Genomic DNA, 57671 nt, shown 5'->3' on the forward strand with positions numbered 1-57671 from the left:
CGGTTATGAAAAAACTACTGATGATGATCCGGGCAATGTTGAAAAACAATTTACCCTTTAATCCTAACTATGCCCTTGACAGTTAAGACGGTATCTACGTGTCTGTGGGTTCGATTATTATGGCATAAAATCTTGTATTATTTACCTGCATGCCGGAGAATAGCCGAAGAATTTTTTAAAAAAGCAAAAACAAACCCAATTCCGTGTAAGCCAAAGGAGTCATCAAGCTTAGGGGGAATTCGTCCAGTACTGGAGGGATCAACACTTTAATTTGGTAGTGATTTTGTTGTTTAAAGGCCGCCTGCCGACACAATGACCTGTGATCGATAAGCCAAGAAAAAGGCCGACACTTGGGCCGGCTGCTCCCTCCCCAAAATGAAATTTCGTCTGATCGGGGAAAAATTTGTGGTGGCGCCGGGTTTTTACACCCGGCACCACTGAAGGCGCTTCGCGCAGGAACGTAACCTTTTGGGCTTCCTTGTTACATTCCCGCGGTTTTGACGGAAACCCATCGCTTCAACCATGGGCCACCCGACCCGTCGTTTGAAGCGCCCTTCCTCAAAATAGGCTGGTCATCCCAGCTCCGCCATAAGGGTGTCTTTTACCTCAAAAATTCAAACTCAAACGTGCCCCATAGTTTCCATCGCCGACTAATGGCATTATATCAAAATGACTTTGCTCACCGGTTCGGTGCGTAACTTTGTATGAAACATAACTTCCGATAATCGCCCCGGCCACGATGTCGCTGAGATAGTGGCGGTTCTCCTGCAGGCGCGAAAAGCCGACATAAGCGGCGGCAATGTGCGCCGGAATGCCGACATACGGCCCGAAATGATGATTCAAAACGCCGGCCGTCGTGAAAGCGGTCGAAGTGTGCCCGGACGGATATGAATACGGCCCGCCATTGGGTCGACGGCGGTCGATAAGGCGTTTCATGCTGAGCGTCAGAAGTCCGTTGACCGCCTGGGCGCGAAAAAGATCGGAGCCGAATGTCTCGACCGCCCGAATATGCCCGATTTTTCCGATCGAAAGGGATAACCCGGATGCGGCCAATGGAATAATGGCATTGCCCATGCCGTCGCCGAATTCGAAAATACCGTCGGCAAAACCGGAATTGCCCCACATCTCGTTGAGCCCGGGATCTTCCTGCTTGACGGCCTTATTAAAGACCACCGGCGTGGCCCCGACTGCACCGATAATTAAATAGAAATCGGGCTCCTGAACCAAATAGACAATATCATCTTTCAAATCGGGCAGAAGCGAACCAAGTGTGGCGCGGGCACCGGCCGGCTCCGGGACAAGGCTTTTCATAATCGAAGTAGCAACAGGATTATTGGCCGGAAAAGTCATTTTACTATCCAGCGCTGACTGTGCGGCAATCGGCTGATATAAAAGAACCAGGGAGATTGAAATTATAATCGAATAAAGTTTTAATGGAAGTGAATTTCGCTCAAAAGAAAAGAGCTTCATTATGCCTATCCTTTCACGATTGCCGGGGTCACTTTCGGCGGCGACCCTCAAACCAGCGCCCTAAAGTTACTGTCTGCTCTTAGCAATCGTTACATAGGCGATAATTGTGCTCCTCAAACGGTTAGTATATTTTTCTTACTGCAATACCCAATATAACCCTTTTTGCGGAATCGTCAAGTATTATTTACGGCCATTTTCAACCGGCCGGATGGGGCGCCTTTTCGCCGGGGATTTAGTCAGACTATTACTATGGTTTTTTATATATTTGCAGGGTTCGATCAAATTTGTAGATTAAAGGCATGACCACGGCTCAATTTGTATCGGAACATCGCCGGCAGTTGATCCTGATTGGCCTTATTTTTGTTATAATGGTCGTCCTTTATGGGCGGATCGATACCGGCCGCGCGGACTATCAGCACTGGGACCTTCATCAATACCAAATGATGGCCGAGAGGTCGCCCATGCCGCCCGATGATGTTTCTCGGCCGTTTGCGTATCGAATTTTAGGGCCTTACCTTGCCGGATTACTGCCATTCGATTTGGATACAAGTTTTTATATATTCAGTCTGGCGGTTTCGGCGATGCTCGTTTTTCTGTTTTATCGTTTCCTATGTTCATTGAAAATCGAAAGAACGGCGGCGGCCCTGGCGGTAATCATTTTTATCTTCAATAAATATTTCTTTGGATTTACGGTCTGGAATTTCTATCAGCTCAATGATGTCCTGTCGCTGATATTGATCCTTCTTTTGTTCTTCTCGATTCACAGACAGCAATGGCTCCAGTATGCAATATTCCTGGCGGTCGGCGCGATTACGCGCGAAACCGTCATGATTATGGTTCCGGTGGCGTTAATTTATCTGGTTGAATACGGACGATTTAAACAGCATATCTTATCGTGGGTCATGGCCTCGCTCCCCGGCATTTTGATTTTCATTATATTGCGAATGGTAATTGTTCCGGCCGGCGGCGATGATCTCTGGGCAGCTTTTCTTAAATACTCCGGCAAACTCGGCTCACCCGGCCCATGGGCAGGCTTGACACTGTTCTGCACCATTCCGGTCAGTCTCGTTCCTATAGTGTATTTCAAGGAAACAATTGCCTTTTTCAAAGAAAGAATATATCTGCTGGCATATGTCCTGCTGGTTTTTGTTTCGGCATTATTCGGCAGCAACAATGAACGGCTGATGGCGCCGGTATTCGCAGTTTTTTATTATTTGATCGCAGTGCTATTCATGCGCACTACAGGCAGGATCGGATGGCTGAAGTACCTTATCATAGCCGCCGCTTTTATCTCAAGCTTTGATTTCTGGGCGGGGCTGCACCCTCTTCCCGACCGTGCCACGATGATGAAGGTAGATCTCATATGTCTTGGCGTGGTTACTATCGCCGTAACGCTCAGCCGTTTCCTGAGAGGCGGCCGACTTCATGAAACCGGATAGCGGTCGGCCGACATCACCCCTTTATGCCGTCGAACAGGATTTTTTCGGCAGCGTCAATCAGTTCCGCCAGCCGCTCCCGGCGTTTCAATTTCGACATATCAGCGGAGATTCGGCGATGCATCGCTTCGGCCACGGCATTGATCACAAAAACAATCCGCTCAACCGAAATATCCTGCCTTATTTCGGCCGTGCGAATGCCGCGTCTTAAAAGCGCTTCGACATACTCGCGCTGAACCGATGTCAACCGTTCGATGAACGATCCGCTAAGTTCGCGGCTGTTTTCATACATCATTTTGATATAGAAGAAGTATTCCAGCCGGCGCTCATCCCAGAATTCAAGCTGCGCGTTGAAATAAATCCGCAGCCGATCCAGAGTGCGCACCTCGCGGCTCTGATGATAGTTTTCATCCCATTCGCGCTTGTAGTTATCGATAAATATCTCGAACAGAAATTTCAGCACATTTTCTTTGCTGCCGAAATACTGAAACAGCGAGCCCTTGGAGACACCGGCCGCATCGGCGATACGGTCGATCGAGACGCGGTCAAAGACTTCGCGGGCAAACTCATTCAGCCCGGCCAGATACAGCTTCTGTTTTTTCTGCGGATGCAGCTTGCGGAACGTCGCCGAGACGATTCCCTTCTCTTCAAGCGCTACAATCAGATTTTCATTCATAGGCTATTACTTTATATATAATGACTATATGGTCATCATCAATATACTATGGAATTATCATTTGTCAATATTTTTCTTGACATACCCGGCATCTTTGTTATATTGGCCGTGTCGATTAGAAATTATTCTTAAGAAGGGAGTTTTATAAATGGGAAAAGTCAGAGTTGCCATTATCGGCGTCGGTAATTGCGCATCATCGTTCGTCCAGGGAGTGGAGTACTACAAGAAAGCCAAGGACAGTGATTTTGTCCCCGGCTTGATGCATGTCAACCTGGGCGGGTATCATATCAGCGATATCGAGTTTTCGGCCGCTATCGACATCGACAAGAACAAGGTCGGCAAGGATCTGTCGGAAGCCATTTTCACGAAACCGAACAATACCTACAAGTTTTGCACCGTGCCGAAAAGCGGCATTATCGTCCAGCGCGGCATGACCCATGACGGGCTTGGGAAATATCTCTCGCAGATTATCGAGAAGGCACCCGGCGACACGGTCAATATTGTCAAGCTTCTCCGGGACACCAAAACCGATGTGGTCGTGAGCTATCTGCCGGTCGGTTCCGAGACCGCCACGAAGTGGTATGTCGAGCAGATTCTTGAAGCCGGATGCGGTTTTGTCAACTGCATTCCGGTATTCATTGCCCGCGAGAAATACTGGCAGGGCCGATTCAAGGAAAGAGGCTTGCCGGTTATCGGTGATGATATCAAGTCTCAGGTGGGCGCCACTATCGTTCATCGGGTTCTCACCCGCCTGTTCCGCGAACGCGGGGTCCGGCTGGAACGCACCAGCCAGCTCAATGTCGGCGGCAATACCGACTTTTTGAATATGCTTGAGCGGGAGCGTCTGGAATCGAAGAAGATATCCAAGACTAATGCGGTCACCAGCCAGCTTGATTATGATATCGGCAAGGCCAATGTCCATATCGGGCCGTCGGATTATGTGGAATGGCTGTCCGACCGCAAATGGGCCTATATCCGGATGGAGGGACGAACCTTCGGCGATGTGCCGCTCAATATCGAGTTAAAGCTGGAAGTGTGGGATTCGCCGAACTCGGCCGGCGTCGTTATCGATGCTGTCCGTTGCTGCAAGCTGGCGCTTGATAACGGTATCTCGGGGGCACTCGAAGGGCCGGCGTCATATTTCAAGAAATCTCCGCCGGTTCAATATACCGATGACGAAGCGCGCCAATTGACCGAGGAGTTTATTCTCAAATATGGCTGGAAAGATGCCAGCAAACCGAAAGGCAAGCCCAAAGCGAAACCGGCGGCAAAACCGGCGGCCAAAGCAAAGAAGGCTGCAACTCGTAAGAAAAAGTAGTTTTGCTTAAAGTATAAATGCGTATATTAAAGGCGAACAACAATTGTTCGCCTTTGTTTTTGATATGGACGGAAAAGGATATTTCATAACGTTCGAGGGCATCGACGGCTGCGGCAAAACCACGCAGCTGAAGATGACTGAGCAGTATTTGTCGGAAAAGGGACTGCCGGTCCTGGAGATCCGGGAACCGGGCTCGACGCCGCTTTCGGAAAAAATCCGGGAAATCCTGCTGAATATGGAATTTCATATAAATCCGGTTTCGGAATTGATGCTTTATGTGGCGGCGCGGGCGGAATTGATCAGGGATGTGATCATACCTTCTTTGTTTGACGGCAAAATAATTTTGTGCGACCGATTTTTCGACTCGACCACCGCCTACCAGGGTTATGGGCGCGACCTTGATATTGAATCCATAAAGCAGCTGCATAAGCTATCGGTCGGGCAGTTTATTCCCGATCTGACCATTCTGATCGATGTCGATTACGAAACCTCGCTGACACGCCGCAAACAAAAGGCGGACCGGCTCGAATCGGAGTCGGAGGATTTTTTCAACAAGGTCAGGAAGGGCTTTCTCGAGATAGCCAAACAGGAACCGAAACGGATCGTCGTTATAGACGGCAACAAAAGTATAGAAGAAATCTTCAGCGAGGTGCAGGCTTGCCTCTGGACAAGACTGGAAATCAAATAACCGATTCCCCCGAAAGATACCGTCGCTCGACCATTCTCTGGTCGGTGATTTTATTCTGTTCGATGATCCTGATGATTACCGCCCTGTCTTTTTATGTTCTCTCGGACAACAACCTTTATTATTCGATGCAACTGGCTGCCAGCCTTGACCTGATTAATTATCTTTATCCCGAAGAATACAATGCCACGCAGATGGTCAGGCAGGCCCGGCAGGCCATATTCAGCTCGCTTGACCGCTACTCCGGTTATCTCGAGCCGGAGGATCTTAATCGTGTCACCGAGGAATTTTCCGGATCATACGGCGGCATCGGCATCACCGTCGTAACCGATGATAAGGGATTGATGATAATGTCCGTTCGTGAGGATGGGCCGGCGGGCCGGGTCGGAATGCAAACCGGCGATATTATAATCAAGGCCGACTCAGTGAGGCTCGGTGGGTTGAACTCCTATCAGTCAACATATATTCTACGAGGCGAGGAAGGAACATCGGTCAAGGTGACGGTTGCCCGCAACCAGATGGCCGACACGCTGGAGTTCGATCTTGTCAGGGAGAAACTCAGGCTGATTCATATTCCCTATGCGGGCCTGACCGAAAACAAGAGTCTGTATATCCGCATAATGGACTTTGAGGCAAATCTCGCCGAGGATCTGCTGGCCTGCCTGGATTCATTATATTTAAATCAGAAAGATTCAGTTAAATCAATTATTCTTGATCTGCGGGGCAATCCGGGTGGTTTGCTCAATGAGGCGGTCGCGGCGGCCAATCTTTTCCTTGATAAGGGGCATTTGATTGTCGGCGTCAAAGGGCGTTCGCGCTGGCGGAACGATCAATTTCAATCATCCGGGCGGGACATCACCAACGGCCTGCCGCTGGCGATTCTGGTCGATCGCGGGTCGGCATCAGCCTCGGAGATCCTGGCCGGCGCTCTCAAATACGCCGGGCGCGCGGTTCTGATCGGCGATACCACCTTTGGTAAAGGGCTGGTCCAGGAATATAACGGGCTTTATGACGGCTCGGGAGTCAGGTTGACAACGGCACGTTATTATTTCGAGGGGAATCGATTTTTGAATGACCCGGAGGCGGAAGTGATCGACAGCGCCGCCGGCATTCCGCCTGATTATTATTATAAACCGCCGTCCAGTGAGCCATTCCCGCAGTGGCTGGAAAGAACGCAGCAACTTCGGGATTTTGCCATTAATAACAAGGAAGAAATTATCGCCTATGCCCCATTCACGGAATCATCGGCCAGGTGGCTCGGCGATTTTGTGAACCATATGCGTCGCAAAAACCTGAAATATGAATCGGATATAACGCTGCTGGCGCAGTTCGCCCGCGATGAAACGATATTTAACAACTATTCGGAGGGACTACTACGGGTAATCGACAAAATCAGCCGGATCGCGGAAGATGATGATCTCCGACAGTATGAAGTCTATGGCGATTTTATCCGCCAGCGGCTTTATCAGATCGCAATCGAGGCCCAATTCGGCGAAGAGCGATCCTATCGGGAGGCAATTGTTCCATACCGTCGGGATATTATCATGGCTGAGGAAGTTTTATCTCCGAAAGCAAAGACTGACAATTGATATCAATAAGAGCACGGACCTCTGATATAAATTTGTATAATGTAAATTGCGGCTGTTTGGTTTTACAAATGCCGCGTATGATTTTTAAAAATAGCGCCGCCAATGCCTGTAAAGACAAAAAAGACAATAATATTTTCGGATTTTGACGGATCATTCTCCGAAAAGGATATCGGTCACCGCATTTTTCGACACTTCTCCGATGGCCGCATTATGCCGCTGGTCGAACGCTGGAAACGCGGCGAGATAACATCACGCGAGTGCCTGACGAGCGAAGCGTCGATGATCCATCCGACCCTTGATGAAATTTATGAATTCCTGGCCGAATTTAAACCGGCCCGGGGTGCAATCGAGTTTTATCGAACCGTCAGGACAGCCGGAATTCCTTTTTATATTGTTTCGGACGGGACCGATATTTACATTGATTATATGTTAAAGAAGTACAATCTGGAGGAGATCAAGTACTTCAGCAACAAGGGAAAGGTCGAGAATCGAAGCTTTATTCTTGACTTTATTTATGACAATGACGGCTGCGAGCGATGCGGCTGCTGTAAAGGTGCCCGGATTAATGACATCGTCGGCCCCAGCCGAAATGAGTGGGAGATAGTTTTTATCGGCGACGGGCTGTCGGATTTATGCGCCGTGCCCCACGCGGATATTATTTACGCTCGTGGTGATTTACTGGAATATTGCCGGACCCATGACGTAAACGCAATTGAATACAATGATTTTTTTGATATATTGGAAAGTATGAAAAAATCCGGACACTTACCCGGATAAGTCCAGAGAGATTAATTTTATCGGAGATATCACATGAAGGCGATAATCATGGCCGGGGGCTTTGGAACCAGGCTGCGACCGCTGACAATCAACGTCCCCAAGCCCATGGTTCCGATCGGGACCATTCCAATGATGGAGCATGTCGTTAATCTGCTTAAGAAGAACGGCTTTACCGAGTTGGTATCTTTGTTGTTCTTCCAGGCGGAGGAGATAAAGAACCATTTCAATGACGGGCGCAAGTTCGGCGTTAAAATGGATTATTTGCAGCCCAATGAAGATTATGGGACAGCCGGCGCCGTGCGCTATGCCGACACATTTATCGATGAGACCGTTCTCGTAATTTCCGGCGATGTTCTGACCGACTTCGATCTGGAGGGGACCATCCGGTGGCACCAGGAAAAGAATTCGGAGGCCACGATTCTATTGACGCGGGTCGAAAATCCGCTGCCTTATGGTATTGTGATTGTCAATGAAGAGGGAAAGATCGTCCGCTTTCTGGAAAAGCCGTCATGGGGCGAAGCTTTCTCCGATACTATCAATACCGGCATATATATTCTTGAACCGCACACAGTAAGATTGATCCCGCCCAAAACCAATTTTGATTTTTCGCAAAACCTTTTCCCGCTGATGCTGTCAAAACAGATGGGCCTGTTCGGAATGATTACCGACGGCTATTGGAAGGATGTCGGCAATATCAATGAATACCGCCGGGCGCACGAGGACCTTCTCAGTGGGCAGATAAATCTTGAACTGGGCATGAGACGGCAGAATCATGGCGAGGCGATGCTGCATCTGGGCCGGAATGTCCATCTTGGTGAAAATCTTAAGCTCGGGGGTGTTATTGTCTGCGGCGACAATGCGGTGATCGCCGACGGGGCCAAAATCGAGAATTCGGTTATCGGCGCGCGTACCAGAGTCGGCGAGGGCGCCGATATCAGCCGGTCGGTGATCTGGTCCGATGTTCAGATAGGCGCCGAATCGCAGCTTACCAGCGCCATTGTATGTGACCGGGTGGCCATCGGGGAAAATGTTGCCCTGCTTGATGATGTTGTAGTTTCTGATGACAGCACGGTCGGCAACGGCGCCACCGTTAAAGCCAATTGCAAGATATGGCCCGGTAAAACGGTCGATGAGGGCGCCATTGTGTCATTCTCACTGGTTTGGGGTGAAAAGTGGAACCGGGAGCTGTTTACGCAATCCAAAGTCACCGGTCTGGCCCTGACCGAAATAACGGCCGAAATGGCGGTCAAGCTGGGTGGTGCCTTCGGGGCCTATCTCGGTCAGGGAAAGCGGGTGGTAACCAGCCGTGATGCTTCGGATACCTCTCGTCTTCTCAAGCGCGGCTTGATTGCCGGATTCCTGGCGGCCGGGGTCAACGCCGATGATTTGGGAATGCTGCCGATTCCGGTTGTCCGATATGCGCTCAGCAAGGGTGACTATGCGGCCGGAGTATATGTCAGGCACAATCCGACCGACCAAAATTTGATAGATTTCATTTTCTTTAACGGTGACGGGCTCGACATGCCCAGTGCCAATCTGAAAAAAGTGGAGCGTCTCTTTTTTGGCGAGGACTACCGAAGGGCCAGGCTGGATGAAATCGGACATCTTGATAATCCGCAGGGGATGCTGGAGCAGTATCGGGCCGATTTTATCGCGGCAATAAATCCGAGTGCCATCCGAAAAGCCGGCTTTAAGGTGGTTATCGATTATGCCAACGGCGGCGCCAGTGTCGTCTTCCCCACTATTTTTTCCCAACTGGGTATTAACCTGGTGGATCTCAATGCCTTTTTGAATCCAAGAAGTATTTCCCGCCATCCGGATGAACTGGTCCAGGCTATTGTCCAGCTCTCTTCGATTGTTCGGACGCTGCATTCGGATATCGGTTTTTTGATCAACCCGGCGGCCGAGAAGCTGACCGTGGTCGATGAAAATGGTTTCTTTATCGACAACCAGCTGCTTCTGCTGCTGGTTACCGACCTGTTCCTGAGAACCCACACCGCCCATAGAATAGCCGTTCCGGTGGCGGCATCGATGGGTGTGGAGGAGATTGCCTCGAGGTATGGCATCGAAGTGATTAGGGTTCGGAATTCGCATCTGGCTATGATGGAGGCGCTGAAACAAAACAATGTCGATTTTGTCGGCGGCACTCTTGGCGGATTCATCTTCCCGGGGTTCCAGATGGGTTCCGATGCCATCCTGAACGCCGTTTATATCCTGGAAATGATGGCGAAGGAAAAGGTTCGCCTGGGCGAACTGCGGGGGCACTACGAAAAATACATCCGTAAATCGGTCAGTGTTCCCTGCCCCTGGGCCCAAAAAGGCAAGGTCATGCGCCGTCTGATCACCGAAACCGAAACCAAGAATCGCCAGTTGATTGACGGTGTCAGGATTATTGAAAACGGCGGCTGGGTGCTGGTGGCTCCGGACAATCTGGCGGCCGCTTTTACGGTTCTGGCCGAATCGGAGTCGAAGGAATTTGTCGAGGAAACAATCGGTCATTACCGGACACTGGTGGAAAATGCCCAGGAGTAAAGTCTCTATAATTGCAAAGCGCCGACCGCAATCCCCGTCGGTCGGCGCCTTGTAGGCAATAGGTTGGGAATCAATTGCTCTTAAGCTGTTCTATTTGCTAATTGCGCCTTCTGTTTTTTTATACTGCCGGATTTCATATAATGTTTCATTTTTCCGCAAAAAATTTTGAATCTATTTCAATAATATTTTAAGGAGGGGGCCAAGACCTCTTTGAATTTCCTTGATTTATCGCCGACTATAAAATAATATAAGGCTCTTGATTAAGATTTTCCGACGCCGGAGCGTAGTTCGTTTTATATTATATAATTGTTACCGCTGGAGGATGTAATGGACTATTTCAAACGGACCAGGGTTGCTAAAATCCTCGTCGAAGATTCGGTCGCGACCGGCCAGGATTTGATTATTCTGGGCTGGGTCAGGACGATTCGTGAATCGAGCAATGTCGCTTTTATCGAAATCAATGACGGCTCCTGCATGAATAATCTCCAGGCGGTGATTAATAATCCGAAAGATTTTCCGGTCCTGAAGGATATCCTGACCGGCGCGGCGATTCGGGCCGAAGGAAAACTTATCGAATCGCCGGCCAAAGGGCAAAAATATGACTTTGTGGTCGAAAAGCTGGCCTTAGTCGGTCCGGCCGACCAGACCTACCCCCTGCAGAAAAAGCGGCACTCCTTCGAATACCTGCGGGAAATCGCCCATTTACGGATGCGCACCAATACCCTTGGGGCGGTCAACCGGGTACGTTCCAGTATTGCTTATGCGGTACATAAGTTCTTTCAGGACAGGGGTTTTTATTATATTCATACGCCGGTTATTACCGCCTCGGATACTGAGGGTGTGGGCGATATGTTCCGCGTGACCACTTTCGAGTTGAATAAGGCTCCGGTTGTTGACGGCGGGGTAAATTTCAATGAAGACTTTTTTGCCGCCGAGACTTATTTGACCGTTTCGGGCCAGCTTGAGGCCGAAGTGGCGGCCCAGGCGCTGGGCGATGTTTACACGTTCGGGCCGACCTTCCGGGCCGAAAACTCGAATACGGCCAGGCACGCGTCGGAATTCTGGATGATCGAACCGGAAATGGCTTTCTGCGATTTGCAGGGTGATATGGAGATTGCGGTCGATTTCCTGAAATATCTGTTCCGCTGGGCGCTCGAGAAATGCGCCTCGGACATGACCTTTTTCAACCAGTGGGTCGACAAGGGTTTGATCGAGCGGCTTGAGCATGTGGTCAACTCCGATTTCGAGAAACTGCCATACACCGAAGCCATCAAAATCCTCGAGAAATCGGGCGAGAAGTTCGAGTTCCCGGTCGGCTGGGGTGTGGATATGCAGTCGGAGCATGAGCGGTATCTGACCGAGAAGGTCTTCAAGAAACCGGTCATCGTTTTCGATTATCCCAAAAAGATCAAGGCGTTCTATATGCGGGTCAATGATGACGGGAAAACGGTCGGGGCGATGGATGTGCTGGTGCCGAAAATCGGCGAGATTATCGGCGGCTCGCAGCGCGAGGAGCGTTATGATGTCCTGCTGGCGCATATGCAGGAAAAGGGGATGAACACGGCGCTTTACGACTGGTATCTGGATTTGCGCAAGTATGGCACGACACCGCACTCCGGATTCGGGCTTGGTTTTGACCGGACCTTAATGTATATTACCGGCATGGCGAATATCCGGGATGTTTCGCCGTTCCCGCGTGTCCCGCGTTGGGCGAAGTTTTAGAAATTCTAACAGTCGAAAAATTGTCTCGAGAAAAAGCGCACCGCCGCCGGGGTAATCCCCCGGCGGTGTTAAGTTTTTTGGCAGAATGTGGCAGCTACTTTGCCCTTGTCAAATCCGAAAAATTGACGATATTAGAATAAGTACCAGGGAAATCAAAAACCAACTATAAATTCGGGAGCCGAGCATGCTCAACGCGAAATTGCACCAGTGTATTCTATGCACTTTGATATTGCTCACGATAGTAATATCGCTGTCGGCCGAAGTGCCGCAATTTATCAATTACCAGGGGCGGCTGACCGACCCAGGCGGCGACCCGGTTGCCGACGGGCCGTACCTGATTAAGTTCAAAATTTACGGTTCGGAGGCCGGCAATGATTCCTTGTGGTCATCCGGGTTCCAGGCTGTCACCGTCAGCAACGGCCTGTTTAGTTACAAATTGGGCACAAGCGTCCCGCTTCCTGCCGATATATTCGGGCCCGGCAGCGATCCGTTTCTTGGAATAACGATAGGGACCGATGCCGAAGTCACGCCGCGGACAGCGATCACGTCAGCGGCCTTCGCCTGGCACGCCAATTCATCGGACACTAGTCAATTTGCGACTACAGTGACCGATGGCAGCATCACCAATGCCAAACTTGCTACGGATGCCGTCACGCAGGAAAAAATTGACGACAATTCCATTCATTCGGCCCATATACAAAATCATTCAATTCTACTTGAAGACCTTAACCAGAACGGCGCGACGACAAATCAGATTATCAGGTGGGACGGTTCGGCCTGGGTGGTTTCCGATGATGCAGCCGGATCCGGAGATATCACCGGTGTCACGGCCGGCAGCGGTTTGACGGGCGGCGGCTCATCCGGTGATGTCACAATATCGGTCGGTTCAAATGCAATAAACTCCTCTCATATCGGCACCGCCGCAGTGGGATGGGATGAGATCGCCAACAGCGTTATTACATCAGAAAAAATAAACAACAACGCGGTTACAACAGCTAAAATCGCCGATTTCGCCGTCACGACCGGAAAGATTGCCTATAATTCCATAGTTGGAAATCATATAGTCACGAATGCTGTTGGGTCAGATGCAATTGCTGATAATGCCGTAGGTTCTTCCGAGATCGCCAATTTCGCCGTCACGACCGGAAAGATTGCCTATAATTCCATAGTTGGAAGTCATATAGTCACGAATGCTGTTGGGTCAGATGCAATTGCTGATGGTGCCATTACTTCAGGAAAAATTTATACAGGCGCCGTTACGGATGTCAAGATTGCATCCAACGCGGTTACAACAGCTAAAATCGCCAACTCCAGTGTTACTTCAGATAAAATTGTCAGTGACGCAGTTACAGCCGTGAAGATTGCCGCCGATGCTGTCGGTATTTCCGAAATTACCACAAGTGCCGTGGGATCAGATGAAATTGTAGATAATTCCATTACAAACTTGGATATAAACACCATGGCTGACATTGCAACAACAAAAATCTATGGAACTGCCGTCAATTTCAGCTCAACTCAGTCAATCTGGGGAAATAAGACTTTTCATGATTTTCATCTTGGCGATAGCGTCTTGACTGCAGACGACGTCGGTATTGTCATTGGAACCGTCACAGAGACGGCCCCTTCGTATACAAACCTGCTGAATGTCAGTAGACACTTTTCTACATCATCCGTCAGAAATGGAATTAATTGTGCTATTGTGAACCCTAGCACCGGCACTTTGTTTGCTGTCAGAGGACAGTGCACAGGTGAAGGCGATCGCTATGGAGTTTATGGATATGTTACAAGTTGGGGGGTTAATCAATCTGGCGCTGCTTACGGCGTTTATGGCGCAAGTAGTTATGGGGTGAATGGCTATGGCGGTTATTTTTCTGCCACTAATGCCACGAATAAGTATGGAGTTTATGGCAGCTGTGGCGTCAGCAACGGTAATTATGGCGCATACTTCTATGGCAATGTAGATATAACAGGTGGGTATACTAAAGCCTCCGGCGCATTTAAGATCGACCATCCTCAGGATCCGGAAAATATGTATTTAATGCATGCCGATGTTTCTTCACCGGAAATGAAAAATGTCTATGACGGTGTCGCCGAGCTTGATGCCAACGGTGAGGCGACCGTCGAGATGCCGTCATATTTCGAATCGCTGAATGAAAGTTATCGGTATCAATTGACACCGATTGGATCACCGATGCCTGATTTATATGTTTCTCAAAAAGTTAAAGATAATCATTTTATGATTTCGGGCGGCAAGCCGTTTATGGAAGTCTCCTGGCAGGTAACCGGCATCCGCAAAGACGCCTTTGCTAAATCACAATCTTTTGAAGTAGAATCAACCAAAGTTGCCAATGAACGGGGACTATATCAAAACCCGGAGCTGTTCGGCTATGGCATCGAAAAAGCGGTCGATTATGAAAATCATAAGATTAAGCCGCAGGAAATAACGGCAGAAACCGAAGAGTAATCATTATTAATAATATTTTATGTCAGGAGCGCCGATCATGGCGCTCCTGAATTTTTTTGCGTATCATTGGAAATAGATGATTAAAGAGCCTGATAATATGGCTATTCAAATAGACAGAATCGGACCGGACAGGTACTCGCTTTACAGCAGCATCCCCAGTCGCTTTCTGGTGGAGTCGATTTACCGGGTGGATGAAATTGACCATGGTCTTGGTGGTTTTCGACTCGTGGAAGAAAAGGTCGATATGCCGTACCTCAAAGATTATGACGCCGGTGGCGGCGATGTCATCTCGGCCTGGGCAAAGGAGTTTGATCCGGCAGACTGGGGCATATTTTTGGCGCGCGATGGCGATGTTCCGGTCGGCGGTGCGGCGGTGGCCATTAATGCCGACATCTACCCGCTCGATAAATTCCAAAGAACAGATATGGCGGTCTTATGGGATATTCGGATTGATCAAAAGGTGCGCGGAAACGGTATCGGCCGAAAATTATTCCTCCATGCGGCTGATTGGGCAAAGGCGAAAGGGTTTGGCCAGTTGGGCATGGAGACCCAGAATGTTAATGTTCCCGCATGTAAATTCTATGCCCGGATGGGCTGCAGGCTGGGCGCGATTCATCGCTTTGGCTACGCCGGCTGCCCACGAAGCAATGCTTCTCTGGTATTATGAACTTTAGATAGTATTACTGATATATATTCAACTCTACTCCTCCACCGGCGCAGTGCCCCCCCCGGAGCCAAGACTATGGGTTGAATCCCATATTTTATTGATAATTCTGATATATAATTCTGGTTTTCAATCTCGCCCCAAAACCCGCTCGCCGTTAACCGTAAGAATGTCAACAGATTAAATAGGCATACTTTTGGGTAAATGATTTTGCCGTTCCGGCATCGAATATGCAATTAACCTCTGGCAAAAGAGGAGGATTCGTATATATGAGACGGAATATAATATCAAACAGTGACGGTGTCAGTCTTCTGGAAGTTCTGATCGGGATGATTATTCTGGGGGTCGGGCTGATGGGTCTGGCGCCGATGGTGGTGGTATCGATTGAAGGTAATGTCATCTCGCGTGACAACTCCGTTGCCGCCAACCTTCTTAAACAGAAAGTGGAACATTTCGAGGGCCTCCATACCATGCCGACCGTCCCTTACATCGAAACGGAGACGGGCCTTCAAAGCATATATACGAGAACCACAAATATCCAGGATCATTCGGTCGATACGCTGATTCCGAACGGCGTTTATAAGATAGATGTTGTTGTCTCATGGACCGACAACCAGAACGTCCAGAGATCGAATCAGTATTCAACATATAAGGTCAAAAGTTCATAACAATGGAGTATGGCAGATGAAGAAATTACGCAATAACAGAGGATACACGATTGCCGAGCTTTTGATCGCCATGTTTATTACGGGCGTTCTGGCGGCGGCAGGTTTCGAATTTTATATATCGATGCATAACCAGACGCTGGCCCAGGAAGAGATCTCCGACATGCAACAGGCCTCCCGGGCCAGCCTCCAGGATATCACCCGGACGCTGCGCATGGCCGGATATAAAGTGGGCGCTCATGCACCGTACCGAATCAACGGCGATTCATTATTGATATTCTACAGCGACACACAGCCGATCGATACCATTATGTATTATCTCGAGGATTACACCAGTACTGAATTGCTGGCAATGCCCACCTTCCCTTCCGGCAGTTCGCCGCAAAAACTGATGAAAAAGGTCAACAGCGCCGCGGCGGAAGTCTTTGCGGACTGCATAACGGATGTCACTTTCACGGCCATCAATTCTTCTACGGTCCAGGTGACAATCGACATTCAGGCGGCCAAGCCGGATGAGGATTATGTTAATAATGGCGGGTACCGGACATACACGGCACTCGAAACGGTGAATTTAAGAAACGTTGCATTATAAAGGAAGGCGAACATGAGAAGAGCAATATTACATAATGAAAAAGGCAGCGCGCTCCTGATATCGCTGCTTCTGATGGGTATGCTGACGCTTCTGGCCGTGATGGCGGTCAGGTCGTCCAATACCGATATGGATCTGACCTTCAATCAGATCAACGGCGACAAGACCTTTTATATCGCCGAAGCGGGCGCCAAAAGAGCCATTGCAGAACTTAATATCGATCCGTCATGGACCGCCGGCTATTCGAATATTGGCTTCAATGGCGGTTCCTATACAGTCCAGATTACTGATAGTTCGACCAATGCCGCTCTGATTGACACTATCATTATCACCTCAACTGGATGGACCATTAACGCCCAGTCGGCCGTGGAAATGGCCGTGGTTCCGCGATATAATAACCCTTTCAAGCATGCTCTGTTCGGCGATGACGGTGTCGAGCTGAAGAACGGTATGAGGACGGACTCATACAATTCCGACTCCGGCTCATACGCAGCGACCAGAGATACGCTGGACGGCGATGTCGGCTCGAATGCCACTATCACCATGCATAACGGCTCTTATGTCGGCGGGGATGTGGTAACATCGAGCGACAGTTCGGCTCTGGACATCAACGGCGGTGCCACGGTCACGGGAGATGTCAAATACGATGTGCCTGAAGAGACGCTCGATCCGATCCCGCAAGCCGAATTTGATATGGCCGAGTCGAATAACGACAATACCACCGGAATATCCGGCAGTTATTCCTATAATCCATCAACCTATGCTTTTCAATCCAGTGGTACTGTTACGCTCTCTGACGGAACGTACTACTTTTCAAGCATAATATTGAAAAACAGCGCCGAGCTGATTATTGCCCCCGGGGCGGAAGTAAAAATATATGTCACCGGTGATATCGAAATCAAGAATTCCGGCGGGGTTAATGTCGGCGGAACCCCGGGCGACTTGATGTTTCTTTCTCAGGGAGATATCGTCCTGAAAAACAGTGGAGAATTGTCGGCCATTTTCTACAGTCCGGATGGCGATGGCGACCTGAGAAATTCGGCCGACTTCTATGGTTCGATCGTTGCAAAAACCATTGTAGTGCATAACAGCGCCGCTTTTCACTATGACCGCGAGCTGGGTAAAAAGAGAATCAGCAGTATTATCGGCTATGAAGCGGTCGCCTGGCGCGAACTATAAATTTAATGCATGAACCCTCCTTAAAAGTCGGGGAGTGATTGAAATCCCAACACATCACCCCCGCAACCCACAGCCGAACGGCGGGCTTCACACCCGCCGTTTTTTAATGGCCGACAGACATGACAGTCCGAATAATTACATCCTTCACAGATTATTTCAGTCTTAAAACTAGTTGAGATATCCGGGATACAATATGGGGACAGCCCCATACCGGACCGTCGACCCGGTATAATATATATTTGTAAGAGAATGTTTTACAGCAACTTAAAACCATACCGGGATGTCAATTTAAGTCGAATTTCTGGCAATAAAATTGCTTATTATTACAAAGAATGCACAGACCACATACAAACGAGAGATAAGGCATGATATATTGCGGAAATGAAAAAGGCAGCGCTCTGCTGATTTCGCTTCTGTTGATAGCGATGCTGTCAATTCTGGCCATAATGACGGTAAAATCATCCAACACCGATATCGATCTTACCTTCAATCAGCTCAACACCGACAAAACATTTTATATTGCCGAAGCGGGCGCTCGGAGAGCCATCGTGCAGCTTAACGCCGATCCGACATGGACGGCCGGCTACTCCAGCGTTGCCTTCAACAACGGCACATACACAGTGCAAATAATCGACAGTTCGGCGAATGCCGGGCTGAAGGATACCATCGTGATTATATCATCGGGATGGACCATCAGCGCCCAGGCAGTAATCGAGATGGCAGTGATCCCCGCATATAATAGCCCCTTTAAGTCGGCCCTGTTCGGCGATGATATTGTCGAATTGAAAAACGGCATGAGTACGGATTCATACAATTCCGATTCCGGTTCATATGCCGCAACACAGGATACGCTTTGCGGCGATGTCGGCTCGAATGCCGGTATCGTTATGCACAACGGCTCTAATGTCGGAGGGGATGTGGTAACATCGAGCGACAGTTCGTCTCTGGACATTAACGCCGGCGCCACGGTCACGGGAGATATCAAATACAATGTACCCAAAGAGACACTCGATCCGATTCCGCAATCCGAATTCGATATAGCCGAAGCTTATAATGATAATGTCAGCGGAATATCCGGGAGCTATTCCTATAATCCATCGAGTCATGCCTTTGAAACCAGTAGTACTGTAACGCTCTCCGATGGAACATACTATTTTTCAAGCCTGATTCTAAAAAACAGCGCGGAGTTGCTAATCGCCCCCGGAGCGGCAGTAAAAATATATGTGACCGGAGATATTGAAATCAAGAATTCCGGCGGGGTTAATGCCGGTGGAACCCCCGGTGATTTGATGTTCTTATCTCAGGGGGATCTTGTCCTGAAAAACAGCGGGGAAATATATGCGGTCTTTTATAATCCGGACGGCGACGCCGACCTGAGAAATTCATCCGATTTCTACGGATCAATTGTGGCCAATACAATTATAGTTCATAACAAGGCCGGATTCCATTATGATCGAAGTCTGGGCAGCAAGAGGCTGGGCGGCAATATCGGCTTTGCGGCGGTTGCCTGGCGGCAACGGAGTTAGCATACCTGCAGGTCTATGAATTGAATATTGTTGCTTTTCGTCTTCCATAATAATAAAGGCGGTCGACCAGACCGCCTTTATTTTTGCCTTAAAAGGCTCACCTAACCCCGAAATTGGCGCCGGCAAATTGCCTTTTACCTTAATTTATTGCTGCTCCATCAGGCAGACTTTAAGGGTGTCGCCTTCGGTCGGATAACCTTTCACGGCAACCTGATCACCCACCGAAAAATCGCAAAGGGCCAGAGGCGTCCCGTCAAGCCCGGTCAAAACGGCGCCGGGACAGACCCATCCGATCCAGTCAAAATCCTGGAAGGTGACGATACGCGTGTCGCAATCCAATGAGGCAATAAGGCCGTCAAATTCGACACAATCCTTGAAATTCGAGTCGGCCAGCTTGATCGAGACGGCCAGCAGGGTGGATGAATTGACAATATTGGCCTTGACCTCGACAACATCACCTACCTTCAAATCCGTGAAGGCATACCCGACAATTCTGAAAGATGGAACATTACCGACAACGACTTTGGCATTTGTACCGAAGTTGCCTGTGGCCGCCTGCTCGGTAAACTCGACTTTGCCGCCATCCACGCCCCAGATAATTGTGAAAGCATCAGTAGTGATGGTCTCGGTGCGCTCCGAAACGGTGAAGGTTCCGGCATCGTAATCGATGGCTGTTATGATATCCCTGAAGGAGAGGTCATAGTCCGGGCAATCCGATTCGAGATAGACACGAATCCGATTGGCCAGGATATATCCACTCTCCTGCAGAGTGCCGCAGACCTGCACCGAGTCGCCGATCTGAATATAGTCGAACGGGACCGGTGTTTCCACGCCCTGCTGTATCGTAAAAATTTCAGTCTCTTCATCGACAACGGCGGTCTCGGGATGATCGACAAAGGTCAGCATCTGCTGGGTCGGATCGATAGTGGCCACCCTGGCAGATATCTGAACCGGATCTCCGGCGATCAAAAAGACCGGCTGTGTCGGCGACACAGCATTGCTGTCGCCCGAGCCGACCGGGTTGTCGGCGGAACATCCGGCGAGCAGAATCATCAGGAATCCTGCAAGAAACAGAAAACGATGATGCCTGTTTACTTTCATTCTCTTCCTCCTCTGGTACTTATATTAATTCTTCTATTTGCCTCAAATAGACGGTTTGCTTGTTGGGTATTTAATTTAACGGTCAATGCAGAAATTCCCCTCACTTCTGATTGCGGCGTGCTCTTGGGCCCCGCACTCGGGTTGGGGAGGGAATACATTGATCGACTCATTGACTCCTGCTCTGCTGTTTAACAATTATATTCGCGGGAATATCTCCCGCTGTGTTATCTAATATGGCAAACCCTGTGCCGACTTTGCCGACGCAGGCAACTGCAGCTATTTTAAGGAGTTGCGGGAAGTTTTAAAAAAGAACGGGGCGAAGATTTCGCCCCGAATGGTTCAAAACCGGATCAGAGTGTACCGCGAAGTACAAAATAAGAACCGGTGAGTATTTCAATTAAATCTACAATTGCAGGGCTATCTGGTTAACAACAAATCCAAGCGCCATTTTAATCTGCTTCGCCACAATGACCGATGCATTGGAATTATAGCTTTACGAATAATCCTGGATGTTTTATCTTGGGAACTTAATATGCCTAAAGCGGTTGATATGATATTGTTTTGAGAGGATTGAAAAGGTGAGGGCGCTGCAGATTACACCCGGGGTTAAATATATTCTCCTGTCGTCGTTTTTCTTCGCCCTGATGAATGTCGGGGTGAAATATTTGAGCCATATCCCCTCCCATGAGATTGTCCTCGTCCGCGCCCTTGTCACACTTATATTGGGATATATCCTGATCCGCAAAAATAACCTTAAACCCTGGGGCAATAACAAAAAGTATCTTCTTTTGCGCGGCCTGACCGGAACGGCGGCGCTGGTAATGTATTTTTATACATTGCAGCATATGCCGCTGGCTTCGGCAGTGACGATCCAGTTTATGTCGCCGATTTTTACCATTATTATCTCAGGGATTTTCCTCAAGGAGCGCGCCACGCCGCTTCAATGGCTGTTTTTCCTGGTGGCTTTCGGCGGGGTGGTTATGGTCAAAGGCTTCGATCCGAGGGTGACGGTGCCGGAGCTGCTTATCGGTATTACCGCAGCGGTTTTCTCGGCGATGGCATATAACTTCATCCGCAAGCTGAAAGACTTCGACCATCCCCTGGTGGTGGTGTTTTACTTCCCGTTGGTGACAGTTCCGCTGGTCGGCTCATATTCGGTATTTCACTGGGTGGCGCCGCAAGCGTGGGAGTGGTTAATTCTGATCCTGATCGGTCTGGCTGTGACCGCCGCCCAGATATTCATGACCAGAGCTTACCAGTCCGACCGGGCTTCCAATATTTCCATTTTCAATTATCTCGGGACTGTCTATGCGATTGTAATCGGCCTGACGCTGTTCGATGAAACCATCAGCCTGCTGGGGTATGCCGGTTTTGTCCTGATTATAATCGGCGTCGTTTTAAGCAATCATTTCCGGGTCAATGATCAGCCGAATGGGGCAAAAAACCCGGCTGTTTCCTCCCCTATCGGTAAAAAATAATAATCGGAACATCGCTTCCCCTTTCTTGTTTTCAGGTTAAACAAAGAGATTTCTTTTTTGGAGGAAATATGAAAAAGTTATCAATTATATTTTTATTTATTTTGCTTATGTTACCGATTGGCATCAGGGCCGCGGATCAGTTTAGGGTCGGCGATTTGGTCCCCAATTTCGACCTGCCTTACGCAACCAAAGATACGATCGTCTTTTCCGGGATCAAGAATGAGGACCTCATGGGCAAGCGCTACGTGCTGGCCTTTTATCCGGCCGACTGGTCGCCGGGATGCACGCACGAAATGTGCACGTTTCGGGATGAGTTTGCCGATTTCCGCGACCTGAATGTGGAGATTCTACCGATATCGGGCGATTATGTCTTCAGCCACCACGAATGGGCCAAGCATCATAATCTCAATTTCAGACTTCTGGCGGACCATACCCGCTCCTTCGGAAACAAAATGGGCGTTTATATTGATGATTATGGAATGTTCAAAAGATCAGTTTTTGTGGTCGGGCCGGATGGACGATTTGAGTATATTGACTATGAATACTCGCTCGAAAACGATCAGGATTTCAGGGCTTTAAGGGCCTTTTTGATGGAAAAACGTTAAAAAGATGATATCGACAATAAATATTGCAAGATTTTGTTTCGAGGTAAAACATATATGATGAAGACAATAAATTTGAGCGTTACAGGGATGCATTGCAGCGGCTGCGCGCTGGCCGTTCAGGACGCTCTTGAGAAAGTAAAAGGTGTGATAGCAGTCACGGTCGATCATAATAAAAGAACAGCAGTCGTTTCTTATGACCAGGAACTCCCCGAAACCGGTGAATTGCTTAAGGCAATAAGAGAAGCTGGTTATTCGGGAGGTCTTTCCTCCTGAGAGAGCAGGTAGATAGCTCACTCATAACCGCGATGGAATATGGCCCATCGCGGTTTTTTTATTGAAAATTGCGGGCCCAATCGTATATCATAACACCATTACAATAAACGGCGATGTGATGCCCGGTGTATTTCGATGTAGAATAAAATTACCGGCGCTATTTCAAAGTATGGAGGTATATCAATGATTATTTCGACCACCCCCACTCTCGAAGGAAAGAAGATTGTGGAATATTACGGCCTGGTCAGCGGCGAGGCGATTCTCGGCGCCGATCTCTTCAAGGATCTGTTTGCGAGTATTCGCAATATTGTTGGCGGAAGATCGGCCGCCTATGAGGAGGAATTGCGCAAGGCCAAGAATCTGGCTGTTCAGGAGATGACCGAGGAGGCCCGGCGTCTGGGCGGCAACGCGGTGGTGGCCGTCGATCTGGACTATGAGACAATCACATTCGGATCGGGCAGCATGTTGATGGTTTCGGCCAGCGGCACCGCAGTTAAGATTGCATAGAGCCGAACCCGGTAACTTTCATTATGAAAAAGTGATTGCCTGTATCGTTGTTGCGAGGTATTAGTTCTCTGATGATAGAATCGTGAAGGCATATTACATTTTGCTTAAATCGGAGAATTATTACAATATTCGGGAGAGAGTATTATGATAGTCAAGAGACTCAGAGAAGAGATCGCCCGGCAGAGTGTTCCGGAAAATATGATGAACTACCAGCGATGGTTCAAAGAGAAACTCGAAAATCCGGTCGGTCTGAAGGGGCCGATAATCAAACGAATATCGGCGCAGTTTTTCAAAGAGGTTAAAGGCGAATCGAAAAAGAAAATTTTGGAGGACTGCGAGGAATTGCTCGAATCGGATATTGGAACCGAGCGCGGGATCGCCTTCATGTGGGCCGCTAATATCACCGACAGGATGAGTAAAACCGATTTTCCCCGTCTTGAGGGGTGGCTGAAAAAATATGTCTGCAACTGGGGCGCGTGCGATTCTCTCTGCTGTTGCGCGCTGGGCGAGTTGGTTGCCCTCTATCCGGAATTGATTCCTAAAGTGAAAAAGTGGACACCATCAAAAAACCGCTGGCTGCGGCGGGGTGCGGCGTTGAGCATGATTCCGACAGTCAGGCGCGGAGAGGGCTTGAAAGATGCTTTCGCCATCGCCGACATTCTTCTGACCGACGATGATGACATGGTGCAGAAGGGATACGGCTGGATGCTCAAAGTGGCGGGTGACAGTCACCGGGATGAAGTTTTTAAGTACGTCATGAAGAACAAGCGCCAAATGCCGCGCACGGCGCTTCGCTATGCCATCGAGAAGATGCCGGCCAATTTGAAAAAAGAAGCCATGAAAATAGATTGGTGAGATATGCTTGATGCCAAAAACAAAGTGATTGTCATCACCGGCGCATCGGCCGGGCTGGGCCGGGCGCTGGCAATGGAAGCGGGCCATCGAAAGGCTCGCGTCGTGCTGCTGGCCCGCGGTAAGACGGAACTGGAGAAAGTCCGCAAGCTTATAATCGAATCGGGCGGCGAAGCGCTGGTTCTTCCGACCGATATGACCAAACCGCCGGATGTGGCGCTGTCTTTTGCCGAGATCGAGTCGCGATGGAGCCGGGTCGATATTTTATTCAATGTCGCCGGGGTGGTCGAACCGGTGAAACGTCTTGTCAATGCGGGCGATGATGAGATAGTCCAATCGTTGATGATCAATGTCCTCGGCGTTTATATCGGCAGCCGTGAAGCGGTCAAAATCATGCAGAAGCAACTCTCGGGCGGGACAATTATCAATATCACCAGCGGCGCGGCCAAACGGGTGTATGTCGGCTGGTCACTGTATGGCTCGCAGAAAGCGGCCGTGGACCATTTTACGCGGGTGGTGGCGGAGGAATTGAAAGAGACGCCGATCCGAATTGCGGCCCTGTCCCCAGGACCGTTCGACAGTCATATGCAGAAAGTCATGCGCGGGACCGATATATCTGATTTCCCGGTTAAGGACAGGTTTGTTGAACTGCACCGAAGCGGCAAGCTGGCGACACCGGAACAACTGGCGCCGATGATTCTCGACATCGCCCTGACCGACTGGCCGGAACTGAGCGGGCGAGTTGAGGATATAAGGGATGGAGATTTCCAAAGATTATGTTTTCAAAACGGAGTTTTGATTCCTGATAGTATTCGCAAATAACAGATACTATGTGTAAGGAGGTTGCTAATGCCTAAACAAGAAATGGGATTAATGGGATATGTGGGAGAGTCTGTTGTTGAACAATGGCTAAAAAAGAAGTATTCTTCCCCAAAATATACGATTGTCAGACAAATAATGCCGACCGCCGTTCCCAAGACAGGCGGCCCATATCTCGATTTTGCAATTATAAAGAATGACAAAACGGTTGAAGCGATTTATGAGGTGAAGAGTCAGCATTTTATTTCCGGCGCCACTATGAAAATAAATAAATCGCTCACACATTGTTGGATAAAGAAAGGTAGAAAACTGAGATTCCAAACGCAGGATGGCAATATTTACCATGGAAGAATTTCTACCAATGTCTTTTTGGTTTTACTCGTAGTTCCAAACGAAGGTGGAAGATCCGTCATCGGAAGAGCTAATCTTAAATACATATTGCTTTTTGAAGACATTTGGAGAGAATTGGGAAAAAGTTTTCGCAAAACTACTATACTGAAACAGATAAAAGAGGATGCATCAATAGTTATAGATATATTAAAGGCTCCACATAAAGGATTACATCATCATGATTTATTGATGGAACATAGGGATATTGTAAAAAAACGAAAAAAAGCTTCAAGAAATAATAAATAATACTGATTATGAAAACCAACGGGCAGTCGGAAATCGGGACGATACGAAGTATCCTGCTCAAGCATCCCAAAGATGCTTTCCTGAGCCAGGGGAATATCGATCAGCAGTGGCGGCAGTTGAATTATACTGACCGGCCCGATTATAACAAGGCGCTCGAGGAATACGAAAAATTTCTCGGGCTGTTGCGGAAGGTCGTATTTGATTTTCATTTCCTTCCGGAAAACGACATCACCGGCCTTGATTCGATATACCTTCACGATCCGGTCATTATCACCAAAAAAGGCGCGATTCTCTGCAATATGGGCAAGAAGGAACGCGAGGATGAACCGGCGGCAGTCGGCCGGTATCTTTCGGAAACCGGCATCCCTGTTGCCGGCAAGATAACCGGCGACGGGCGGGTCGAAGGGGGCGATATTGTCTGGCTCGACGAGAAAACGCTGGCTGTCGGACACGGCTATCGCACCAACACCGAAGGCATCCGGCAATTAAAAGGGCTGACAGCGGACCTGGTCGAGGAATTTATAGTCGTGCCGCTCCCGCACTGGAAAGGGCCGGGCGATGTCATGCACCTGATGTCGATAATCAGCCCGATCGATAATGATCTCGCGGTGGTTTATTCGCTGCTGATGCCGATCCCGTTCCGGGAATATCTGATTAAACGTGGCATAGAATTAATCGAAGTGCCCGATTCGGAATTCGACTCGATGGGCTGCAATGTCCTGGCGGTGGCGCCGCGCAAGGTGATTATGCTTTCGGGCAATCCGATAACGCAGAAGGGACTGGAATCCGCGGGGGTTGAGGTTATGGTTTATGATGGCTTTGATATCTCCCGCAAGGGGGCCGGCGGTCCGACCTGCCTGACCAGACCGCTTCTAAGAAGCGACTGAAGGCAATTTATTTCGCTTTCGCGCCGATATAAAAAGAAAATATATTAATAAATGAATATGACTGATAAAACCTATCCGGCCGCGAAGCAAAATTTATTCTATGTTCTGCTGGGATTATTATTCCTGATATATCTCCCGGCGCTCATCGATCTGGTTCATGATTGGTATCATGACGCCAATTATTCCCATGGTTTTCTGGTTCCATTGGTTTCTTTTTACCTGATCTGGAAAAATCGTGGCGAGTTATCGCAAATCGAGGTCAAACCCAATGGATTGGGACTGGTAGTTATTATTTTCGGCGTCATTCTCTTTATTCTTGGCAATGGCGCTTCGGAATATTTCACGGTCAGGTTTTCGCTGGTGGTGATACTTTTTGGCATTATGCTGTATCATCTCGGCTCCGAATTTGTCCGCAAAAGCTGGTTTGCGGTTCTTTTTCTGGTCTTCATGATACCAATTCCATATGTGATATATTTTTCGGCCACATTTCCGATGCAGCTTCTGGCCAGTAAAGTCTCCTCGGTGCTGTTGAACATAATCGGGATGCCGGTGGTCCGGCAGGGGAATATTATTCATTTGCCCAATCAGGCGCTGGAAGTGGCCGAAGCCTGCTCCGGAATGCGTTCGCTGGTGTCGTTGCTGGCGCTGGGGGCGATTTACGCCTACCTGTCGCAAAAAAGCCTTACCGCCAAAATCATTCTGTTTCTTTCGGCAATTCCGATTGCAGTTATCGGTAATGTCTTCCGGGTTTTTGTTACTTCGGTAATTGTCTATACTTCGGATCTGACTGTCACCGAGGAGCCGTTTCATTCGATTATGGGGGCGATGGTCTTTGTAGTCGCCTTTATTATGCTGTTCGCGTTTGGCGCCATCCTGAGGAGGATATTCAAATGAAGAAGCAATATCTTCTCTCGATAGCTCTTATAATCTTCGGAGGCATTGTCGGCAATGCTTTGCGTTTCACCGAAAAACAGCCCGACCGGATGCCGGATTTCAGCCTTATCCCTCTGGTATATGCCGAATATAGCGGCACCGAACAGGTTTTGCCGGAGTTCGCTTATGACATTCTGAAGGCCGATCTCAGCACCGTTCGCGATTATAAAACGGCCGATGGCGAACCGGTGGATTTTTTCCTGGCATATTTCAAATCCCAAAAATACGGCAGCCAGATTCACTCACCGAAACATTGCCTTCCGGGCGGCGGCTGGCGAATCGAGGAGATACATCCTTTCCAGCTGCAACTGGCCGACGGGCGGATAAAAGATGTCAATCGACTGATTATATCGATCGATGACTATAAATCATTGATGTTGTATTGGTATGAAACCCGATCGGGTGAGATACGCAATGAATATGGCTTGAAATTCGATCTGGTCAAAAATTCGCTTCTGATCAGGCCGACCGATGCGGCCATTATTCGTATCACGGTCGGCGTGCCCGACGGCGATTTCAATAAAGCGACCCGGCAGGCGGTCGAATTTGTCCGCCGGTTTTATCCTTTTGTGGAAAAATCGCTTCCTTTTTAATCTAATTTTTTCTTGATATATTAGAAAACAGCAAGTACTATATATACTTATGATCAAAAGCCTGTTCCGACTTTTGCGTCCTCAGCAATGGCTGAAAAACGGGGTTGTCCTGGCCGGACTTATTTTTGCCGGTGAGGCCCATGTCTTATCCAAAACCGTCATTGCCTTCGAGGCCCTGATCGCCTTCTGTTTTCTTTCATCCGCAGTTTATGTTCTCAATGACATCATTGATCGCGAGCGCGACCGTCTCCACCCACTGAAAAAAAACCGTCCGATTGCTTCGGGGGAAATTTCGGTCTCGACTGCTTCCATAATCGGTGTTGTTTTGGCGGCGGTGGGAATTGCAATATCGGCCATGATTACTCAGTCGTTTCTAATAGTAGTCCTGAGTTATCTGGTCTTGAATATACTCTATACTTTTTTATTAAAAAATGTGGTGATAATAGATGTCATGTGCATCGCGGCCGGTTTTGTTCTCAGAGCGGCCGGCGGCGCTGTGGCGATAGATGTCGAGATCTCGGGCTGGCTCTTGATAACCACCTTTGTTCTGGCTCTTTTTCTGGGGCTGGGCAAACGAAGGCATGAGCTTATTTATCTTGAAAAAGAGGCCGGGGCGCATCGCAGGATTCTCGAAAAGTATTCCACTTATTTACTGGACCAGCTTATCGGGGTCGTAACCGCTTCGACAGTTATAACTTACCTGTTTTACACTTTGTCTCCCGAAGTGAGCGCCAAACTGGGCACACAATATTTATTTGCCACTATTCCTTTCGTTATTTACGGCATCTTCCGCTACCTGTATCTGGTCCACAAGGAGGAAAAGGGCGGTTCACCGACCCGCCTTCTGCTTACCGATCGGCCGCTGCTTCTGGATGTTTTGCTTTGGCTTGCATCGGTAATCCTTATCCTTTATATTTTCTGATGTTATAATTTGCTGATTAAGGGGAGCTGATGGAACGTCGCGATTTTCTAAAAAAGACCGCCAATGCCGCGGGACTGGCCGCTCTTACCGGAATTGTTGGGTTCGGTTTTCACAACCGTGAGACTTCATCCTATCAGGCGACAATGGCCAAGACCAAAGGATTCGAGGTTGCCGCGGACAGGTCGTTCCCCGCGCTCGCCCTGGCCAGAAATGAAAACCACCCGGAAGCGCTTCGAGCGGCGCTGGATGCCGTCGGCGGCGTGGACAGGTTCATTCAATCAGGAGATCGGGTTACCATCAAGCCCAATGTCGGCTGGGACAGACTGCCCAAACATGCCGCCGACACCAACCCGGAGCTGGTGGCCGAAATGGTGCGGCTATGCCTGGCGGCCGGAGCCGCCGAAGTGATCGTTACCGATATCACCTGCAATGATGCCCGCAGGACCTTTATCCGTTCCGGCATCAAAGAAGCGGCCGAAAATGCCGGCGCCAGGGTGATCCTTCCGGTCGAAGAGGATTATGTCATGACCGATCTGGGCGGCCAGCTTCTGACGGTTTGGCCGGTCCTCAAATATTTTATCGAAACCGACAAATTTATAAATATGCCGATCACCAAACAACATTCGCTTTCCTCATGTACAATAGCCATGAAGAATCTTTATGGCATCCTTGGCGGTCGGCGGAATCAGTTGCATCAGCAGATAGATCGAGCCATCGTTGATCTGGCGGCATTTATTCGACCGACATTGACGGTTGTCGATGCCACCCGTGTTCTAATGCGCAATGGCCCTCAGGGCGGATCGACAGCCGATGTCAGGATTGAGAATGTCGTCATGTGCTCGACCGACCAGGTGGCGGCCGATGCGCGCGCCTGCGAGTTTCTGGGATTGAAGGCCGAGAATGTGAGCCATATCGTACTGGCGGCTCAATCGGGCCTGGGCAATATTGATTACCGTGCCGGGGGCTATAAAGAAATTGCATAATGACTATTAAGACTGTCCGAAACCTCAGACGTATATCACAGATTCTTTTCTTCGGGATATTTTTCTGGCTGATACTGAAGACAAATTTTGAAGTCAATTTAAACCCGGCCGCCGGGGGTGAGATCATACTGCCCTATCCGGTTTCGATTGCCCTGCAATTCAACCCGCTGGTGGCGCTGGCCACACTTCTGGCGACAGGCACCATCTTCAAAGGGCTGCTCTGGTCGCTGGTTGTTTTGATCCCGACCATATTCCTGGGCCGTTTTTTCTGCGGCTGGGTCTGCCCTCTGGGAACACTCAATCACTGGGTGGCCGAAATACCATCGGAGCGGCTCAAGAGAAAGGGCCGCGGTCTGATCGAATCCAACCGGTACAAAAAATATCATCGCATAAAATATTACATACTTTTCGTTTTCCTGGCGGCGGCCGCAGCGGGGTCGCTTCAGATCGGCCTGCTGGACCCGTTGTCATTTCTGGCCAGATCCATCGGCACGGTCATCCTGCCGACCATTCACAGCAGCGCCGACGGCCTCCTGGGCTGGATAAAATCATTCGGGCTGGGGCCGATTTCAATAATGGCGCAATTTTTCTACGACCTTATATCACCGCTGCTGTTGACCTTCCGACAAGTGCATTTCCACACCATTCTGACCATCGGAATTATGTTCCTGGCGGTCATTGTTCTCAACCGCATTTTTACCAGATTCTGGTGCCGGGGAATCTGTCCGCTGGGGGCGATGCTCGGAATTTTCTCGCGCTATGCTATTTTCGGCCTGGCGAAAGATGCCCCGAGCTGCAACGGCTGTCAGAAATGCGTTCTGCACTGCCAGGGCGCCGATAATCCCGATGTCGGCTCGCGATGGCATCAGCCGGAATGTGTCCTTTGCCTTAACTGCCAGGCGGCCTGCCCGACCGGATCGCTCAAATTCAAATTTTATCCAAATCTCGAAAAGACCGAAGGCAACCCGGCCTCGACACAGAAAATCGATATTTCCCGGCGCAAGGTGATTATATCAACACTTGGCGGATTGGCTCTGGTGCCGCTGTTTCGCTCCGGGGACGCCTTTGAAGTCAATGCCGATGCCACCTTGATTCGTCCGCCGGGCTCGATGGCGGAAAATGAATTTCTGCAGCGCTGTATCAGATGCGGGCAGTGCATGCGGGTCTGCCCCAATAACGCCCTGCATCCGACTTTCATGGAATCGGGTCTGGAAGGGATCTGGTCGCCTATCCTGATCGCCAAAATCGGCTATTGTGAGCCAACCTGCACTCTTTGCGGACAGGTCTGCCCGACCGGAGCCATTGCGGAGTTGACCCTCAAGGAAAAAGTCGGCGATGAGAAAACCAAACCGAACCGGATCGGAACAGCGTTCATCGATCGCGGCAGGTGTCTCCCGTGGGCCATGGCCGTGCCCTGTATTGTCTGCGAGGAATGGTGCCCGACCTCCCCAAAAGCGATATACCTGAAGGAAGAAACCGTTATTAACAGCCGCGGCGAAGAAGTGAAAGTGAAGCAGCCGCATATTGATCCTGATCTGTGCACCGGCTGCGGCGCCTGTGAATACGCCTGCCCGGTAGCCGACCGGGCCGCGGTATATATCACATCGGTCGGCGAGTCGCGTTCGCTGCGCAACCAGGTTCTGCTTCAACGCAAAGGAATAGATCGCAGGAAAAAATAGAAGGAACTCAGTCGTGAAAAAAAATATCCATTTTTCGTTAATTATTATTCTTGCCGCCCTGATACAATTGGGTTGCGGCGGGGACACGAAAGATGAATCCACCGCCCTACAGCAATATCTTCCGGCCCAGTTCACCGAGGCCGGTTTTATCAGGGCATCTGAAGTCCGCGCATTTCCCGGTAATTCGCTCTGGGAATATATCGACGGTCAGGCTGAATTGTATTACCTGTATAATTTTGTCGATGTCGCCACGACCATCTACAAAAAGGATGAAATGGAATTCGAGATCGATATCTACCACTTCGGATCACCTGATGACAGTTATGGTCTTTATTCCATGATTCGAAATCCGGCGGATGACATTATCGGGATCGGAGTCGAGGGCTTTCTGTCTCCCGGCAGGCTGGTCTTCACCAAAGGCGAATATCTGGTAAAACTGACCGGTTTTGATGAAACGGACGAAAGCATGACCGCCATAGTCGGTCTTGGCAGAATTTTCGAAAAAGAGCTGGTCGGGAAAACCGAGAAGCCGGCTGCATTTGGTCTGTTTCCGGCCGAAGATTTTGTTGCCAAAACCGACCGTTACTATGCTGATTCCTATCTCGGACAGAAATTTCTCACCCGGATTTACAGCCGGGAATACATCAAGGAGGGGGACAGCCTTACGTTGTTTATTACCGCCGATGAAATGGGCGATAAATACGCAAAATGGCTGGAATTGGCCGATAGAATCGGCCGAAAAGCCGCTTCCCCCAATAGTCTTCCATTTGATCAAAATTTTACCTTTGTCTATGAAGATCCCTTTTACGGGCAGGTTATAGTCGGCCTTAAAAGCCAAAAACTGGTCGGAATTGTTAATTTTAGCGACAAAATGAAAGATTATCTTACCCTGTGGCTGGAGTCTTTATAGTCCATTACGGCTGCGGCGCGTATAAATAAGAAATACAATTTTAGGAGAAATTATGCTAATTAGAGTTATCTTCCTGCTGTTTCTGGCATCAAACCTGTTTGCGGGCGATTTGGTGGATAACTGGACACCGGGCAAGACCGAGAAAATGACTTATGAGATCAAAACGATCGTTCCCAAGGAGACTATCAACTATAACAATGTGGTAATCAGCCGCCCGGCCGACAATAAAGATATTTTGAATATCAAACAAACTCTTGATATCTCCAACCAGTCGATTAAAATCGTCAGTGAAGAAAATTATTCCTTCAAGGACCTCCGGTTGATTTCATCCATTAATCATTTTTTCATGCCGCCTATGGCTATCGAAAGGCTCGGAACCGATTCATTGATTGTCAAGGCAACCCGAAAGGGTGACAGCCTGTTTATTACGACCAATTCCGACAAGGTCCCCCCCGGCTCGATGCCGTTTATCGGCGAAATGACCACCACCACCGGGTCGCAGCTTTTCGTCAGAAATATGAATTTTACGGTGGGGAAAAGTTACAAGTATGGTTATATCAATCTCTTAAGGATCACCGGGCAGTCGTTCCAAATAATGGAAGTAATCGACTCGGTCATATCGCAGGAGAAGATTACGACGCCAATGGGGACATATGATTGCTATAAGGTCCTGAACACGGTGCCGGGAGCCCTGGGATATTCCTATTATACGACCGATGCCCGCCATATTCCGGTCCTGATCGAGCTGCTGAATCCCGAAACCAAGGAGCAGGTTATGACCCTGACCCTTCAAAAGTATGAATGAAAGTCATTTTCAGCTTGATATAACGCGGAAATAGGCTATTTTCCGATTTATGGAAAGACAAAATAGAGATACTCGAAAGACGCGGCCGGGATTGACATATAATATAATCATCAATCCCAAGGCGGCCGATTACTCCCGCGAGAAAATCGATAAACTGTGCAAGGCCATAACCGATGCCGGCGGGCGTTATTACCTGAACGAACCCGATTCGCCTCAAAGTATTGTTTATCATACCAAGCGCATCATTACGAAAAATCCGGGCGGCATTATTGTTTGCGGCGGCGACGGCACCATCAATCTGGTGGCGCGGCATATAATTCGCCGGACCATCCCGCTGGGGATAGTACCGATGGGGCGGTTCAACAATATTTATCGCTCGCTATATGGCGAACCTGATTTCAAGAAGGCGGTCGATCATATTTTATCTGGAAGAGACAGAAAGATCGACTATGGGCTTGCCTCAGGCGAGTTTTTTCTCGGCTCGGTCGCGCTCGGATTTATCCCGCAATTGCACCAGCTTCTTCAGAATCGCAAGCCGCCCCGTTTTGCTATCAGCTGGTCGCGGTTGGCGGCTCAGGCGGCGGCCATGGTGGAACCCAAACCGTTCGCGATCAAGGTCGACGCCTTTGCGTTTGATTTTACACCGCAGACATTCAGCATCAACCTGCTCTCTCATATCGCCGGGATACCGATTATTCCTTCATGCATTCCCAATGATGGAAAATGCGAAGTCGTCTTCGACATCGGTGAGGGGCATGCCATCATGTCGAGCTATCTGAGGCAATTATTCAAGCGGAAATATTTGTACTCCGATGATGTCCGGCTGTATCGAGGAGAACGGATTTCGGTAATATCGGTCGAGGGACAAAAAGCCTATATCGACGGCGAAATTGTCACTTTGCGCGCCCCGGAACTGCGTGTCGAAGTTTTTGCTCAGAAAATCAGAATTTTTCATAAACCTGACACCGTCAAGAAATGAACAGGTATTTCAAAGTTGCGTTCTTTGTGCTCATAGCACTATCGGGCGCCGGTCCGATCCACGCGCAATTCAGAACGGCCGATTCCCCGACTTTTACCGAGTACCTGGCTGATGCCGGAGGCGGCAAAGTCGAAGCTTACTACGCCGACAAGCCAACCGATACGACGATCAAGTATCAGAATCCGACCACGGCCCTTTTCAAGTCGATGTTCGTGCCCGGATTGGGCCAGATCGGCAACAGGAAATACATAAAAGCCGGTGTCATTATTGCCCTGGAATCATCACTCATTGCCGGCCTGGTGCATTATGCCGACAAGACTTCGAATGCCAAAGATGCTTTCGATGCCGCCACCGACCTGACCGAAAGAACGCGCCTGTTCCAGGAGTACCGAATCGCCAAAGATGACCGCAATCGATTTTCATGGTACACCGCGACGGTGATTTTTCTTTCCATGTTCGACGCATATGTCGATGCGCACCTGGCCCGTTTTCCCAAATATGATAAAAATATATCGGTCGATATGTCTTCGGAAAAGGAATTGAGCCCGGTTTTGCAGTTCACATACCGGTTCTAAGTCGGCAATTACCTGTCGGAAAGTAATATATTTTTGATATCGATATTGTATTTTGACGGATCAATAATGCGAATCACCCGTTTGTCGGCATGTTCCGCCACGGACAAATCGATTTCCTCGAATTGAACATAAGGGCCGGACTTGTCTCCGATGACCTTGATTAGAGGACGGGAAAGGGCGCCCGGGTTGGTTCTGATTATCACGGCCAGTCGGTCGCCGGTCATTAATACCATCGTTCCCGGCGGATAAACGCCGATAATATTGACGAACAGCTTTATCAGAAATTCATCGAACTTGACATTCATCTGGTACATCATCTTTCGCAGAACCTCATCGGGAGGAATCGGCTTCTTGATATAGAGACGTCCCGAATTAAGGGCATCGAAAGTATCGGCAATAGAAACAATTTTCGAAAACAGATTGAGAGGACGTTTGTCGATCAGGGAGGGATATCCGGTATAATCACGATTAATGTGATGCTCGAAGGCGACGATAGCGGCCCGGGCGGTCTGCCGGCTGAGCTGCAGATTTCGCAAAATGGTTTTGGCCCCGAGAATCGGATGCCGCTGCATTTGGATCCAGTCATCCTCATCAAAAACATCGGGCTTCCGGATCAGATCTTCGGGCAGTCTTATTTTGCCGATATCATGGAACAGGGCGGCAAAACCAAGGTCGGACAACTGGGTTCTATCGAGGCCAAGCTTGACGCCGATAGTCAGCGAATAGACACAAACATTGGCACAGTGGGCGTAAGTGTACTCATCGAAATCCCTGATATTTGTCAATTCGATAAGAGAACATTCATCTTCCGATATCTGATCGATAAGCGAATGCACCACCCGCCGCGCCTTGGAGATGTCGATTTCCTTGTCATGCGAGGCGCGGGTCATGCTTTCTTCCACGACCGAAATGGCCCTGAAGAAGGTTACCCTGGCGGTGCGCCTCATCAGCTTGCGTTTCTCTTCCGTGAGAACCGCCCTCTTTTCTTTTTTGACGGCGGCCAGAAGGGTGATCCCCTCGATTCCAAGCTCGGTCAAACGCGCGGCGACATCCTCACGATTCCGATTCTGGCGGTCAAGACTGTTGACGAGGTAGATGAACTTGTCGATCTGCCGGCTATCCAGCGAATCATCAAGAGTAATACCGCCGACCCCGACCTGATGCCAGGCATCGACAACACCGCGCGCCCGGACAATGCCCTCACTGTCGAACCTGACCAGTTTGTCATGCACGAATATCCTGCCGTCGATGACCTTGACGGTTATTTTTCCATAAGCATCGACCAGCCGCCTGAAAGACATATAAAACTTCGAGGACTGTGTCTGATAAGTGGCATTGTTGGCATCGACATATTGCGCCGTCCTGAAAAGAATGAAGAAAGCATTAATGAAAGCTCCTTCATCTTTACCGGCAACATCGACCAGCTTGTTTTCTTTTTTGGACTTTGTTCATTTCACGCCTGAGTACTTAATTTCTCTTCTGGCCCTGAGGGCATCACCGGCCATACGGCGAAGCCTCCGCCGCCAAGATCGGTTGAATTTCAGCAGCACCTTTTCTGCCTTCTCCGACATATTACGGGCGAGGGCATTGAAGGCGACTTGCTGGTAAAAATCCTTGATCTGACTCCGAAATAATCCCCCGCTCGTTATAAGCGAAGTCAGGTAACCGACGGCATGTTCGCCGCCGAGCACCGACAACAGCATGATGATCCTTTCCTGATTCGATTCGCTGAGCGTGGCGAACCTGTCGTCGTTGATGATATTCACAATTGTCTTAAGGCGGATATCATCCGGCAATCCCAGGATAGTATCGAGAGTTGTCTGCCTGACGCGCTCATCATTGTCCCAGACCAGCTTGAACAGCAATTCGATATTCTCGGCGGAGACTTTTCGGCACAATCCCAATGCAACCTGGTAGCGGACCCTTGGATCGGTGTGCGCGATTGCTTTTTCCAGATATGGAGCGACTTCTTCGGTGCCTATCTCGGCCAGAATCGCGGCCGTGTTTCTGACCACGAACCAGCGCCGGTCGAAGATTCCCTTCGAAATGATATCAACACGATCGCGTCCCCTATCGACCAGATAGTTGCAAATCGCCTCGCGATGCGGGCGATGCTCGAGAATGCCGAGAAGATCGGTTATGGTGGACAGCGATTCCCATCCGAAATGATTCAGGTAAGCGATCACATCATCACCTGCAATTGACGAATCGGCATTGAGAACATTGGCCAGATTCGACAATTTCTCCCATCCGCCGGACATCACCATCGCGTTATGCACCCGCTCCTCGAAACGGGCATCATTTTTCTTGATTCGTTTCCCGGCATCGGCCAGGCAGTCTATGATTTTTCCGGCCGCTTCAAGATTTCCCTGCTTGACAAATTCGGACTGAACCTTTTCGATGAGCATGACGACTTCCGAGAAATTCTGGAACTCCCTTTCCTGAAATAAAATTTCCTGAAGCAGGGCAATTGTTTCGCCATAAATATCGAACTTTTCATTCTCTCGAACCATTTCCTCAACCTTGTCAAGCTCCTCTTTTTCGAGAGTAAAGGCTTCATTAAGGATCATGGTCGTATCGGGCAAGGCGGCCGCACCGGGCATCATCCCGGCGGCTTGACCGGAACTCGAAGCTCTTCCGGCAGGGACAAATCCGGCCGGAATCGGAATGCCCATAGGAAGACCGGCCGCTGCGGCATAGTTGCCGGCTTCGGCATTATCGACGGGCCCGGCCGGCTGAGAATCATCCTTATCATCATCATCCAGAAATATGGCGGCATATTGGATGCGGCCGGAGTCATCGCCGGGATCGTGTTTGATGAACGAATCCTCATTGACGCAGGACTCCTGCACCAGAAATTCGCCTTCGTACTCCTTGAGGGCAATATCTTCAATCGTGGCATACTTAAAACCATTGATGTCGGCCTGCCAGAAAAGGGCCACCAGATCTTCGGCCCCAGGCTCTTTGTTGACATAAGATTTCATGACTTTGAAAAAGGCCGCCGCCTGCTTGTATTCGAAGTCTTCGGTGAAAGATATATCGGTTATTCCGGCATTGTGAAAGATTCCGGCCAGAGTATCATCCGATGAGTCATCTTCATAAACGGCCTCGCCCTTATAAGAAATTTTCCCGACATCAATTTGAAACATCACTCTTTTATTTTCTTTGATCAGATCGGTGAAGCGCTCGATGAAGGATTCTTTCAGCCGGGTCGGAATGGGATTATTCTCGGGATAGACTGAGACCACTTTTATGGTTTTCAGCAGATCAACCAATAGCCGGGAGATTTCCTGGGATTCCCCGGAAAGCTCTTTATTTGATTTAAGATTTTCGCCCATAATAGAAATAACTTTCTAACCTATTTATCGGCAAAAACTTGGGGCGATTTAGGAATATCTTGTCGAATAATTATTTTAACTGATTGATAATAAGCGAGTTAGCTTCCCCCGGCTAATTGCCGGGGGAAGCCGAAAGGGCACTTATAAGGTGGTGATTTTATTCCGGCCCGATTTGACCATTTGGGCGGCATTTCGGGAGTCAAAAATAAGTTTTGAGTTCTCGACAATCCAGTGATAATTGTAGCTGGTATGATTGGTCAGAATGATAACCAGGTCGGCTTTATTCAGAAGCCCGGCGGTCAATTTGACGGAACGATGAGACCCCTCGTTCCATCTGATTTCCGGCACATGCGGATCATTGTAATGAAGTTTGGCACCGTCTTTTTCCAGAAGCTTCATGACATCCAGCGCCGGTGATTCACGCATGTCTTTGATATCTTTTTTATAGGCGACACCAAGGATCAAAATATTCGAACCCTTCACTGACTTGCCGTAATGATTAAGAAGTTTTCTGACCCTCTCAACCACATACTCGGGCATATGCGAGTTAATATCGCCGGCCAGTTCGATAAAACGGGCGTAATAGTTAAGGCTTTTCAATTTCCATGAGAGATAATGCGGATCGATCGGGATGCAGTGTCCGCCCAATCCGGGGCCGGGGTAAAAAGGCATAAACCCGAACGGTTTGGTGGCCGCGGCATCGATGATTTCCCAGACATTCAAGCCGAGACGATCGCACATCAGTGCCACTTCATTAACCAGGCCGATATTAACCGAGCGGAAAGTATTTTCGAGAAGCTTGACCATCTCGGCGGCCTTGGTCGATGACATCGGTATGACCGTATTTATGATCTGCTCATAAAACACTTTGGCAATTTTGGTGCAACGGGGCGTGATGCCGCCGACGACACGAGGTGTATTGCCGGTCATGAACTTGGTATTGCCGGGATCGACGCGCTCGGGCGAGAAAGCCAGGAAAATGTCCTTGCCCATCTTGAAACCCGAATCTTCCAGCAGCGGTTTGATCATATCTTCGGTGGTGCCGGGATAAGTGGTTGATTCCAGTATGATAAGCATATCCTTGTGAAGTATCTGCTTGATCATCTCGACTGCCGACAGAATATAACTGACATCGGGGTCCTTGGTCTTCGAGAGAGGCGTCGGAACGCAAATCGACATCGTATCGACTTTTTTCATTAGCCTGGGATCATCGGTAGCGACAAGATTTCCCGATTTGACCAGCTTCTCGACGACTTTATCCGGGACATCATCAATATCGGACTTCCCCGCACTGATCAGCTTAACCTTGCTTTTTGAGATGTCATATCCATAAACGGTAAATCCGGCTTCGGCAAATTCGACCGCCAGCGGCAGCCCGACATATCCGAGACCGACGATTCCGATTACGGCTTCACGGTTTTTAATTTTCTTAATCAGGTCATTGGTCATATATCAACTCTGAAAAGGTTTCGCACTCAATTGCTGTCTCCAGTATTGAAGTGCATCTTCTAGTGTATCCTCTAATTTATATCGTATGGTCCAGCCAAGATTTTTTCTTGCCTTGGCATTATCTCCCTTCAAGACAGGAATATCTGACTTTCTTAATCGGCTTTTATCAACCTCCACCTTAATACGAACCTCGGCCATTTTTAGAAGTTTGTCAAGCACGGTTTTAATCGACACCGTTCGTCCGGAGCATAGCTGGTATATCTCTCCCGGAACCCCTTTTACGGCCATCAAAAGGTATCCGTTGACTATATCACGGATGTCGGACAGGTCCCGTTTGGCTGAAAGATCGCCAACCAGCATCACCGGTCTTGCCGCGCCTTGCTCAATCGCGGCGATTTGACGGCAAAACGACGGCACGACAAAGGTTTCGCTGTGCCTGGGGCCGGTATGATTGAAGGACCGGGAAATGACTACCGGTAAATTATGATGACCGGCATAATAGCGGGCCAGGTATTCCGCCGCCGCCTTGGAAATGCCATAAGGGGAATTAGGGTTGATCGCCTGGGTTTCTTTAAGGGTCTTATTAACCGGGGAAAACCTGCCGTAGACATCGGCGGAACTGGTGAAAACAACCTTTTTAAGCTTACTTCCGAGCTTTAAAGCAGCTTCGAAGACATTAAGCGTTCCCATAAAATTAACATCATAGGTCAGCCGCTCGCGAGTGAAAGATTGACCAACCGAGGAAACAGCGGCCAGATGAAAAATATAATCCGGCGCGACGGATGAAACAAACCGACCGACCTTATCCGCTCTGAGAATATCAAAACGGTCCAGCTTTACCCGGCCGGATAAATGCCGGATATTATCTTTCTTTTCGCCGGGGGCAAGACAGCCATAAACATCATATCCGTTTTCGAGCATCAACTCGGCCAGATATGAGCCGGCGAAACCGGCAATACCGGTAATAAGCGCTTTATTTTTTCTTTTCACGAAGTCTTTCCAGATCAGCCTCGACCATCATTTTCACCAATCCTTCAAAGCTGACTTTCGGCTCCCAACCAAGGTCTTTTTTGGCCTTAGCGGGATTACCAAGCAAATGGTCCACCTCCGCCGGACGGACAAACCGGGGATCGATGACGACATAATCATGATAATCCAGATCGACAGCACCAAAAGCGGTTTCCACAAAACTCTTGACCGAATGGCTCCGACCGGTGGCGATAACATAATCCTGCGACTTATCCTGCTGAAGCATCAGCCACATGGCCCGGACATAGTCGCCGGCAAAACCCCAGTCGCGTTCGGCATCAAGATTGCCCAGGGCCAGTTTGTCGGCCAGGCCGAGTTTTATCCGGGCGGCCCCATCGGTTATTTTGCGGGTGACAAATTCCAGACCGCGCCGGGGCGACTCATGGTTGAAAAGAATTCCGGATGTGGCCGGGATGCCATAGCTCTCACGGTAGTTTACCGTGATAAAATGCCCGTACACTTTGGCCACACCATACGGCGAGCGCGGATAAAACGGCGTCAACTCGGTTTGCGGCACTTCTCTCACCTTGCCGAACATCTCCGACGAAGATGCCTGGTAAAAATGGATTTTCTTGTTCAGAAGGCGAATCGCTTCGAGCATCCTCGTCACCCCAAGGGCATTGAAATCGCCGGTCAGAAGCGGCTGATTCCATGAAGTCGGCACAAATGACTGCGCCGCCAGATTGTAAATCTCATCCGGTTTTGTTTCTTCGATTATATGAACAATCGAAAGCTGATCCAGCAAATCGGCCTGAATCAGATGAATTTTGTCGCGAAGATGATCGATACGCTCGAAGGTTTCGGTCGATGAACGCCTGACCATGCCATAGACGTCATAACCTTTTTCCAGAAGCAGTTCGGTCAGATAGGAACCGTCCTGCCCGGTAATTCCGGTAATTAAAGCCCGCATAACAATCTCCCGCAATATGCTTTAAGATTTAAGTTCGAATATAAGATGTTACAACTTATTGAGCAAATGGTTTCGGGGAGAAAAAGAAAAGGAAAGGCGACGCCGGAGTAGTCGATTGCAGTCAAAGGGATAAATCAAATTATCGTGGAATCAATCTTCAATAAATCATATCTATGCCGAAACCGAAATAAGGGCCAACAAAATGCCCGCGTTAGACTAACTTCAAATACGGGACGGCGTTGATGTCGAGTTTCGAGGGGCCATCGAGCCGGTAACGCATATAGCCGGCCGCCGCAATCATAGCGGCGTTGTCGGTGCACAGTTCCGGCGGCGGGAAATAGAACCGGATGCCCGGTTTGGCCAGTTTCGCCTGCATCAGCTCTTTAAGACGGCTGTTTGAAGCCACCCCGCCGGAAAGAGTCACCGCCCCGACTTTGTATTCTTCCGCCGCCCGGACAGTCTTGACCATCAGGACCTCCAGAGCGGCTTCCTGGAACGAGGCCGCGATATCGGCCCGATGTTCTTCCAGCTCTTCCTGAGTGAGTTTTCCAATATGCAGCGCCACAGCGGTTTTGAGGCCGGAATATGAAAAATCGAAACTTTCTTCCTTGATGACACCGCGCGGAAAGCGGAAATATTTTCGGTTGCCGATCTTACCCAGGCGATCGATTTCGGCTCCGCCCGGATAACCGAGGCCAAGCAGCTTGGCGACTTTATCGTAAGCTTCGCCGACAGCGTCATCTTTGGTCTGCCCGAGCAATTTGTAATTTCCGAAACCGTCCACCAGCACCAGCGAAGTATGTCCGCCGGAAATAATCAGGGTCAGATGGCGCTCGGGCAGGTCCTTATGGATAATAAAATTGGCCGCGATATGTCCTTCGAGATGATTCACCGCCACAAACGGCTTGCCGTAGCCAAAAGCCAGCCCTTTTCCGAAGTTCAGGCCGACCAGAAGCGCCCCGACGAGGCCCGGCCCATAGGTGGCGGCGACCAGGTCGATATCTTTCGGCCCGATGCCCGCCTTCAGCAAAGCCTGCTCAAAAACAGTCACGACCGCCTTGAGGTGTTCACGGCTGGCAATCTCGGGAACGACTCCGCCGAACCCGGAATGAACCAACTGACTCAGAATTATATTGGATAATATCTGTTCAAAATCCCTGACGACGGCGACCGAGGTCTCGTCGCAGGATGTTTCAATGCCAAGCGTAATCATCGTATTTCTGAAATCTTTACGGAATCCGCCGATTTATTGACAAGAGTAATCGATGGGGGCAAAACAACCTGGACCGGGACATAACCGCCGCCGTCAACCAGAACATAATCGGCGATAGCCGAAATCATGCCGGCGGCGAGGCTGTCCACCACTTCGGCCTGTCCGGCAACCTGAATATCGATCATGGCAGGGATTAATTTGAATTGTCTTAACCTCGGGGAATTAATCAGATTGACGTTTATTCCCTGAAAGACTTTGCGCCGAACCGGCCCGACCGTTATAAAGACCGAAACCGAATCGGGCTTAAAGGTGAGGCCATAGATGTCATCGGATACAAGCGCCAGCTTTGTTTCAAAACTGTTGCGGGCGTTTTCCAGAACCTGTTTTTCCGTTTGCACATATTCCATCGCGGCCACCTGCCGATTCGGTCCGCTGACACTGACCGAGCCGGGGACAACCGAATCGCTGTTGAATATGGAATAGCCCTCATCGGGAACAACCGTAAGTCTTGATTTAACCGGTAATTCCCTGGTCGCTTTTCTGTCACTGGTAAAATAAACCTCGCGCGGCTCGATGACATCGATTAGAGTGACCTTGTCCGCTTTTACCAGGCTTAGATTGGTCGTGGAAATATCCACCTTAAATCGCCCCACATGCGTCCGGTCGGCGGTCAGTTTCAAACCTTTCTTCTTCCAGTCGGTTCGCAACAGTGTCTTACCGGTGGCGGAAACAGCCACTGTGATGGAATCGGGGGGCGGATCGGTCAATACCAGATTCTCATCAATACCGATCTGAGTGACCGGCAGCTTATACTGGTGCTGATAGACTTTATCGGTGGCAACATGAAACCACAGCAGCACGGCCAGAATAATGGCGGCCAGCTTAACCCAGAGGTTATCAAAAATACCGGGCAATTTCATTACTTGCTTGAGACGGCTAAAGGTTTACCGTAGCTTATTTCTCCATTATCGATGCGCAGCGAGAAACCGCACTCCGGATTAGTACATACCCACGCTTTGTACTTGATGGTGGCGCCGTCACGGCCGTAATCGGAAAGCGGCAAAAGACGCCCCTTGTTACATTTGAGGCAAAGAGGAAATTCAAATTCTGACATACTCCACCCTTCTATCTACTCATGTTATCCCTGTTTTTCAACACTGTCAGACGATCCAGACGGCCGGTGAGGTTATGCTCGACGATTATATCGGACCTGGTGCCGTCATTGAGGTGTATGGGATGGATCTCCTGCGGATGATCAATCGACACCTCCAAGTCCGGCTTCTTCGACAGATAGTCGTCGTTGTTACCCCAGAAAAACTGTAATTTACCTTTTCCGTCGGAAAAAACAAGATCATTTAAATTATCGCCGTTATAGTCGGCGGTCCATTCCACAAAAACTTCGACCGTCGGCTGGGGATTATCGAAATCGAAACGGAATTCATGCTGCATCCGGCGCGCCGGCTCATTATTGGGAAGGCCGTTTTCAAACGGATATATAAGCAGATGCAAATCGGCCTTCTTCATCAGGAACATTTTTGTCGCGGCCAGGGCGCCCAGCTCCACCGCCGGGACAGCCATATCCGCCCTGCCGTCATGATTGAAATCGCCGATTATCAGGTTGCAATGTGAATCGGAAAGCGTGATTTCCTTACTGGCCTGATCGCTGATGCGGCCGCCGGCATCGGCCAGATATACCCGTATCCTGGTTTCGGTATTGGTAATACCACCCGAAGTATTGGAGACAACCGCATCCAATCGATCATCTCCATTGCAGTCAATAAGAGCACTTTCGAGATACCCCGGGTTATTTATCGGGTAAAAATCGATATCGACATCAGGGTTCTGAGCGAAATTGCCGCTGGGATCCTGGAAAAAATAACACAGCTTATTATTCCACAATAAATACAGGTCGTTTAAACCATCGCCATTGCCGTCACCGACATATATTTGCGCCAGACTGACACCGAACTGCGAATTCCTTCCACCCCGAAAACGCTGGATACTTCTATGAATATTGACGCCGCGGATCGGCGCGGAAATATTATTCAAAATGACATACCTGCCTTTATCGCCCTGCTCGAAGACGGCATAGCCCGAGGCATTCGGAATTACGAACTGGGGCCCCGTTTTGGAATTGATGTTGAATATAAACGGTTCATCGATAATACCGCTGAATAGCGGTATGGAAAAAATAGTCTTATGATTAATAAATGGTTCCGCCGTCGACAGGCCCAGATCAGGAGTGAAAGTCATTCTCCTGACGCCGTCGGCATCTATTACATAAATTTCCGCCCGGCCGTCCTTATTAATATCGGCAACATCAACCTGGACCGCACTGGTCGGCAGCGGGACAAGATAATCTGCGACCGCCCGGAAACCGGATGTCCCCTTCTGCAAATAAAGGCCGATATACCGAGCATCCGGGTCATCATTGGGAGAATATACCGTGGCGATATCGGTCAGCCCGTCACCGTCAAAATCGGCCGACAGGAAATCATATATATCTCCTTCAACTTCAAGGGAGTATATTTCAAACATATCCTGATCGGCGGCCGAGACAGCATAATATCCCTGAAAAGTAATAACACTGATAATCAGGGCCGGGAAAAGACAATATTTCAGAATTCTGTTCACTCCAAAAAAACCGCCTTAAAATGTAAACTATTCTGTAATAATAAGAAAATATCGCTATTAGTTCAACAAAAATTGGAGGGGCCGATTTTGGGGAAAATCAGAGCGCCGGGTTTTTATACCAGAATCGAGTCAGCCCCCTGTCGGTGGCCAGCCAGAGATAATCCCCATCGAACAGCAAATCCCTGATGTAATTGGAGATTATACCGTCATTGGCCGTGAAAAGTTGATAGTGCGATTTTTCGCCGTCATAAATGATCAATAATCCGTTACCGGTAGCGACGGCGACCAGGGTATCGAAGGCGGCAACCGCCTTGACTCCCCCGTAATTCATAACTTCAGGATATATCTTTATGGCGGCCGTATTCAGGTCTATGGAAGCCAATTCATTTTCACCCGCCACCCACATTTTGCCGTTGTAACTGTAAAGATCATTTATGACCCAGAATCCGGATAATTCATTGGCCGAGAGCCGGCCCAGTTTTTCTCTGTCCGGGCTCCAACGGAAGACACCGTTGTCGGTTCCGATCCAGACATCCTCGTCCGCTTTTTCCAGGCAATTAATGGTTGCCGACGGCATCATAACTTTTGCGACCTGTTCGGAAGTATCGGAATGCAGCTCCAGAACACCCAATCCGAACCGGGTTCCGGCCAGCAGATAATTTCCGGAGACAAGGATGCTCAGCACCAGATCATCAGGAATACCGGCTCGTCGCGACAAACGCTCGACAAATTTATTTTTCTTAGGATCGATTATCCAGACGCCGTCGTCGGTGGCGGCATAAAGACGATCACCATCGGCATACAGGTCATAAACGCCGGCTGCCATAAGTTTTCCATCTCCGGTATATTCGACATAACTGAAATTGTTTCCGCGCCAGTCAAAACCTGTTACCCCGGTGCGATAGGCGCTGTCGATTAATCCGCCCATCCAGAGAACACCATCATTAAGGCATATGGTTGTGATATCCGAATAAAGCAGGCCGAAATTAAGAAGCTTAATGCGGCGACTGTCAATATCGGCCCGGGCCGCCCCTAGCCCCCATGTTCCAATCCAGAGATTGGCCCAGCCGTCATCGACAATATCGGTCATTCGAAATTCGCGCCCATTATCATCGACCAGATAACCGCTCGGCATATAATTAAAACCCCAGGGAGCAAAATAGAAAGGATCGGGCTTGAGATGACGCCCCTGCGGCTCCTCGTTGGGCAGGTCATCGATCGGCCGCCATGATTTCAGAGTCTCGCTGTACTCGAAGTTGCCGACATCGGTCCTTACCCACAGGTTTTCATCGTCGAACGAAGCTTTTATCTCATATATCATCCGGTCATAGAATCCGTCTATCGACGTCAGCGGGTCATCCCAGCGATTATTGACTTTGTCATAACGGATTATGCCGTGTGTCGTCCCGAAATAGACATACTGGTAACCCGCGGCAATGGAAGAAACATGGGAAAAATCGGAGTAATTGACGACCAGATTGGGGTAAAAATCGGATGATAGCGATGACTGCGAGACAATCAGCAAAAAGAGGCACAGAAAAATAAAGCCGAATTTTTTCATACTATCAGCCATCCCAATAACTCAGAACAGCATGAATCAAAAGAGCTGTTCCGTAATATATACTTCTTTCGTCTGCAATAAATTCGGGGGAATGCCAGGGTTTGTTGGCATGTATTTTATCATTCCTGACACCCAGCCGAAACATGGCGCCGGGCACCTTTTGCAGATAGAAAGAATAATCCTCGCCGCCCATGGTCTGCGGCGTCTCTCCCACATACTTTTTACCGAAAAGCGCCGCATAGGATTCCCCAAGAATCTTGTTGGCGGCAGGATTATTTTCGAGCACCGGGTACCCGGCCAGGATGGAAAACTCATATTTGGCGCCGCGCGCCCGACAGATGCCATCCAGGGTCCGCTTTATCAGGCGGGGGATGAGTTTTCTGACTTCGGCATCAAGGGTTCGGGCGGTGCCGCTCAGAACGACCCTGTCGGCGATGATATTTCTGGCCGTCCCGCCGTTAATTGTACCCAAAGTAATTACGGCCGGATTCATCGGGCTGATGTCGCGGGATATGATTTTCTGGACCGATTCCACGATTTCGGCGGCAACAGCGATAGCATCGACCGCACGATGCGGAACCGCCCCATGCCCTCCAACACCGATTACGGTGATATCGAAATCGGTCACCGAAGCCATGGAAGCGCCGTCACGCAGAGTAATCCGTCCGACCGGCAGGGTCGGATCGGTGTGAAGCGAAAATATCATTTTCACCTCCGGTTTACTCAGAACACCCTCTTTTATCATCATCTCGGCCCCGCCCGGAGGAGATTCCTCGGCCGGCTGAAAAATAAACTTGATGCATCCCGGCAACTGTTTTCGGAATCGGTTCAAGATGACCGCAGCGCCCAGCACGGTCGCCATATGAACATCATGTCCGCAGGCATGCATGACGCCAACGGTTCCTGATCGAAAAGGAAGCTTCACCGCTTCCGTGATCGGCAGGGCGTCGATATCGGATCGGATGGCAACCGCATTCTTCATCCGGTGATTTATCAGGCCGACCGTTCCGGTCCTCATCTTCAGAGGTTTGATATCGATCCCGGATTTTTTCAACTGTTCCTTGATAAATTTGGTCGTCTCGAATTCCATGTTTGATAATTCGGGATGCTGGTGCAGGTGACGCCTTAAATTCACCTGAAAAGGATAAATCTCTTCGGCCAGGCGTTTGATTTCTTCGATGGAAATAATCATTTTACCGGTGACATATTTCAAGAGGATTAACGGTTTCAACCGGCGTTTTTGCCGGCCATAGCATTGTTCTGCCCCATCTTTTTTTCAGCGGATTGCTTATATTTGTTGGCAAAGAGGTGGGCCAGTCGAAGCGGCTCGGGCATCCGGTACTCTGTCAGGCAACCCACGATAATATCAAGAGCATCGCGAATCGTGCATTTGTGTCCCGGTGAGATAAACATCGGTTTTACGTTCGATTTTGTCCGATACACAAAACCTGCTTCTACATCGGAGACAAACAAAGAAGTGCATCCTCCCTTCTCCTGGGGCGGCGTTCGGTAATCGCCGACAAGACATCTTCGGGCACAGCCGATTGATGGAATATCGGTGATTAATCCCAGATGGGAGGCCAGTCCCAGACCGCGCGGATGGGCCAGCCCGTGGCCGGGATAAATGATGACGTCCGGCTTTGTCTGCAATCGGCTGAGGGCTTTCAGAATGACCGGCCCTTCGCGAAAGGCCAGCAGGGCCGGAATATATTGAAAGTCGGCTTCGCATTGCGCCACGGCTCTTTCATGGTTCTTCATATCCGGATATGTTAAAGTCACCGCAGCCGCATAAAGACGGTTGACTTTGCTGTTAAAAGCGGTATCGACGGCCGTGATCAATCGAGGTTTTTCAAGGCGCATGGATACGTCTAAACGAATTCTTAATTCATATTGCAACGTTGCCGCGTCATTGGGATTCTGAGGCCACTCATGCAAAGGCTGAAAATCCAAAATCAGTTCCCCGGCTATAATCTTGTTAATTCATAGACCGTGTTTACCGACACAGTATTTCGACCTGAATGTACCTTTCCGCCCTGATGAACAGGCGGTTTGCGGCAGAGTTTTTTGGCGTTCGTTAATAAACAATATTTTACTTTATTTGTCAATTCCTATGTTTTAAACATTCTTCGTTTTTCTGTCCGTTATAAGTATTTGGACCAATCTTTTTTATTGATTTATCTGACAATAAACACAAGATTACGGCCATGAGATTACTAATACTCCTGGTCATGCTGATAACCATGATCTCCCCGGCCTTTGCCGAAGGATTCTATCGTTTTTCCATAAGTGCCGATTATGGATATGCCACACTGGTTGGGGGAGTTCCGCCATGGTATACGATTGAAAATACATACGGTCTTAAAATCGATACTTATTTCAAAAACAAATGGCGGATCGGAATGGGAATCAACAGGTATAAGATATATGATGATTCTTCGGCTCACAATGAATTTAAATTCGGGTCGGATGAGCAATTTCGACAAAAGGTTTGGAAGGGATATGATCTGGTTCTGTTCCTGAATTACAATTTGACACCGTATTCCAGTCGATTATCGGCCGAGGCCGGTTTTGGAGGCGGGGTGACGGTATGGAAAATTCATGATGCCATGACCGACACAACTATTAAGACAATCGGCGAACGAGGTGAGATGACCGATCTGGCTGCAACTGAGGTACTGCTTTTGTCAAAAATCGGGGTGGGCTATCGCCTCCACCCCCGATTCATGCTTGGTATCGACATATACGCCAACTACTTAACCGGTGCTGGATTGGAATTTGACAAGACTTTTGAAAAACAGTTGAGTAAATGGAATCTGAAGACATCTATAAAACTATCTTATCTGTTTGGGATCGGCGGATGGCCGGAAAAAATGACCTCGGGAAGTTCTCAAGGCGTTATCCTGCAACGTATTTCTCAGACAGGAAAAAATGAGCCGCAACCCCAGGAAGTCACTATCCCGGCCCAGAACAGGGCCGATGCCGATGGCGACGGCATTCCTGATTATAATGACGATTGTCCGGGCACTCCCGGGGCCGCGTATGGAATGGTTGATTTGAGAGGGTGTCCGGTTGATGTCGATTGTGATGGTGTCCCGGACTATCTTGACAAATGCCCCAGAAATCAGGTGGGAGCGCTGGTTGATACGTATGGCTGCCCGCTGGACAGCGACAAAGATGGTGTTCCTGACGGCCTTGATGACTGCCCGGAATCCGATTCCGGGCTGGCGGTTGATAACACCGGTTGCATCGATTTGACGGTCCTGGAGAAACCGGTGATTTTGAACATAAAATATGAGTCGGGTTCATTCGAGATCGACCGGGATACCCAGGAGAAACTGAATCAAATATCCCGACTGCTGTTGAAAGCGCCCGGAATAAGGGTCGAAATTAACGGATATACGGATAATATCGGGACGGCAGAGGCCAACCAGAGCTTGTCCCAAAAAAGGGCAAATCGGGTGCGGGATTATTTGGCAAAAATGGGCATAGAAAGCAGCCGATTGACACCTGTTGGGAAGGGCGAGGTCAACTTTGTGGCCTCCAATGAAACCAGTGAGGGCAGGCAGAAAAACCGGCGCGTGGAACTGGTATTTTTTAAGTAATTATGGTATCAGGGGACTTGCTTTTTCTGAGCATTTGTGATATCTTGAAATGATTCATTTGGTGTTTTAACATCAAATTCAATGGAATGAAAGGGATATTAAACGTTGACGTGTATGCCTGGAAGCATTTGAATCAGCATTCGAGGGGATTATATAAATCAACCTGAACCTGTTGCATTCATGTCCTGCAGACAGAAATTTATTCAATAGAAAGGATAATCCTTAGACGCAAGTGGTTGCAGCAAATTATTTTGCTTTTTTATATTGCTTTTTTTAAGCTTCTATAGTAGATTTGCCGTCTAAAATGCGTAAGGCTATGAGAATCTTACTGATCACGCAGCATTTTCCGCCCGAGCGCGGAGCAGTGCGCAGGCTATTTGAGTTCGCGGCTCATTTTAAGGATAACGGCCATGACGTAACCGTATTGACGGCCATGCCCAATTATCCCGACGGTATAGTACCGCCCGAATACAGGGGTAAATTTCATCATCGCGAAGTTATCAATGGTATCGATATACGGCGTTCATGGGTACTGCCCGCATCCAATGCTCAGCCCAAAAAGAGAATGATCGGTTTCATCACCTTTTTGACGACCGCCATCATAAACAGCTTCCGAATCAAGGGCAAATTCGATCTTATCCTGGCCTCATCGCCACCGGTAACTTCGGCTGTTCTTGGTTATGTCATAAGCCGGCTTCGCCGTACCAAGCTGGTTTTGGAGATCCGGGATTTGCAGCCCGAATCCGGCGAGCAGTTCGGCAACCTTAATAAATCGCTCTTTACGGGCTTTATTGCCCGCGTGATGAAATTCCTTTATCGGAAAGCGGATCATATTGTCTGCGTTACTGAAGGCATCGAAGACTGGATGAGCGACAATGGAGTCGACCGCAGCCATTTGACGACAATTAAATCGGGTGTCGGTTATGACTTCATCAACAGTCATTCCAATGGCATCAGGAAAAAATACGGCTGGGAAAATAAATATCTGATCATGTTCAGCGGGACGCTTGGCTGGGTCCGGCCGCTGGAGTCGATAATCGAATCGGCCCGGTTGTTGTCCGGTGAAAAACAATATCATTTTGTTTTTGTCGGTGATGGCCAGAAAAAGAACTCACTGGAAAAACTGGCCAAACAGTACAAACTGGATAATATCTCTTTTATCGGATTGCAGCCGTTGTCGCAGATTCCGTTTTATCTCAAATCCGGTGATGTCCTGGTGGAATGTCTGAAGGAAGTCCCGGTTGCCAAGGTGGCCCTGCCGACCAAGATTTTTGAATACATGGCCGCCGGACGGCCGATCGCTTTTGGTTCTTTCGAAGGCGAAACCACCAAGCTTCTGGAAAAGGCCGGCGGTGCATTGACCTTCTCGCCCCGTAATCCGGAACAGCTGGCCGCTATTATCCGCTCGTTGTACAAGAAGGAAATCGATGGTGATGAACTCGGCCGGAAATATCATGATTACGTCAGTAACTTTCATTCACGCGACAAGTGGGCCGATCGCTATATGCAATTGCTCGAGACCATCGAGCCGTCCTGATTTCTTATCTCTCTTTATAAATTCGATTAGCTTGTGACAGGCGTTTTATGTCTGTCTGTACAGGCTGAAGATTTTTCCATCATATATCTCCCGCACCTTTTCGATTTCATCAGGCTTTCCGACAATTACCGCCATCCGGTCGGCCGGCACAAATGACAAATCAATTGCACCGATATGCCGGTACTCCTTTTCCGGCATCCAGAATCCCTTCGTGCCGATACTCTGGAAATACGCTTTATCTTTATCTTCGAGATAGCCGAACATCTCCGGGTTGCCGTAAAATACTTTCCTGATGCCGAGCGTGTCGGCATAATCTTTGTGTATGGCGATGCCATACGGCTCGATGGTCATCTCCCGATAGCGTGCCCGCCATTGCATTAACGCGACCGCCTCACTTGGGAGAAGCGATGAGAAGGCCACCGCCGGGTATTCTTTACGATAGTGCCGCGATGACGGAAGCAATTTGCAACCGGCCAGAATGCGCAGGAGAGTGCTCAGACCGCTGCGGGGATAGACCGATGCCGAATTGAATAAGGCGTGGTAATGGTCATATAATGATTCATCCGGCCAGACGGTGTTCGAAGCTTTGGTCCAATGGATAATATAATCCTGAAAATGGCTGTCGATTCTGTTGTCGATTTTGGACGGATCGACACTGATTCGACATCTATGCTCGGTATCCTGATATTCGACCATAAAATCCGCGACTATCTCTTTACCGTTTTCCCGGGCCTCGGCAATCATCTTTTCGAGATTACCGCCGCCACGAATTGAAACCGGATACAGAATATCAGCCTCACCTATGATTGATTTATCGCGCAATTGAGGCAGAATGTTCCGGTCGGGATGATCGTGCTCGACTAATGTCCAGTCACATAGCTCCGGATCGATGCAGAATTGCGACATAAGCTCTTCTTTGGTATCTTCAAGCGGGCAATTATCATTGACAGGAAGGAATATTTCCTGATGTGCCTTAAAATGTGAGGCCAGAAACAGAACCAACTCCCAGGTCTTCATGCCGGTCGAAGTGAGAATGGTGCAATTACGCGATATGGCATGCCTCAAGGCCAATTGCGAATTGACTATCCACGGATCATTGCCGACCGGCCGCAATCCCTGCCGCGAATTGAGAATAACCGCCTTTTTGCGAATATTATCCGCCACCCTTTTTATCCTTTATTCCAACGTCAGATAAAAACCAACAGTTAATCTTAACGATATATAATATATTAAATTATATATGATTCAAGTGGAATTTGAAGAATGTGATATATTAATGACTGGTTTGATCGCTCGACATCGTTAATACAGCTTCACCACATTGGTATTGCTGTAGTAGAAAGTCAGAATATTCTTGAATTGCCGGCCGCTGCGCGACATCCCGATCGCGCCGCACTGACACATCCCGACACCATGACCATACCCGCCTCCGACCAGCTCGATCGTCTCGACCTTGCCATTGGCATTCTTATTGACATTGACCTTAAACCGGGCCGACTGAAGAATCATCTCCGGGTTGGAGGAGCGCTTGAACACCCAGCGGATTTTATCCCGGCCCAGGTCGTAATTTCCCTGCTCGGTTTGCACCGTCAACTCGAAAATTCGCCCGCCCGGTGTATATGACTTGATGTATATATCGGTGATGTCGCCTATCTTTATGACTCTCCCCCGCTCCGAGGACATATATTCCTCGATACGCATTTTCAGTTGCCCGGCGGTATAGGTTTCTTTCCAGTTATAATATTTCGACCAGGCGCAGAATTCGCTGTCATTGACGGCCCGCAGATAGGGCGCCGCTTTTTTGTCCCAGACCTCATCGATATCATCGGTATAGCCGCCGCAGGTGGAATGATAATAGGCGTTTATCATTTCATCACCGTATTTTATGACAAAACCGCGGGTCTCATCGATGGCTTTCGACACCAGCGGCTTCTCGACATCGACCCCATGATACAATTGATCGCTTACATCCGATTTCATGTCATAGGGCTTATCGGGGTACTGCAACAGATGGCTCATCGAATATGTCCGCGCCGCCACCGCCTGGGCCTTGATGGCTTCGAATTCCGGCTCGCCGACCCAGCCGATTTCGGGCGGGACGACCCCTTTGAGATAGTCATCGAGATGGACAATATTGATTAAATCGAGAGTGCGGCCGTCCGGGATAATTTTGAACATACCGCGATAGCTGACATTGTTATAACTCAAAAGGCCGTCCTTGCTGCGCGGTGTAATTAAAACTTCATCGAACCGATCGCCGATACGGCTGCCGCGCATAGTAACACTCAGGGAGCCTTTGTCGAAACGGACGGTAACCGGCTGCGAGGCATAATAGACCAGATTTTTCCCTGCCCGGACACATTCGACCGAAACCGATTTATTACCGGCAATGGTCATATCCGAACTGCCGCCGGCCAGCAGCACCCGGACAAACGGGAGCCGGACATAGTTGCCTTCGGAGCCCTCCTTGATGGTCGGCACTGCACCGCATCCCCAAACGATTATTATCAGCAGGACGATTGTGCCCCAGCGTGAAACATGCCTCACGAAGTGATTAAGAAATATCGATGAACGAAAGTTCACTCTTTGTCCCTCATCACGGTTGTACGATTCTTCCGCCGACACTGTCCCGGGCCGCCCCGGTCACCCGGTGCATCCCCGACGGCATGGAATGTATCGTCATGGCGCCCATAACGGCATAACAGACGGCCTCGAGATAATCCGGATCAAATCCGAGTTCCCCAATGGAATGAAATTGTATTCCCGGCATAATATCACTTAGCCGCTTTAAAAGAAATTTGTTTTTCAGGCCGCCGCCGAATAAATATATATTTTCAATTCTGTATGTAACCAATTTTTCTTTGATGGCGCGCGCAATGGCCGCCGCTGTCAGTTCGGCGGTCGTAGCCAGGATGTCATACTTATTCAGGCGAAGTTTTAAGGCCGCATTGAGAATTTTGTCGGCAAATTTTTCCCCGAAGCGCTCCCGGCCGGTTGATGGGCCGAACTTGCCTTTCAGAAAATTATCGGCCGTCAGGATTGTCAGCAGCCTTCGCGAAACATGGCCTTTCGATGCCAGCTGTCCGTTTTTGTCATAGCCTTTTTGAAAAAGGCGGCGGGCAATAATATCGATCAGGGAATTACCGGGTCCGCAATCGGCCGCCTGCATTTTAGTAAATGAAGCGCCCCGCGGAAACAAAAAATAATTCGATATTCCTCCGATATTGATAAGCAGCCTGTTTTCGCGCCTGTCGGAGAATAGATAATGCATAGCCAAAGAAGTTATCGGGGCGCCTTCACCGCCACAGGCAATATCAGCCTGGCGAAAATCAGCCACGGTCGGAAGGCCGGTCGTTGCCGCAATAGTCTCCGGATGTCCCAGTTGCATGGTCCCGCTCTGCTTTTTGCGGTCAATCGGGACTTTTCCCGGAAGATGCCGCACCGTCTGGCCATGCGACGCAATCAGGTTGACGGCCATTTTTTTCTTTTTCAGATTACGAATGAAAGCTGCCGAACGAACGGCATAAAAATGACCCAGTTCCCTGTCCAGCCGGATAACATCATCAATGGAACTCAGCCTATTGTTGATCGCCTCATAAATTCGATCGTGAAGTCTTTTGGGATAGGGAACCGTTTTGCCGGACAGAAACTTAATCGAAGGCTTCTTCGAGTTCAGATGTACCCTCACTGCCGCCAGATCGAGTCCATCGGCCGATGTTCCCGAATTAAGTCCTATTATATTCAGGCTTTTCCTGACAAGCAGTCTGTTTAACATCGCTATAAAATTACCGATGAGGTTATTTTCGATTTTATACCGGAAACTCTATCGAGTGAAATAGCAATTCTTTCGCTGTCAATTTCCCCTTTTTGGCAGGCCTCTTTAAAATATGCCACCGCTTCCTGTGCCGCTTTGAAATCCGCCCCGAACAGCAATATATCATGCCCCGCCTTGAAGGCCTGGACGGCCCTTTCACCATAACTGCCGGAGACTTCGATACCTTTCATCAGCAAATCATCGGTGATGGCGATGCCGTCGAAATTGAGTTTTTCTCTCAGGAAAAGATTGACAATCATTTCGGATTCGGTCGCAATACGGTCATCGAGCTTTGGCAAAATAATGTGTGTGGTCATGACCATATCGGCGCCGCTGTCGATACCGGCCTTGAAGGTCAGCGCCTCACGATTGAGGAAGGTCTGCAAATCATAGTCGGCGGTTGCCAGCCGGTGGTGCGGGTCCTCGGTGGCGGCCCCGAGACCGGGGAAATGTTTCAGGCAGGTGAGAAGTCCGACCCGCTTGGCGATCCTGATGGTGCTTTCTACAAAGGGAATTACATGCGCCGGGCTTTTTCCAAAGGTTCGTCCTTTAAGGCACTCATTATGGGCGTTCAGGGCCAGGTCGGCCACCGGGCCGAGCAGCAGGTTTACTCCGAGCGCGTGCATATAATATGCCGCCCGGCTGAAATGCTCGGCATACTTTTCCAGATCGACCCGTTTTTTAAACTCGGAAGCGGCCGGATATTCAACCGGCACTCCCCGAAAACGGCAGACCCGTCCGCCTTCCTGATCGACCGCAATGAAAGGAACACCTTTGGAGACCGAACAAATTTGCTTGATGCTTTCCTCGGCCAGCTTGTGCGGATTACAGTTCTTCTCGAACAAAATGACTCCGCCGATATTTTCGGAAGCGACGAATTCCAAAAATTCACTCGACGGTTTCTGTCCGTCAAACCCGATAATAAAAAGTTGTCCGATTCGATCCAGCATATTATATTACGCACACCTTGTTTTTGCCCGAACCCTTGGCCCGGTACAGCGCCTGATCAACCACCGATAAAAGTTCCTCGTTCGGTTTGCCGTTTTCCGGGAAGGAGCTGACACCGACCGAAACAGTGACCTTCAGTTCCGGGATACCGTCACCGCCGCCGAAAGTGGTGGACTCAATCGAGTTTCTGATACGCTCGCCGATTTTAGTCACTTCATCACTGGGCGTCTGCGGCAAAATAATAACAAACTCCTCACCCCCATAACGGGCGAATATATCTACGTCACGAATACACATCCTGACGACTTTTGTAATCCCCTTAAGGACAATGTTTCCCACTTCGTGACCATAAGTATCATTAAACTTCTTAAACCAGTCAATATCAAGCATAATCAGCGACAGCGGCAAATCATATCTGGCGGCACGTCTTTGCTCTTCTTTCAGTTTCATGGCAAAATAACGGTAGTTAAACACCCCTGTCAACTCATCGGTAATAGTCAGTTCTTCCATTTTCTTATGCAGGGTGGCATTTTCGAGCGCCATGGCCGCGGACCGGGCCACCACTGAAAGGATTTTCAGATCTTTCTCGCTGAAGGCCCCGACCTGGGGCGATTCGGCAATGAGGATTCCATTGGTGCGGCCGTGCGAGACCATCGGCACCATCATGATTGCCCGGGTATTCAATTTAAGAGGAGCATAATCGCGCCGCCCGGCAATGTCCATAACGACCACCGGCTGGGCCTGACTGGCGACGCGGTGAATCAGATTGGACCGGCCTTCTTCGACCGCTTTCAGATGGAAATTGTC

The 57671-nt window shown here is 49.2% G+C and carries 52 protein-coding genes (1 of these 52 running past the window's edge); 32 read left to right on the forward strand and 20 right to left on the reverse strand.

All coding sequences use genetic code 11. The features are described from left to right. Positions 1–606: 606 nt before the first annotated feature. A complete protein-coding gene (locus CVT49_05595) occupies positions 607–1470 on the reverse strand; it encodes a hypothetical protein (GenBank protein ID PKK83899.1) in 864 nt (287 codons plus the stop codon). 299 nt (positions 1471–1769) lie between these two features. Between CVT49_05595 and CVT49_05600 the strand changes: the two genes are divergently transcribed. Then, positions 1770–2909, forward strand: a complete 1140-nt coding sequence (locus CVT49_05600) for a hypothetical protein (protein ID PKK83900.1) — start codon at positions 1770–1772, stop codon at positions 2907–2909. Between the two features lie 13 nt (positions 2910–2922). On the opposite strand, the gene CVT49_05605 is transcribed toward CVT49_05600, so the two are convergent. Next, positions 2923–3582, reverse strand: a complete 660-nt coding sequence (locus CVT49_05605; GenBank protein ID PKK83901.1) for a hypothetical protein — start codon at positions 3580–3582, stop codon at positions 2923–2925. Positions 3583–3730: 148 nt separating this feature from the next. Between CVT49_05605 and CVT49_05610 the strand changes: the two genes are divergently transcribed. The 12 genes from CVT49_05610 to CVT49_05665 all read left to right on the forward strand — a co-directional run bounded on the left by CVT49_05610 (position 3731) and on the right by CVT49_05665 (position 19292). Further along, entirely contained in the window at positions 3731–4900 is a 1170-nt protein-coding gene (locus CVT49_05610) for an inositol-3-phosphate synthase (protein ID PKK83902.1), read from the forward strand. 64 nt (positions 4901–4964) lie between these two features. Continuing rightward, on the forward strand, positions 4965–5588 hold the full coding sequence (locus tag CVT49_05615) for a dTMP kinase (GenBank protein PKK84015.1): 624 nt from the start codon (positions 4965–4967) through the stop codon (positions 5586–5588). Further along, positions 5558–7174 carry a hypothetical protein gene (locus tag CVT49_05620; GenBank protein PKK83903.1) on the forward strand — a complete coding sequence of 539 codons (1617 nt, stop codon included), beginning with the start codon at positions 5558–5560 and terminating at the stop codon, positions 7172–7174. The genes CVT49_05615 and CVT49_05620 overlap by 31 nt, the downstream gene beginning before the upstream one ends. Positions 7175–7276: 102 nt before the next feature. After that, positions 7277–7951: a hypothetical protein gene (locus tag CVT49_05625; protein ID PKK83904.1), complete on the forward strand. Its 675-nt coding sequence runs from the start codon at positions 7277–7279 to the stop codon at positions 7949–7951. Between the two features lie 33 nt (positions 7952–7984). Next, entirely contained in the window at positions 7985–10483 is a 2499-nt protein-coding gene (locus tag CVT49_05630; protein PKK83905.1) for a nucleotidyltransferase, read from the forward strand. Positions 10484–10810: 327 nt separating this feature from the next. Then, complete coding sequence (locus CVT49_05635; protein PKK83906.1) at positions 10811–12205, forward strand: asparagine--tRNA ligase; 1395 nt, start codon at positions 10811–10813, stop codon at positions 12203–12205. A gap of 184 nt (positions 12206–12389) precedes the next feature. Beyond that, positions 12390–14669: a hypothetical protein gene (locus CVT49_05640; protein PKK83907.1), complete on the forward strand. Its 2280-nt coding sequence runs from the start codon at positions 12390–12392 to the stop codon at positions 14667–14669. Between the two features lie 76 nt (positions 14670–14745). After that, positions 14746–15336, forward strand: coding sequence for a hypothetical protein (locus CVT49_05645; protein PKK83908.1), 591 nt, complete (start codon positions 14746–14748; stop codon positions 15334–15336). A 266-nt stretch (positions 15337–15602) separates the two neighbouring features. Beyond that, complete coding sequence (locus CVT49_05650; GenBank protein PKK83909.1) at positions 15603–16001, forward strand: hypothetical protein; 399 nt, start codon at positions 15603–15605, stop codon at positions 15999–16001. After that, positions 15922–16590: a hypothetical protein gene (locus CVT49_05655; GenBank protein PKK83910.1), complete on the forward strand. Its 669-nt coding sequence runs from the start codon at positions 15922–15924 to the stop codon at positions 16588–16590. The genes CVT49_05650 and CVT49_05655 overlap by 80 nt, the downstream gene beginning before the upstream one ends. A 12-nt stretch (positions 16591–16602) precedes the next feature. After that, a complete protein-coding gene (locus CVT49_05660; GenBank protein PKK83911.1) occupies positions 16603–17766 on the forward strand; it encodes a hypothetical protein in 1164 nt (387 codons plus the stop codon). Between the two features lie 365 nt (positions 17767–18131). Beyond that, positions 18132–19292, forward strand: a complete 1161-nt coding sequence (locus CVT49_05665; protein PKK83912.1) for a hypothetical protein — start codon at positions 18132–18134, stop codon at positions 19290–19292. 144 nt (positions 19293–19436) lie between these two features. Here the strand turns inward: CVT49_05665 and CVT49_05670 are convergent, their stop codons facing one another. Next, complete coding sequence (locus CVT49_05670) at positions 19437–20393, reverse strand: hypothetical protein (protein ID PKK83913.1); 957 nt, start codon at positions 20391–20393, stop codon at positions 19437–19439. A gap of 614 nt (positions 20394–21007) precedes the next feature. On the opposite strand from CVT49_05670, the gene CVT49_05675 reads away from it, so the two are divergent. The 17 genes from CVT49_05675 (at position 21008) to CVT49_05755 (ending at position 34829) form a co-directional block, all read left to right on the forward strand. Further along, a complete protein-coding gene (locus CVT49_05675; protein PKK84016.1) occupies positions 21008–21871 on the forward strand; it encodes an EamA family transporter in 864 nt (287 codons plus the stop codon). 68 nt (positions 21872–21939) lie between these two features. Beyond that, positions 21940–22476: a hypothetical protein gene (locus CVT49_05680; GenBank protein ID PKK83914.1), complete on the forward strand. Its 537-nt coding sequence runs from the start codon at positions 21940–21942 to the stop codon at positions 22474–22476. Between the two features lie 54 nt (positions 22477–22530). Then, positions 22531–22749 (forward strand): hypothetical protein, encoded by a 219-nt coding sequence (locus tag CVT49_05685; GenBank protein ID PKK83915.1) that lies wholly within the window; start codon positions 22531–22533, stop codon positions 22747–22749. 183 nt (positions 22750–22932) lie between these two features. Beyond that, positions 22933–23256, forward strand: a complete 324-nt coding sequence (locus CVT49_05690) for a hypothetical protein (protein PKK83916.1) — start codon at positions 22933–22935, stop codon at positions 23254–23256. A 144-nt stretch (positions 23257–23400) separates the two neighbouring features. Beyond that, a complete protein-coding gene (locus tag CVT49_05695) occupies positions 23401–24111 on the forward strand; it encodes a DNA alkylation repair protein (GenBank protein ID PKK83917.1) in 711 nt (236 codons plus the stop codon). 3 nt (positions 24112–24114) lie between these two features. Beyond that, entirely contained in the window at positions 24115–24930 is an 816-nt protein-coding gene (locus CVT49_05700; protein PKK83918.1) for a hypothetical protein, read from the forward strand. A 27-nt stretch (positions 24931–24957) separates the two neighbouring features. Beyond that, entirely contained in the window at positions 24958–25563 is a 606-nt protein-coding gene (locus CVT49_05705) for a hypothetical protein (protein PKK83919.1), read from the forward strand. An 8-nt stretch (positions 25564–25571) separates the two neighbouring features. Next, on the forward strand, positions 25572–26450 hold the full coding sequence (locus tag CVT49_05710) for an amidinotransferase (protein ID PKK83920.1): 879 nt from the start codon (positions 25572–25574) through the stop codon (positions 26448–26450). Positions 26451–26501: 51 nt separating this feature from the next. Beyond that, positions 26502–27344: an exosortase gene (locus tag CVT49_05715; GenBank protein ID PKK83921.1), complete on the forward strand. Its 843-nt coding sequence runs from the start codon at positions 26502–26504 to the stop codon at positions 27342–27344. After that, a complete protein-coding gene (gene epsI, locus CVT49_05720; protein PKK83922.1) occupies positions 27341–27976 on the forward strand; it encodes an EpsI family protein in 636 nt (211 codons plus the stop codon). The genes CVT49_05715 and epsI overlap by 4 nt, the downstream gene beginning before the upstream one ends. Before the next feature lie 49 nt (positions 27977–28025). Continuing rightward, complete coding sequence (locus CVT49_05725; GenBank protein ID PKK83923.1) at positions 28026–28898, forward strand: decaprenyl-phosphate phosphoribosyltransferase; 873 nt, start codon at positions 28026–28028, stop codon at positions 28896–28898. Between the two features lie 29 nt (positions 28899–28927). Further along, complete coding sequence (locus CVT49_05730; protein ID PKK83924.1) at positions 28928–29881, forward strand: cytoplasmic protein; 954 nt, start codon at positions 28928–28930, stop codon at positions 29879–29881. Next, positions 29881–31560, forward strand: a complete 1680-nt coding sequence (locus tag CVT49_05735; GenBank protein ID PKK83925.1) for a hypothetical protein — start codon at positions 29881–29883, stop codon at positions 31558–31560. Before CVT49_05730 ends, CVT49_05735 begins: the two co-directional genes overlap by 1 nt. Before the next feature lie 13 nt (positions 31561–31573). Beyond that, complete coding sequence (locus tag CVT49_05740; protein PKK83926.1) at positions 31574–32470, forward strand: hypothetical protein; 897 nt, start codon at positions 31574–31576, stop codon at positions 32468–32470. A 52-nt stretch (positions 32471–32522) separates the two neighbouring features. Next, positions 32523–33275: a hypothetical protein gene (locus tag CVT49_05745; protein PKK83927.1), complete on the forward strand. Its 753-nt coding sequence runs from the start codon at positions 32523–32525 to the stop codon at positions 33273–33275. Positions 33276–33324: 49 nt separating this feature from the next. Continuing rightward, positions 33325–34254: a hypothetical protein gene (locus tag CVT49_05750; protein ID PKK83928.1), complete on the forward strand. Its 930-nt coding sequence runs from the start codon at positions 33325–33327 to the stop codon at positions 34252–34254. Next, the gene (locus tag CVT49_05755; GenBank protein PKK83929.1) at positions 34251–34829 is read left to right on the forward strand and encodes a hypothetical protein; all 579 of its coding nucleotides are present in this window, start codon (positions 34251–34253) and stop codon (positions 34827–34829) included. Before CVT49_05750 ends, CVT49_05755 begins: the two co-directional genes overlap by 4 nt. A gap of 8 nt (positions 34830–34837) precedes the next feature. Here CVT49_05755 and CVT49_05760 read toward each other — a convergent pair whose 3' ends face one another. The 12 genes from CVT49_05760 to CVT49_05815 all read right to left on the reverse strand — a co-directional run bounded on the left by CVT49_05760 (position 34838) and on the right by CVT49_05815 (position 48823). Next, positions 34838–36130 (reverse strand): hypothetical protein, encoded by a 1293-nt coding sequence (locus tag CVT49_05760; GenBank protein PKK83930.1) that lies wholly within the window; start codon positions 36128–36130, stop codon positions 34838–34840. A 147-nt stretch (positions 36131–36277) separates the two neighbouring features. Then, positions 36278–38167 (reverse strand): hypothetical protein, encoded by a 1890-nt coding sequence (locus CVT49_05765; GenBank protein ID PKK83931.1) that lies wholly within the window; start codon positions 38165–38167, stop codon positions 36278–36280. A gap of 141 nt (positions 38168–38308) precedes the next feature. Next, the gene (locus tag CVT49_05770) at positions 38309–39616 is read right to left on the reverse strand and encodes a UDP-N-acetyl-D-glucosamine dehydrogenase (protein PKK83932.1); all 1308 of its coding nucleotides are present in this window, start codon (positions 39614–39616) and stop codon (positions 38309–38311) included. Between the two features lie 3 nt (positions 39617–39619). Next, on the reverse strand, positions 39620–40624 hold the full coding sequence (locus CVT49_05775) for a GDP-mannose 4,6 dehydratase (protein ID PKK83933.1): 1005 nt from the start codon (positions 40622–40624) through the stop codon (positions 39620–39622). Next, positions 40590–41555, reverse strand: a complete 966-nt coding sequence (gene gmd / locus CVT49_05780; GenBank protein ID PKK83934.1) for a GDP-mannose 4,6-dehydratase — start codon at positions 41553–41555, stop codon at positions 40590–40592. The genes CVT49_05775 and gmd overlap by 35 nt, the downstream gene beginning before the upstream one ends. Before the next feature lie 211 nt (positions 41556–41766). Further along, on the reverse strand, positions 41767–42768 hold the full coding sequence (gene tsaD / locus CVT49_05785; GenBank protein PKK83935.1) for a tRNA (adenosine(37)-N6)-threonylcarbamoyltransferase complex transferase subunit TsaD: 1002 nt from the start codon (positions 42766–42768) through the stop codon (positions 41767–41769). Further along, positions 42765–43688 carry a hypothetical protein gene (locus CVT49_05790; GenBank protein PKK83936.1) on the reverse strand — a complete coding sequence of 308 codons (924 nt, stop codon included), beginning with the start codon at positions 43686–43688 and terminating at the stop codon, positions 42765–42767. The genes tsaD and CVT49_05790 overlap by 4 nt, the downstream gene beginning before the upstream one ends. Then, complete coding sequence (locus tag CVT49_05795; GenBank protein ID PKK83937.1) at positions 43688–43882, reverse strand: hypothetical protein; 195 nt, start codon at positions 43880–43882, stop codon at positions 43688–43690. The genes CVT49_05790 and CVT49_05795 overlap by 1 nt, the downstream gene beginning before the upstream one ends. 11 nt (positions 43883–43893) lie before the next feature. Beyond that, entirely contained in the window at positions 43894–45402 is a 1509-nt protein-coding gene (locus CVT49_05800) for a hypothetical protein (GenBank protein ID PKK83938.1), read from the reverse strand. A 97-nt stretch (positions 45403–45499) separates the two neighbouring features. Then, on the reverse strand, positions 45500–46963 hold the full coding sequence (locus CVT49_05805; GenBank protein PKK83939.1) for a hypothetical protein: 1464 nt from the start codon (positions 46961–46963) through the stop codon (positions 45500–45502). A gap of 4 nt (positions 46964–46967) precedes the next feature. After that, complete coding sequence (locus CVT49_05810) at positions 46968–48194, reverse strand: amidohydrolase (GenBank protein ID PKK83940.1); 1227 nt, start codon at positions 48192–48194, stop codon at positions 46968–46970. Further along, on the reverse strand, positions 48191–48823 hold the full coding sequence (locus CVT49_05815) for an endonuclease V (GenBank protein PKK83941.1): 633 nt from the start codon (positions 48821–48823) through the stop codon (positions 48191–48193). Before CVT49_05815 ends, CVT49_05810 begins: the two co-directional genes overlap by 4 nt. A gap of 344 nt (positions 48824–49167) precedes the next feature. Between CVT49_05815 and CVT49_05820 the strand changes: the two genes are divergently transcribed. Continuing rightward, positions 49168–50565, forward strand: coding sequence for a hypothetical protein (locus CVT49_05820; protein PKK83942.1), 1398 nt, complete (start codon positions 49168–49170; stop codon positions 50563–50565). A 304-nt stretch (positions 50566–50869) separates the two neighbouring features. Then, complete coding sequence (locus tag CVT49_05825) at positions 50870–52102, forward strand: hypothetical protein (protein PKK83943.1); 1233 nt, start codon at positions 50870–50872, stop codon at positions 52100–52102. A 45-nt stretch (positions 52103–52147) separates the two neighbouring features. Here CVT49_05825 and CVT49_05830 read toward each other — a convergent pair whose 3' ends face one another. The 5 genes from CVT49_05830 to CVT49_05850 all read right to left on the reverse strand — a co-directional run. Then, a complete protein-coding gene (locus CVT49_05830) occupies positions 52148–53266 on the reverse strand; it encodes a hypothetical protein (GenBank protein ID PKK83944.1) in 1119 nt (372 codons plus the stop codon). 138 nt (positions 53267–53404) lie between these two features. Further along, a complete protein-coding gene (locus CVT49_05835; GenBank protein PKK83945.1) occupies positions 53405–54727 on the reverse strand; it encodes a hypothetical protein in 1323 nt (440 codons plus the stop codon). Further along, positions 54699–55877, reverse strand: coding sequence for a hypothetical protein (locus tag CVT49_05840; protein PKK83946.1), 1179 nt, complete (start codon positions 55875–55877; stop codon positions 54699–54701). The genes CVT49_05835 and CVT49_05840 overlap by 29 nt, the downstream gene beginning before the upstream one ends. Before the next feature lie 2 nt (positions 55878–55879). Continuing rightward, the gene (locus CVT49_05845; GenBank protein PKK83947.1) at positions 55880–56866 is read right to left on the reverse strand and encodes a hypothetical protein; all 987 of its coding nucleotides are present in this window, start codon (positions 56864–56866) and stop codon (positions 55880–55882) included. 1 nt (position 56867) lies between these two features. Beyond that, on the reverse strand, positions 56868–57671 hold the 3' portion of the coding sequence (locus tag CVT49_05850) for a hypothetical protein (GenBank protein PKK83948.1). 762 nt of this gene lie beyond the right edge of the window; 804 of the gene's 1566 nt are visible here — the last part of the coding sequence; its start codon lies beyond the right edge, outside the window; the stop codon is at positions 56868–56870.

It is taken from the genome of candidate division Zixibacteria bacterium HGW-Zixibacteria-1, from assembly GCA_002838945.1.
GTDB lineage: Bacteria > Zixibacteria > MSB-5A5 > GN15 > PGXB01 > PGXB01.

Bases quoted from the DNA above. Each gene is read 5' to 3' on its own strand.
- CVT49_05610 (PKK83902.1), top strand. From the start codon at position 3,731: ATGGGAAAAGTCAGAGTTGCCATTATCGGCGTCGGTAATTGCGCATCA.
- CVT49_05630 (PKK83905.1), top strand. From the start codon at position 7,985: ATGAAGGCGATAATCATGGCCGGGGGCTTTGGAACCAGGCTGCGACCG.
- CVT49_05770 (PKK83932.1), bottom strand. From the start codon at position 39,616: ATGACCAATGACCTGATTAAGAAAATTAAAAACCGTGAAGCCGTAATC.
- CVT49_05840 (PKK83946.1), bottom strand. From the start codon at position 55,877: ATGTTAAACAGACTGCTTGTCAGGAAAAGCCTGAATATAATAGGACTT.
- CVT49_05845 (PKK83947.1), bottom strand. From the start codon at position 56,866: ATGCTGGATCGAATCGGACAACTTTTTATTATCGGGTTTGACGGACAG.
- CVT49_05745 (PKK83927.1), top strand. From the start codon at position 32,523: ATGCTAATTAGAGTTATCTTCCTGCTGTTTCTGGCATCAAACCTGTTT.
- CVT49_05660 (PKK83911.1), top strand. From the start codon at position 16,603: ATGAGAAGAGCAATATTACATAATGAAAAAGGCAGCGCGCTCCTGATA.
- CVT49_05670 (PKK83913.1), bottom strand. From the start codon at position 20,393: ATGAAAGTAAACAGGCATCATCGTTTTCTGTTTCTTGCAGGATTCCTG.
- CVT49_05735 (PKK83925.1), top strand. From the start codon at position 29,881: ATGACTATTAAGACTGTCCGAAACCTCAGACGTATATCACAGATTCTT.
- CVT49_05755 (PKK83929.1), top strand. From the start codon at position 34,251: ATGAACAGGTATTTCAAAGTTGCGTTCTTTGTGCTCATAGCACTATCG.
- CVT49_05665 (PKK83912.1), top strand. From the start codon at position 18,132: ATGATATATTGCGGAAATGAAAAAGGCAGCGCTCTGCTGATTTCGCTT.
- CVT49_05635 (PKK83906.1), top strand. From the start codon at position 10,811: ATGGACTATTTCAAACGGACCAGGGTTGCTAAAATCCTCGTCGAAGAT.
- CVT49_05815 (PKK83941.1), bottom strand. From the start codon at position 48,823: ATGCGCCTTGAAAAACCTCGATTGATCACGGCCGTCGATACCGCTTTT.
- CVT49_05650 (PKK83909.1), top strand. From the start codon at position 15,603: ATGAGACGGAATATAATATCAAACAGTGACGGTGTCAGTCTTCTGGAA.
- CVT49_05640 (PKK83907.1), top strand. From the start codon at position 12,390: ATGCTCAACGCGAAATTGCACCAGTGTATTCTATGCACTTTGATATTG.
- CVT49_05700 (PKK83918.1), top strand. From the start codon at position 24,115: ATGCTTGATGCCAAAAACAAAGTGATTGTCATCACCGGCGCATCGGCC.
- tsaD (PKK83935.1), bottom strand. From the start codon at position 42,768: ATGATTACGCTTGGCATTGAAACATCCTGCGACGAGACCTCGGTCGCC.
- CVT49_05615 (PKK84015.1), top strand. From the start codon at position 4,965: ATGGACGGAAAAGGATATTTCATAACGTTCGAGGGCATCGACGGCTGC.
- CVT49_05795 (PKK83937.1), bottom strand. From the start codon at position 43,882: ATGTCAGAATTTGAATTTCCTCTTTGCCTCAAATGTAACAAGGGGCGT.
- CVT49_05820 (PKK83942.1), top strand. From the start codon at position 49,168: ATGAGATTACTAATACTCCTGGTCATGCTGATAACCATGATCTCCCCG.
- CVT49_05825 (PKK83943.1), top strand. From the start codon at position 50,870: ATGCGTAAGGCTATGAGAATCTTACTGATCACGCAGCATTTTCCGCCC.
- CVT49_05655 (PKK83910.1), top strand. From the start codon at position 15,922: ATGTTGTTGTCTCATGGACCGACAACCAGAACGTCCAGAGATCGAATC.
- epsI (PKK83922.1), top strand. From the start codon at position 27,341: ATGAAGAAGCAATATCTTCTCTCGATAGCTCTTATAATCTTCGGAGGC.
- CVT49_05600 (PKK83900.1), top strand. From the start codon at position 1,770: ATGACCACGGCTCAATTTGTATCGGAACATCGCCGGCAGTTGATCCTG.
- CVT49_05595 (PKK83899.1), bottom strand. From the start codon at position 1,470: ATGAAGCTCTTTTCTTTTGAGCGAAATTCACTTCCATTAAAACTTTAT.
- CVT49_05680 (PKK83914.1), top strand. From the start codon at position 21,940: ATGAAAAAGTTATCAATTATATTTTTATTTATTTTGCTTATGTTACCG.
- CVT49_05705 (PKK83919.1), top strand. From the start codon at position 24,958: ATGCCTAAACAAGAAATGGGATTAATGGGATATGTGGGAGAGTCTGTT.
- CVT49_05765 (PKK83931.1), bottom strand. From the start codon at position 38,167: ATGGGCGAAAATCTTAAATCAAATAAAGAGCTTTCCGGGGAATCCCAG.
- CVT49_05710 (PKK83920.1), top strand. From the start codon at position 25,572: ATGAAAACCAACGGGCAGTCGGAAATCGGGACGATACGAAGTATCCTG.
- CVT49_05685 (PKK83915.1), top strand. From the start codon at position 22,531: ATGATGAAGACAATAAATTTGAGCGTTACAGGGATGCATTGCAGCGGC.
- CVT49_05730 (PKK83924.1), top strand. From the start codon at position 28,928: ATGGAACGTCGCGATTTTCTAAAAAAGACCGCCAATGCCGCGGGACTG.
- CVT49_05605 (PKK83901.1), bottom strand. From the start codon at position 3,582: ATGAATGAAAATCTGATTGTAGCGCTTGAAGAGAAGGGAATCGTCTCG.
- CVT49_05695 (PKK83917.1), top strand. From the start codon at position 23,401: ATGATAGTCAAGAGACTCAGAGAAGAGATCGCCCGGCAGAGTGTTCCG.
- CVT49_05760 (PKK83930.1), bottom strand. From the start codon at position 36,130: ATGTCTTTCAGGCGGCTGGTCGATGCTTATGGAAAAATAACCGTCAAG.
- CVT49_05625 (PKK83904.1), top strand. From the start codon at position 7,277: ATGCCTGTAAAGACAAAAAAGACAATAATATTTTCGGATTTTGACGGA.
- CVT49_05725 (PKK83923.1), top strand. From the start codon at position 28,026: ATGATCAAAAGCCTGTTCCGACTTTTGCGTCCTCAGCAATGGCTGAAA.
- CVT49_05750 (PKK83928.1), top strand. From the start codon at position 33,325: ATGGAAAGACAAAATAGAGATACTCGAAAGACGCGGCCGGGATTGACA.
- gmd (PKK83934.1), bottom strand. From the start codon at position 41,555: ATGCGGGCTTTAATTACCGGAATTACCGGGCAGGACGGTTCCTATCTG.
- CVT49_05690 (PKK83916.1), top strand. From the start codon at position 22,933: ATGATTATTTCGACCACCCCCACTCTCGAAGGAAAGAAGATTGTGGAA.
- CVT49_05645 (PKK83908.1), top strand. From the start codon at position 14,746: ATGATTAAAGAGCCTGATAATATGGCTATTCAAATAGACAGAATCGGA.
- CVT49_05805 (PKK83939.1), bottom strand. From the start codon at position 46,963: ATGAAAAAATTCGGCTTTATTTTTCTGTGCCTCTTTTTGCTGATTGTC.
- CVT49_05790 (PKK83936.1), bottom strand. From the start codon at position 43,688: ATGAAATTGCCCGGTATTTTTGATAACCTCTGGGTTAAGCTGGCCGCC.
- CVT49_05715 (PKK83921.1), top strand. From the start codon at position 26,502: ATGAATATGACTGATAAAACCTATCCGGCCGCGAAGCAAAATTTATTC.